The organism is Rhizobium sp. RU36D (assembly GCF_900176345.1).
GTDB lineage: Bacteria > Pseudomonadota > Alphaproteobacteria > Rhizobiales > Rhizobiaceae > Allorhizobium.
Window position 1 is genome coordinate 282,989 of sequence record NZ_FWXU01000002.1, and the last position, 57,671, is coordinate 340,659.

General features: G+C 63.6%; 44 protein-coding genes (2 of these 44 running past the window's edge). 28 read left to right on the top strand and 16 right to left on the bottom strand.

What is annotated here, in order from left to right; all coding sequences use genetic code 11:
- The 10 genes in view from puhC to bchF are tightly spaced (at most 34 nt apart) and all read right to left on the bottom strand, a layout consistent with a single transcriptional unit that may run on beyond the window.
- Positions 1 to 336 carry the 5' portion of a photosynthetic complex assembly protein PuhC gene (gene puhC / locus B9A97_RS04265; protein WP_084363750.1) on the bottom strand. Its footprint begins 156 nt before the window's first position, so the window shows 336 of its 492 coding nt (coding positions 1-336); the start codon lies at positions 334 to 336; its stop codon lies beyond the left edge, outside the window.
- Between the two features lie 10 nt (positions 337 to 346).
- A complete protein-coding gene (gene puhB / locus B9A97_RS04270) occupies positions 347 to 1,018 on the bottom strand; it encodes a photosynthetic complex putative assembly protein PuhB (RefSeq protein ID WP_084363751.1) in 672 nt (223 codons plus the stop codon).
- Complete coding sequence (puhA, locus tag B9A97_RS04275; RefSeq protein WP_084363752.1) at positions 1,015 to 1,800, bottom strand: photosynthetic reaction center subunit H; 786 nt, start codon at positions 1,798 to 1,800, stop codon at positions 1,015 to 1,017. Before puhA ends, puhB begins: the two co-directional genes overlap by 4 nt.
- Before the next feature lie 34 nt (positions 1,801 to 1,834).
- Positions 1,835 to 3,277: a BCD family MFS transporter gene (locus B9A97_RS04280; RefSeq protein ID WP_084363753.1), complete on the bottom strand. Its 1,443-nt coding sequence runs from the start codon at positions 3,275 to 3,277 to the stop codon at positions 1,835 to 1,837.
- The gene (bchM, locus tag B9A97_RS04285) at positions 3,274 to 3,990 is read right to left on the bottom strand and encodes a magnesium protoporphyrin IX methyltransferase (RefSeq protein ID WP_084363754.1); all 717 of its coding nucleotides are present in this window, start codon (positions 3,988 to 3,990) and stop codon (positions 3,274 to 3,276) included. Before bchM ends, B9A97_RS04280 begins: the two co-directional genes overlap by 4 nt.
- Before the next feature lie 9 nt (positions 3,991 to 3,999).
- Positions 4,000 to 4,929 (bottom strand): ferredoxin:protochlorophyllide reductase (ATP-dependent) iron-sulfur ATP-binding protein, encoded by a 930-nt coding sequence (gene bchL, locus B9A97_RS04290; RefSeq protein ID WP_084363755.1) that lies wholly within the window; start codon positions 4,927 to 4,929, stop codon positions 4,000 to 4,002.
- Positions 4,926 to 8,699: a magnesium chelatase subunit H gene (locus tag B9A97_RS04295; RefSeq protein WP_084363756.1), complete on the bottom strand. Its 3,774-nt coding sequence runs from the start codon at positions 8,697 to 8,699 to the stop codon at positions 4,926 to 4,928. Before B9A97_RS04295 ends, bchL begins: the two co-directional genes overlap by 4 nt.
- The gene (bchB, locus tag B9A97_RS04300; protein ID WP_084363757.1) at positions 8,671 to 10,206 is read right to left on the bottom strand and encodes a ferredoxin:protochlorophyllide reductase (ATP-dependent) subunit B; all 1,536 of its coding nucleotides are present in this window, start codon (positions 10,204 to 10,206) and stop codon (positions 8,671 to 8,673) included. The genes B9A97_RS04295 and bchB overlap by 29 nt, the downstream gene beginning before the upstream one ends.
- Positions 10,203 to 11,513, bottom strand: coding sequence for a ferredoxin:protochlorophyllide reductase (ATP-dependent) subunit N (locus tag B9A97_RS04305; RefSeq protein WP_084363758.1), 1,311 nt, complete (start codon positions 11,511 to 11,513; stop codon positions 10,203 to 10,205). Before B9A97_RS04305 ends, bchB begins: the two co-directional genes overlap by 4 nt.
- Positions 11,510 to 12,052 (bottom strand): 2-vinyl bacteriochlorophyllide hydratase, encoded by a 543-nt coding sequence (gene bchF / locus B9A97_RS04310; protein WP_084363759.1) that lies wholly within the window; start codon positions 12,050 to 12,052, stop codon positions 11,510 to 11,512. The genes B9A97_RS04305 and bchF overlap by 4 nt, the downstream gene beginning before the upstream one ends.
- Before the next feature lie 380 nt (positions 12,053 to 12,432).
- Between bchF and B9A97_RS04315 the strand changes: the two genes are divergently transcribed.
- The 5 genes from B9A97_RS04315 (at position 12,433) to B9A97_RS04335 (ending at position 18,352) form a co-directional block, all read left to right on the top strand.
- The gene (locus B9A97_RS04315) at positions 12,433 to 13,215 is read left to right on the top strand and encodes a cobalamin B12-binding domain-containing protein (protein ID WP_084363760.1); all 783 of its coding nucleotides are present in this window, start codon (positions 12,433 to 12,435) and stop codon (positions 13,213 to 13,215) included.
- Positions 13,212 to 14,648, top strand: coding sequence for a transcriptional regulator PpsR (gene ppsR / locus B9A97_RS04320; RefSeq protein ID WP_084363761.1), 1,437 nt, complete (start codon positions 13,212 to 13,214; stop codon positions 14,646 to 14,648). Before B9A97_RS04315 ends, ppsR begins: the two co-directional genes overlap by 4 nt.
- Positions 14,649 to 14,799: 151 nt before the next feature.
- On the top strand, positions 14,800 to 15,720 hold the full coding sequence (chlG, locus tag B9A97_RS04325; protein ID WP_084363762.1) for a chlorophyll synthase ChlG: 921 nt from the start codon (positions 14,800 to 14,802) through the stop codon (positions 15,718 to 15,720).
- Positions 15,721 to 15,731: 11 nt separating this feature from the next.
- Complete coding sequence (locus tag B9A97_RS04330; RefSeq protein WP_084363763.1) at positions 15,732 to 17,099, top strand: BCD family MFS transporter; 1,368 nt, start codon at positions 15,732 to 15,734, stop codon at positions 17,097 to 17,099.
- 5 nt (positions 17,100 to 17,104) lie between these two features.
- Entirely contained in the window at positions 17,105 to 18,352 is a 1,248-nt protein-coding gene (locus B9A97_RS04335; RefSeq protein WP_084363843.1) for a geranylgeranyl diphosphate reductase, read from the top strand.
- 248 nt (positions 18,353 to 18,600) lie between these two features.
- Here B9A97_RS04335 and B9A97_RS04340 read toward each other — a convergent pair whose 3' ends face one another.
- Positions 18,601 to 19,062: a TspO/MBR family protein gene (locus B9A97_RS04340; protein ID WP_084363764.1), complete on the bottom strand. Its 462-nt coding sequence runs from the start codon at positions 19,060 to 19,062 to the stop codon at positions 18,601 to 18,603.
- Between the two features lie 159 nt (positions 19,063 to 19,221).
- Between B9A97_RS04340 and B9A97_RS04345 the strand changes: the two genes are divergently transcribed.
- The 3 genes from B9A97_RS04345 (at position 19,222) to B9A97_RS04355 (ending at position 22,776) form a co-directional block, all read left to right on the top strand.
- On the top strand, positions 19,222 to 19,608 hold the full coding sequence (locus B9A97_RS04345; RefSeq protein ID WP_084363765.1) for a c-type cytochrome: 387 nt from the start codon (positions 19,222 to 19,224) through the stop codon (positions 19,606 to 19,608).
- A 167-nt stretch (positions 19,609 to 19,775) separates the two neighbouring features.
- On the top strand, positions 19,776 to 21,677 hold the full coding sequence (locus B9A97_RS04350) for a 1-deoxy-D-xylulose-5-phosphate synthase (RefSeq protein ID WP_084363766.1): 1,902 nt from the start codon (positions 19,776 to 19,778) through the stop codon (positions 21,675 to 21,677).
- Between the two features lie 178 nt (positions 21,678 to 21,855).
- On the top strand, positions 21,856 to 22,776 hold the full coding sequence (locus tag B9A97_RS04355; RefSeq protein WP_244564125.1) for a cobalamin B12-binding domain-containing protein: 921 nt from the start codon (positions 21,856 to 21,858) through the stop codon (positions 22,774 to 22,776).
- Between the two features lie 18 nt (positions 22,777 to 22,794).
- On the opposite strand, the gene B9A97_RS04360 is transcribed toward B9A97_RS04355, so the two are convergent.
- Positions 22,795 to 23,685, bottom strand: coding sequence for an AraC family transcriptional regulator (locus tag B9A97_RS04360; protein WP_084363767.1), 891 nt, complete (start codon positions 23,683 to 23,685; stop codon positions 22,795 to 22,797).
- A gap of 114 nt (positions 23,686 to 23,799) precedes the next feature.
- On the opposite strand from B9A97_RS04360, the gene B9A97_RS04365 reads away from it, so the two are divergent.
- The 7 genes from B9A97_RS04365 (at position 23,800) to ugpC (ending at position 33,096) form a co-directional block, all read left to right on the top strand.
- Positions 23,800 to 25,152 (top strand): alpha-glucosidase/alpha-galactosidase, encoded by a 1,353-nt coding sequence (locus B9A97_RS04365; protein ID WP_084363768.1) that lies wholly within the window; start codon positions 23,800 to 23,802, stop codon positions 25,150 to 25,152.
- Positions 25,153 to 25,388: 236 nt separating this feature from the next.
- Positions 25,389 to 26,435 carry a LacI family DNA-binding transcriptional regulator gene (locus B9A97_RS04370; protein WP_084363769.1) on the top strand — a complete coding sequence of 349 codons (1,047 nt, stop codon included), beginning with the start codon at positions 25,389 to 25,391 and terminating at the stop codon, positions 26,433 to 26,435.
- A gap of 133 nt (positions 26,436 to 26,568) precedes the next feature.
- Positions 26,569 to 27,834, top strand: a complete 1,266-nt coding sequence (locus tag B9A97_RS04375; protein ID WP_084363770.1) for an ABC transporter substrate-binding protein — start codon at positions 26,569 to 26,571, stop codon at positions 27,832 to 27,834.
- Between the two features lie 200 nt (positions 27,835 to 28,034).
- The gene (locus B9A97_RS04380) at positions 28,035 to 28,928 is read left to right on the top strand and encodes a carbohydrate ABC transporter permease (protein WP_084363771.1); all 894 of its coding nucleotides are present in this window, start codon (positions 28,035 to 28,037) and stop codon (positions 28,926 to 28,928) included.
- On the top strand, positions 28,925 to 29,740 hold the full coding sequence (locus tag B9A97_RS04385; protein ID WP_084363772.1) for a carbohydrate ABC transporter permease: 816 nt from the start codon (positions 28,925 to 28,927) through the stop codon (positions 29,738 to 29,740). Before B9A97_RS04380 ends, B9A97_RS04385 begins: the two co-directional genes overlap by 4 nt.
- Positions 29,741 to 29,750: 10 nt before the next feature.
- Positions 29,751 to 31,997, top strand: a complete 2,247-nt coding sequence (locus tag B9A97_RS04390) for a glycoside hydrolase family 2 protein (RefSeq protein WP_084363773.1) — start codon at positions 29,751 to 29,753, stop codon at positions 31,995 to 31,997.
- A 10-nt stretch (positions 31,998 to 32,007) separates the two neighbouring features.
- A complete protein-coding gene (ugpC, locus tag B9A97_RS04395; protein ID WP_084363774.1) occupies positions 32,008 to 33,096 on the top strand; it encodes an ABC transporter ATP-binding protein in 1,089 nt (362 codons plus the stop codon).
- A 7-nt stretch (positions 33,097 to 33,103) separates the two neighbouring features.
- Here ugpC and B9A97_RS04400 read toward each other — a convergent pair whose 3' ends face one another.
- On the bottom strand, positions 33,104 to 34,045 hold the full coding sequence (locus B9A97_RS04400) for an ATP-grasp fold amidoligase family protein (protein ID WP_084363775.1): 942 nt from the start codon (positions 34,043 to 34,045) through the stop codon (positions 33,104 to 33,106).
- Positions 34,046 to 34,130: 85 nt separating this feature from the next.
- On the opposite strand from B9A97_RS04400, the gene B9A97_RS04405 reads away from it, so the two are divergent.
- Positions 34,131 to 35,630, top strand: coding sequence for a lipopolysaccharide biosynthesis protein (locus B9A97_RS04405; protein ID WP_179145215.1), 1,500 nt, complete (start codon positions 34,131 to 34,133; stop codon positions 35,628 to 35,630).
- Positions 35,631 to 35,662: 32 nt separating this feature from the next.
- Here the strand turns inward: B9A97_RS04405 and B9A97_RS04410 are convergent, their stop codons facing one another.
- On the bottom strand, positions 35,663 to 36,706 hold the full coding sequence (locus B9A97_RS04410; protein WP_143530321.1) for a GumK N-terminal domain-containing glycosyltransferase: 1,044 nt from the start codon (positions 36,704 to 36,706) through the stop codon (positions 35,663 to 35,665).
- A gap of 483 nt (positions 36,707 to 37,189) precedes the next feature.
- On the opposite strand from B9A97_RS04410, the gene B9A97_RS04415 reads away from it, so the two are divergent.
- Both B9A97_RS04415 and B9A97_RS04420 read left to right on the top strand, forming a co-directional pair.
- On the top strand, positions 37,190 to 43,981 hold the full coding sequence (locus tag B9A97_RS04415; RefSeq protein ID WP_084363778.1) for a two-partner secretion domain-containing protein: 6,792 nt from the start codon (positions 37,190 to 37,192) through the stop codon (positions 43,979 to 43,981).
- Positions 43,982 to 44,040: 59 nt separating this feature from the next.
- The gene (locus B9A97_RS04420) at positions 44,041 to 45,762 is read left to right on the top strand and encodes a ShlB/FhaC/HecB family hemolysin secretion/activation protein (protein WP_179145216.1); all 1,722 of its coding nucleotides are present in this window, start codon (positions 44,041 to 44,043) and stop codon (positions 45,760 to 45,762) included.
- 178 nt (positions 45,763 to 45,940) lie between these two features.
- Here B9A97_RS04420 and B9A97_RS04425 read toward each other — a convergent pair whose 3' ends face one another.
- A complete protein-coding gene (locus B9A97_RS04425) occupies positions 45,941 to 46,729 on the bottom strand; it encodes a DUF4394 domain-containing protein (protein WP_084363780.1) in 789 nt (262 codons plus the stop codon).
- A gap of 202 nt (positions 46,730 to 46,931) precedes the next feature.
- Between B9A97_RS04425 and B9A97_RS04430 the strand changes: the two genes are divergently transcribed.
- The 8 genes from B9A97_RS04430 (at position 46,932) to B9A97_RS29705 (ending at position 54,930) form a co-directional block, all read left to right on the top strand.
- The gene (locus B9A97_RS04430; RefSeq protein ID WP_084363781.1) at positions 46,932 to 47,483 is read left to right on the top strand and encodes a sigma-70 family RNA polymerase sigma factor; all 552 of its coding nucleotides are present in this window, start codon (positions 46,932 to 46,934) and stop codon (positions 47,481 to 47,483) included.
- Positions 47,480 to 48,184, top strand: coding sequence for an anti-sigma factor (locus B9A97_RS04435; protein WP_084363782.1), 705 nt, complete (start codon positions 47,480 to 47,482; stop codon positions 48,182 to 48,184). The genes B9A97_RS04430 and B9A97_RS04435 overlap by 4 nt, the downstream gene beginning before the upstream one ends.
- A 90-nt stretch (positions 48,185 to 48,274) precedes the next feature.
- Entirely contained in the window at positions 48,275 to 49,309 is a 1,035-nt protein-coding gene (gene bchI, locus B9A97_RS04440) for a magnesium chelatase ATPase subunit I (RefSeq protein ID WP_084363783.1), read from the top strand.
- The gene (locus tag B9A97_RS04445) at positions 49,239 to 51,134 is read left to right on the top strand and encodes a VWA domain-containing protein (RefSeq protein ID WP_084363784.1); all 1,896 of its coding nucleotides are present in this window, start codon (positions 49,239 to 49,241) and stop codon (positions 51,132 to 51,134) included. The genes bchI and B9A97_RS04445 overlap by 71 nt, the downstream gene beginning before the upstream one ends.
- Positions 51,131 to 52,051, top strand: coding sequence for an alpha/beta fold hydrolase BchO (gene bchO / locus B9A97_RS04450; protein WP_084363785.1), 921 nt, complete (start codon positions 51,131 to 51,133; stop codon positions 52,049 to 52,051). The genes B9A97_RS04445 and bchO overlap by 4 nt, the downstream gene beginning before the upstream one ends.
- Entirely contained in the window at positions 52,048 to 53,610 is a 1,563-nt protein-coding gene (locus B9A97_RS04455) for a phytoene desaturase (RefSeq protein WP_084363786.1), read from the top strand. The genes bchO and B9A97_RS04455 overlap by 4 nt, the downstream gene beginning before the upstream one ends.
- The gene (locus B9A97_RS04460; RefSeq protein ID WP_084363787.1) at positions 53,607 to 54,788 is read left to right on the top strand and encodes a phytoene/squalene synthase family protein; all 1,182 of its coding nucleotides are present in this window, start codon (positions 53,607 to 53,609) and stop codon (positions 54,786 to 54,788) included. The genes B9A97_RS04455 and B9A97_RS04460 overlap by 4 nt, the downstream gene beginning before the upstream one ends.
- Positions 54,781 to 54,930: a hypothetical protein gene (locus B9A97_RS29705; RefSeq protein WP_179145217.1), complete on the top strand. Its 150-nt coding sequence runs from the start codon at positions 54,781 to 54,783 to the stop codon at positions 54,928 to 54,930. The genes B9A97_RS04460 and B9A97_RS29705 overlap by 8 nt, the downstream gene beginning before the upstream one ends.
- Positions 54,931 to 54,954: 24 nt before the next feature.
- On the opposite strand, the gene B9A97_RS04465 is transcribed toward B9A97_RS29705, so the two are convergent.
- Complete coding sequence (locus B9A97_RS04465) at positions 54,955 to 55,581, bottom strand: TetR/AcrR family transcriptional regulator (protein WP_084363788.1); 627 nt, start codon at positions 55,579 to 55,581, stop codon at positions 54,955 to 54,957.
- Positions 55,582 to 55,673: 92 nt separating this feature from the next.
- Between B9A97_RS04465 and B9A97_RS04470 the strand changes: the two genes are divergently transcribed.
- Complete coding sequence (locus B9A97_RS04470; RefSeq protein WP_084363789.1) at positions 55,674 to 56,753, top strand: efflux RND transporter periplasmic adaptor subunit; 1,080 nt, start codon at positions 55,674 to 55,676, stop codon at positions 56,751 to 56,753.
- On the top strand, positions 56,750 to 57,671 hold the 5' portion of the coding sequence (locus B9A97_RS04475) for an efflux RND transporter periplasmic adaptor subunit (protein ID WP_084363790.1). It continues 164 nt past the right edge of the window; only the first 922 of its 1,086 coding nucleotides appear in the window; it begins with the start codon at positions 56,750 to 56,752; the stop codon falls past the right edge of the window. The genes B9A97_RS04470 and B9A97_RS04475 overlap by 4 nt, the downstream gene beginning before the upstream one ends.

The window sequence follows — 57,671 nt, forward strand, 5'->3', positions numbered from 1 at the left end:
GGGCACGGCAGCCACCTGGCGCATTCGCTCGAAGGCGCGCAGCGAACCGCGCACGAAGCCGCCGGCCTTAGGCGGGTAGACGGCAACGGTCTGGCCGGTCGCAGCGTCGGTCACGACGACCGTATCGCCAGCGCCACGGGTGATCGTCACGTCCCGCACGGCGACCGGCTGTCCGGCCTGCTGCTTCACCAGGCCGATGCCTGTCGCCTGTCCGAAGACGACCGCTGCGGCGGAGAAGGCAAGCAGGGCGATGGCGGCCAGGATGATGCCGGCGGGCATGCGCTTGGTTGGCTTGCCCTTGCGTCCGAGATAACCGAGGCTGAGTGCGGATGACATGGCTTTTCTCTTACTCGGCTGCGACTTGGGCCTGGGCAAAGCCCGGCGCATTGATCGGCATCCGCTGCCCCCGGTCAGCCCGGAACACCGAGGCGCGCGTATAGGCGAGCGCCAGGAGATCGCTGACCGCCTCGGCATCATCAAGGCAGATCAGGCTGGGTTCCGGATGGGAAAAACGCCATCCGCGTACATGCGGCCACTGCACCAGCCAGGACAGGCGCGCACCGGGCCGAAGGGCAATTGCAATCGTTCCCGACTTGTCGCCGCCGAGTTTGCCGAGCGCCATCGTGTCGATCTGCCGGTAAGGCAGGTTCAGCGTCATCGACAAGGCCACCCCGAACCGCATGACCACCCGTTCGCTGGTGATCGTGTAGAGGGTCGTGCGTTCCACGCCCCAGGCGAACAGCTCGATCATGCCGAGCACGGCGGCGGCAAGGCCGATCAGCACCGCCACGGAAAACAGAATGCCGCCAAAGGGCTGGGCATCGGCATAGCCTGAAGCCGCGGCCCAAACTGCCAGCACCACGAAATAGAAAGCGATCCAGTGGCTCTTGAGCGCGTGGCGGGACACGAGCCGCGCCGAGGGCCGACCCTGCCAGAGGATCTGTTCACCCTCCGGCAGCCTGCCGGGAAGTCCCGGAATCGGCTCGATTTCATGCTCTCGCGTAACGAACTGTTTCACAGCAGCGACTCCTGCCGTTCGCGCAGGGCATAGAGCAGGCCGGCGCCGAAATAGGCCATGATCTTGTCTTCCTCGCGCAGCGTCACCGTTTCCGGCTTGGCCGTCGCTGGGACATCGGCGAACTGTTCGGAGGTCACCGCATGGACGTAGAGATGGCGAATGCCGCCCCGGCCCGTCTGCACCACGACGAAATTGTTCGGCAGCAGGACGGTGCGCACCGCCTCGCCCGTGCCGACGGCCACTTCGTAGTAGCGGATCAGTTGCTCCGCGCGGTCAACCCAGACATCCGTGACGGTGCCGGCCGGCCTGCGGTCGCAACCCAACACGGCCAGCCCGCGCGGATCGACCTGGCCTTCGGCGATGCCGAAGCCCTCGGCCACCCGCAGCGGCACGATCCGGGCGTCGCCATGGGCCGTCATGTCAGGCTTTTCGGCACGCTCGGCCCAGGAGCCGGGACCGACTCCCGCCAGAAGCGGATTGCCGACCGGCTCGATCGGATAGCCCGGGGCCGGCGCGACGCGGCGGGCCGCCAAAGGCCTGGTGTCGCGCACGAAATCCGGCACCTGCTTCGTTCCCTGCCCGTGCGGCAGGACGAAGGTCTTCTGCGGCGGTACGAACAGGAAGGGATGCTTGTTGTAGTGTCCCGTGGCATCCGCTTCGAGCGGATAGCCTTCGCGCCGGTCTTCTTGCCGCAGATACCAGATGAGGCCGGCGAAGAAGATCCAGAAGGCGTAGAGCACAACCTGCGCCACGTCGAGATTGCCGCCCAGAGATCCGATCATGTTTGCCCCTCCAATTGATGGCGCGCGCCGGCATTCAGCCGGGCATCTCCGCCAGGCCAAAACGCATGTCTGTGTGATGATTGCTGCCGCGGTGGCGCAGGCCCGTCAGGGGACCGAGCACCGCAAGGCAGACGAACATAAGAATGATTTCAAAGGTGTAGACGACGAGATAGCCCGAAGCGCGGCTGGTCATGGCCTCGCCGAGACTGCCGCTCAGCGCCAGTGCGTTGACGCCGCTTTTCAGCACTCCGGCCAGCAGCATGCTTGCACCGATCGCCGTTGCCTGCACGGCACCCCAGGCGCCGACTACGATGCCGCTGTCGGAGCGCTTCGAGATCGCCATGGCGCCCAGCATGGTGCCGACGGCAAACAGCCCACCGCCAAGGCCGACGCCGGCGGCGCCGATGTAGAACAGGCCGTCGAGATCCAGCGGTTCGGCGAAAATCACGGCCGAGAAGGCGGCAATGCCGACCAGCAGGCCGCGCGCGGCGATCCGGTACATCTCCCCGCCCCTGTCCAGGCTGCTTGCAGCCCAGAAGAAGCCGGCCATCGTGCCGGCGGCCCATAGCCCCGTCAGCAGCGTCGTATGTCCAACGGACATGCCGAGAATTTCGCCGCCATAGGGTTCCAGCAGCACGTCCTGCATGGAAAAGGCAGCCGAGCCAACGGCAACGGCCAGCAAAAGGCGCATGGTGCCGGGATCGCTGCGATAGGTGCTGAGCGCCTCCAGGAATCCCGGTTGACTGCGGTCAACTGCCGTCAGAAGCGGCTTGCGGGCCTCCTGCTTCCAGATGGCTATCACATTGATTACCATGGTGAAAAGCGCAGTGGCCTGGATGACCTGGATAAGTTGCTTGGCCGAGAAATCGACAAGGAAATAACTGTAGAACAAGGACGCGGCCATCATGCCTGCCAGCAGCATGACATAGAGCAGCGCCACCACCCTTGGCCGCTTCTCGGCCGGCACCAGATCGCTGGCCAGCGCCAGGCCCGCCGTCTGCGACATATGCATACCAAAGCCGGTCAGCAGGAAGGCAAGGCAGGCCCCGGCCACGCCGGCCCATTCCGGCCCCACCGTCTGGGATTGCATGAGCAGCAAGGCGAACGGCATGATTGCCAGCCCGCCGAACTGCAGCAGGCTGCCGAGCCAGATATAGGGCACGCGCCGCCAGCCCAGCACGGACCGGTAGGTATCGGAACGATAGCCGAAGAACAGCCGGAGCGGAGCGGCCAGCACCGGAATGGCAATGACCGCGGAGACGAGATCGACGCGCACGCCGAGTTCGACGATCAGCACGCGGTTCAGCGTGCCGTTGAGCAGAACCATGACGCAGCCGACGGAAATCTGGAACAGGGATAGCCGCATGAGCCGCGACAGCGGCATCTCGGCGCTGGCCGCATCTGCAAACGGCATGAACCGCGTCCCCAGCTTTTGCCAGAGCCCGATCAGCCTGCGATTGGCGGCACCGATCCTCATGCGCGCGTCACCTCCATGGCCTGGGAGGTGTAGAAACCGATCGAAACCCGCTCTGTGCGGCCGATCGACCAGTCCGCCATGCCTGGCTTGGCGACGAGATTGCCGACCAGCGCCGAAGTGTCGACCGGGTAGATCGCCGGCGAACGATTGCCGCGCGGGAAGGCGCGACCGGCCGCCAGCATGGTGCGCAACAGGCGCGAGCCGGGGGCCAGCGTGAAGGCAAGGCGCTGCGAGGTGCGGGCGGCCATCTGCTCGATCACGCGTGTAGCATCGGCAGGGCTGTAGTGGATCAGCACGTCCATGGCGATCATGGCATCGAAATGCCCATGCCGCGGATCGAGCATATCCCCGCTTTCGAAGCGCACGGAACCCCGGCGCGACCGGTCTGCTGCGTGCTGCTCCATGGCCCGCTGCCGGGCAAAGGCGATCATCTGGGCGGAAAGGTCGATGCCCAGCACATCGGCGCCGCGTTCCACCAGTTCCAGAGAGAGCGCGCCCGATCCGCAGCCGGCATCCAGGATCCGCCAGCCCGTCAGGTCTTCCGGCAGCCAATCGACCAGCGTCCGGCGCATGGCATCGCGGCCCTTGCGCACGGTGGCCCGGATGCCGCCAACCGGTTGGTCGCCGGTCAGCCGCTTCCAGGCGTCCAGAGCGGTGCGGTCGAAGTAGTGCTCGATCTCGCCGGTTCGTCTGATGTAGTCGGTCTGGCTCATGGCGTGTCCTCACTCGAATCCGAGAAATTCGAAGATGTCCCGGTCCTTCATCGGCGAGGCTTCAAGCGCTGGCGTCCCCGCCCACAGGCGTTCGGCCAGTTGCAGATATTCCTTCTGGATCGCCAGGATTTCCGGGCTGTCGCCCATTTCGAACAGCGTGCTCTTCTTCAGGCGGCTCAGCCGCACATGGTCGCTATCGGGCACATGGGCGAGGCGCTTCAGCCCGATTGCCTCATTGTAGCGGTCGATCTGGTCGGTCTCGCGCGAGCGGTTGGCGATCACACCGCCGAGCCGGACATCGTAATTCTTCGACTTCGCCTTGATGGCGGCGACGATGCGGTTCATCGCGAAGATGGAATCGAAGTCGTTGGCGGCAACTATGACCGCGCGTTCGGCATGTTGCAGCGGCGAGGCAAAGCCGCCGCAGACGACATCGCCCAGCACGTCGAAGATCACGACATCGGTGTCATCGAGCAGGTGGTGCTCCTTCAGGAGCTTCACCGTCTGGCCGACGACATAGCCGCCGCAGCCGGTGCCGGCCGGCGGGCCGCCCGCCTCGATGCACTGCACGCCGTTGAAGCCTTCAACCATATAGTCTTCCGGCCGAAGTTCCTCGGTGTGAAAATCCACCTTTTCCAGCACGTCGATGACGGTCGGGATCAGGCTCTTGGTCAGCGTGAAGGTGGAATCATGCTTGGGATCGCAGCCGATCTGCAGCACGCGCTTGCCGATCATCGAAAAGGCGACGGACAGGTTGGACGAGGTGGTGGACTTGCCGATGCCGCCCTTGCCATAGACGGCAAAGACCTTGGCGCCGTCGATCTCCATCGTCGGATCGAGATGGACCTGGACGCTGCCCTCGCCATCGGCGTTTCGGCGCAGCCTTTCGGCAATGCGGGCCTCCCGCTCCACGGTCTTGGGATGGGTAAAGATATTCATTGTGCAGCTTCCCTGAACAGGCCTTCAAGACGGTCTTCCAGCTCCTCACCGGCCAGCCTGAGCGCGGCGAGGGTTTCGGCATCGGGCTGCCAATAGTTGCGTTCGTGCGCTTCCATCAGCCGCGCGGCGACGCGGGATGTGGAGGCGGGATTGAGCGTGGCCAGCCGCTGCCGCATCTGCGGATCGAGCAGGAAGGTCTCGGTCATCTGTTGGTAGACCCAGGGTTCAACGCCGCCTGTCGTCGCCGACCAGCCAAGCGTGTTCGTCACCTGCGTCTCGATATTGCGCACGCCTTCATAGCCGTGCTTCAGCATGCCCTCGAACCATTTGGGGTTAAGGGTGCGCGTGCGGGTTTCCAGCGCCACCTGCTCGCCGAGCGTGCGCACCTTGCCCTCGCCCTGGGTCTGGTCTGAAATGAAGACCGGCAGCGATGACTCACCCTTGGCGCGCATCACTGCCTTGGTCAGGCCACCCAGCGTATCGAAGTAGTTCTCGATCGTGGTCACGCCGATCTCGACGGAATCGAGATTCTGATAGGCCATATCGACCTCGCCCAGGACAGCATCGAGCACCTCGGCCTGGTGGCTGGTCTTGCCCTTGCGGTTGATCGCGAAGCTCTTGCGGTTGGTATAGGTGTCGGCAATCTCCTGGTCGTCGGACCAGGACGAGGAGCCGATCAGCATGTTGACATTGGCGCCATAGGCTCCGTCGGCATTGGAAAAGACCCGGTAGGCAGCGGCTTCGATATCGCAGCCATGGCTTTCGCTATAGGCGAGTGCATGCTTGCGGATGAAGTTCATCGAGACAGGCTCGTCGGCGGTCGCTGCCAGATAGCTTGCCTCGGCCAGCATGCTGGCCTGGATCGGCAGCAGATCGCGGAAGATGCCCGAGAGGGTCATGACAGCGTCGATGCGCGGGCGCTTCAGGTCTTCGAGCGGGATCAGCGTCGCGCCGCAGACGCGGTTGTAGAAATCGAGCTTGGGGCGTGCACCCATCAGGGCCATGGCCTGGGCCAGCGGCGCACCGCCGGTCTTCAGGTTGTCGGTGCCCCACAGCACGATGGCAACCGTTTCCGGCAGCCGTCCGTCGATCTTCATGTAGCGTTCCAGCACCCGCGCCGCCTGGCGCTCGCCATCCTGGACGGCAAAGGCGCTCGGGATGCCGAAGGGGTCGAAACCGTGGATGTTGCGGCCGGTCGGCAGGAGTTCGGGCGTGCGCAGCAGATCGCCCGAGGGAGATGGCATGACGAACCGCCCATCCAGCGCCTTGACGATGCCTTCAAGCTCTTCATTGACAATGAGGCCGGCATTCATCTGCGACAGCAGCGCTGCCATATCTAGCTGACCCTGGTCGGCGGTTCCAAGAGCTGCCGTTACGGCCGGCTGGTTCTGGTCGACGACCGCGGCGACCAGCGCCTTGATATCGCGGATCTTGGCCGCCTGCTCCATGCCGGCGGCCACATGCTCCAGCATGTCGAGCCGTTCGGCGCGGTCCATGCCACGGCCGGCCACATGCAGGCCATGGGGGATCAGGGTATATTCAAGCTCGGTCACCGCGCCGACCAAATGCTGGATGAAAGCCGCGTCGCCGGCATCGGCGATCGTTTCCACCAGCTCCAACTGCCCGGCCTGGACGCGGATCAGTGACATCAGGCGCTCGCGCTCAGCCACGGCATCCGGCAGGGTGAGGCGATAGCGGTCGAGGCTCGCCTTCAGCTCGCTCAACCCCTTGTAGAGCCCTGCCTGGGTGATCGGCGGTGTCAGATAGGAGATCAGCGTCGCAGCCGAGCGGCGCTTGGCGATAGAGCCTTCGGCCGGATTGTTGGCGGCGTAGAAATAGAAGTTCGGCAGCCCTTGCAGGATCCTGTCCGGCCAGCAGGTGCCGGAGAGACCCGTCTGCTTGCCCGGCATGAATTCCAGCGCGCCATGGGTGCCGAAATGCAGCACGGCATCCGCGCCGAAGCCCTCCCGCAGATAGCGGTAGTAGGCGGCAAAGGCATGATTGGGCGCAAAGCCTGTCTCGAACAGCAGGCGCATCGGGTCGCCCTCGTAGCCGAAGGGCGGTTGGATGCCGACCAGCAGCTTGCCGAACTGGCGGCCGAGCACGAAGATGCCGCGGCCATTGCTCAACACGCGCCCTGGTGCCGGGCCCCAATGTTTCTCGATATCGGCCAGATGCCGCTCCCGCCGCACATGGTCGTCGGTGGCGATCACGGCGTGCACATTGGCCTCTGTGCCATGCAGCGCTGCGTTGCCTTCAAGGATCATCTCGCGCAGGGCATCGACACTCGGCGGCACGGCGATGTCATAGCCCTCGGCGGAGAGCCTGGTCATGGTCGCGTACAGGCTTTCGAACACTGACAGGAAGGCCGCGGTGCCGATGCTGCCGCTGTTGGGCGGATAGTTGAAGATGGTGATCGCCAGCCGGCGGTCGCTGCGGGCGGCGCGGCGCAGGTCGACCATCGTCGCCAGGCGATCGGCCAGCAGGCTGACGCGTTCGTCGTCCGGCTGCATGCAGGCACGGCCGGTCGGGCATTGTCCCAGCTCCCGGGCACAGATGCAGGCCTTTGCCTTGCCGCCGCAATCGGAGCGGCCGCCGATGACCATGGAGCCGGTGGCGCCATCGAGTTCGGGGATCGCCACCATCAGGGTCGTCTCGATCGGCGTCAACCCTTGCGAAGACGCCTGCCAGGCCTCCCTGGACTGAAACTCGGTGACGAAGGCCGAGAGATAGGGAATGTCGAGCTGTTCCAGGGTCTTGGAGGCAGCTTTTGAATCGCTGTAGGCCGGCCCGCCGACAAGCGAGAAGCCGGTGAGCGAGCAAAGCGCGTCGATCTTCAACCCGCCCTCGGCCGGGTCCATGAAACGGGAAATGGCCGAGCGCATGTCCAGCCCGCTGCAGAACACCGGAACGACCCTATAGCCGCGGGTTTCCAGCGCCGCGATCACCCGGTCGTAATGGCCGGTATCGCCTGACAGGATATAGGTGCGCAGCAACAGCAGCCCGATCGTGCCTCGGCAATCGGTGACCTGCGGGAGCTGCTTCAGCTGGGTGGTGACGCGTGGCTTGAGGCGCGGATGATAAAGCCCGACATCGGGATAGGCCACCGGCTCGCCGACGATGATGCGGCCTTGCAGCGCCTTGCGCTCTCCCTTGGCATATTTGCTGACCAGCAGCCGCACCATATTGGCGATGTTCTCGTCGGAGGCGGCGATCCGGTATTGCAGCGTCAGGAAGTAGTTGCGCACGTCCTGCGCCGTGCCGGGAATGAAGCGCAGCAATTGCGGCAGGCGGCGCAGCATGGCGAGCTGGCGTTCGCCCGCCGTCTTGCCGCTGTCGCGCCCATTGCGCGAGCTGGAGCCGCGCAGCTTTTTCAGGAGCGCCAGCGGTCCCTTCTGCTCCTCGCTCATGCGGAAGCGGCCCATGCTGGTGAATTTCATGATCGTGCCGGCCGACATGCAGCATACCATGGCGTCGCATGCGCGGTGGCGGGCCTCAAGCACATCGGCAATCGCGGCGACATGCTCCTCGACGAAGATCATCGAGACGATGATGATGTCGCCCTCAAGGATCGCCGCGCGGCAGGCGGCGAGGCTTGCAGGATTTTCGGCCCAGTCGGTCGCGGCATGGACGGAGAGCGTCAGGCCTGGCAGGTCACTGGCCAGTGAGCGGCGGGCATCGTCCACCGCGGCCGCAATGTGATTGTCTAGCGTGACCAGCACCACCCTTATGGGGGCGCTGTCAGCGGGCGAAATGGGCTTTCGCGTCATACAGCGTCTCCACGGTGATGGGTCGGATACCTTTGCTTGCGGCAAAGAGTTCGGTATTGCGGCGCGCCTTGCCACGGACGAAGAACGGAACCTTCTTCAGCTCCTTCTCCGCGTCGCTGGTCCAGACCAGCGTTTCCGCGGCGAGTGCCGGCGCGTCCTCGATGATTTCGGCGGCATGGGGATACAGATGCGAGGCAGCGGCACCGTCGTTGAATTCGAAGTCATCGCGGAACATCTGCAGCAGATGCTCCTCCAGGCCCATCATCAGCGGATGGACCCAGCTGTCGAAGATCACGTTCGCGCCTTCAAACCCCATCTGCGGCGAGTAGCGGGCCGGAAAATCCTGCACATGCACCGGCGCCGAGATCACGGCGCACGGCACCCGCAGTCGCTTGGCGATGTGGCGTTCCATCTGCGTGCCGAGCACCAGTTCCGGCCGGGCTGCGATGATAGCTGCTTCGACGTCGAGATGGTCGTCGCTGACCAGCGCCTCGATCCCGTAGGCTTGCGCCGCCTCGCGGATCTCGCGGGCGAATTCGCGCATGTATGTGCCGAGCCCGCAGACGCGGAAGCCCAATTCCTCCGAAGCGATGCGGGCCGCGGCAATCGCATGGGTCGCATCGCCGAAGATGAAGACGCGCTTGTTGGTGAGGTAATTGCTGTCGACGGAGCGCGCATACCAGGTCAGGCGGTCGCGGCCGGAGGCCTGGTCTTGGCCCGCCTCCCTTGGCGCAAGTCCGGCCAGGGCGCGGACCTCCGCCAGGAAATCCTGCGTCGCGCCAATGCCGATCGGAACCGTCGAGACATAGGGCATGCCATAGGTCTTCTTCAGCCAGCGGGCCGTCACGTCGGCGAGTTCGGGATAGAGCACGATATTGAAGGCGGCGTCCGGCAGCCGGGCAAGATCGGCAGGGCTGGCACCCAGCGGTGCCACGACGCGCACGTCGAGCCCCTCTTCCGTCAGCAGCCGCACGATCTCGGTCACGTCGTCGCGGCAGCGGAAGCCGAGCGAGGTCGGCCCGAGAATATTGCAGCTGTTGGCCGGGATCTCCGCGGGGCGGGTGGCCGAGCCGGCAAAGGCGCGCACAAGGCGATAGAAGGTTTCCGATGCGCCCCAGTTTTCCTTCTTCTGATAGGAGGGAAGCTCGAGCGGCACGACCGGCACGTTTACGTCCAGTGTGCGGGCCAGCCCGCCCGGATCGTCCTGCAGCAGCTCCGCCGTGCAGGAGGCGCCGACCAGAAGCGCCTCAGGCTCGAAGCGGGCCACCGCATCGCGGCAGGCGGCCTTGAAGATATCAGCGGTGGAGCCCGAGAGATCGCGCGCCTGGAAGGTGGTGTAGGTGACCGGCGGACGCGAGGCCCGACGCTCGATCATCGTGAACAAGAGGTCGGCATAGGTGTCGCCCTGCGGCGCATGAAGCACGTAATGCACGCCCTTCATCGAGGCGGCGATGCGCATGGCGCCAACATGGGGAGGTCCTTCATAGGTCCACATCGACAGCTTCATTGCGCGGCCTCCCGGTTTCTGCCGGTCAGGATGCTGTTGCGCATCAGCGGCCGGGCAAAGAGTTCGGCCAGGTCGCCGGCCTGCTCGTAGCCCTGGATCGGAGTGAAGGCGAATTCGATCGACCACTTGGTGATCCGCCCTTCGGCCTCGAAGGGATTGGCAAGCCCAAGGCCGCAGACGATCAGGTCGGGATTGGCCTGGCGGCAGCGATCGATCTGGATATCGACATCCTGGCCTTCCGAAATCGCCACGCCCGGCGGCAGCAAGGCCAGTTCGCCGGCGACATGTTCGCGATGCAGATAGGGGCTGCCGATCTCGACGATCTCGGCGCCAAGCTCCTGATGCAGGTAGCGGGCGAGCGAGGGTTCCATCTGCGAATCGGGAAACAGGAAGACCCGCTTGCCATCGATCCAGGGGCGATAATGCGATATCGCCTGCTCGGCGCGGCGGCGCGGCTGGTCGACAATCCCGTCGAAGCGGGCGCGGTCGATACCGAAAGCCGATGCGATTGCCCATAGCCAGGCCGTCGTGCCCTCGGTTCCCAGGGGGAAGATGGCATCGATACGGGTGGCGCCGCGGCTTTCAAGGGCTGCGGCGGTCGCACCCAGATAGGGCTGCGCCAGGACATAGCGGGTATTGGAATCAATCGTCAGGCCGTCGGTGGCGTGGCGGCCTGGAAGGAACACGACGTCCGACAGGCCGAATGCCGAAAACAGGCGGGAAAACTGGTCTTCCACGACATCGGCCAGACAGCCGGCAACCACAAGCCTGGCTGCCCCTGATTTGGCTGGCCGCGTGGCCTGGTCCTGCACCAGGGCTGCAAGGAAGTTGTCCTCGCCCTGGGTGAAGGTCGTCTCGATGCCGCTGCCGGAATAGGCGATCACCCGGTGGCGCGGCGCATAGTGGGCATTGAGCCGCCCGGCGGCGCGGTTGAGGTCGAGCTTGATCACTTCAGACGGGCAGGAGCCGACAAGGACCAGCATGCGGATATCGGGCCGACGCTCCAGAAGCCGGGCTACCACCTGGTCCAGCTCGTCATGCATGTCCGCCATCCCGGCGAGATCACGTTCTTCCATGATTGCGGTGGCAAAGCGGGGCTCGGAAAAGATCATAACGCCGGCGGCCGACTGCATCAGATGCGCGCAGGTGCGGGAGCCGACCACCAGGAAAAAAGCGTCCTGCACCTTGCGATGCAGCCAGATGATCGATGTCAGCCCGCAAAATACTTCATGCTGCCCCCGCTGGCGGATCGTCGCAGCAGTTGCAGCCGGTGGTGTAGCGCAGGAGGTCGGCAGGGGCTGGTTCATGAGGCAACGCCCCCGGCATGGAACCCACCGCTTCGGCCTGACATGAGCAGGCTGTCGCGACGGGCGGCATCAAGCCTTGCCATCCTGAGCTTCCAGACGAACTGGCCGGCATTGACGACATAGGTGGCATAGGCGGCCAGCGCAAGCAGCATCAGCTCCTCCGATGTCAGGGAGCCCCAATAGAGCGCTGCGAGATAGGCCGTGTGCAGGCCGAGCACCAGCATGGAAAAGACGTCTTCCCAGAAGAATGGCCGCGCAAACAGGTAGCAGCCGAAGACTTCCTTTTCCCAGATCGACCCGGTGATCATGATCGCATAGAGCGTCAGGGTTTTCACGACGACGGACAGTTCGGCCCATTCAACGCCCTGGCCCGTCCAGAGGTAGCGCAGGATCAGCGACACGCTGACGAGAAACACCAGGAACTGGATGGGGGCGAGGATGCCCTGAACCAGGGTCCACCCGCTCTGATCACGCCTGCGCCGCTCCTCCTCGCTGTAGAGGATGGTGGCTTGTGCCGGTTGTTCGGTCTTGCCCTTCATGATCACGTCCCCTCCCGGATGCATCCCGTGGGGCTGCTCGGGATAGGAAACAGTAATCCCGCAATCTCAAAAGTGTCAATCTAGATTGACGTAAATTTTTATTTACATTCGCCTTTGGTCTAGGCATGCTGGACTTGCTCGCAGATCGCTGGGTGGGGCGCCGCGCGACGCATAGCTCTGATCGCTGATGGGAGGCGTTTCCGCGCGGGCACATGGACAGAACCTTCATCGATGGCGCAGACTGTCCAGCCCTTGCGGCACCAAGACCGGCGACGACGCCTAATTCCAATGGATCACTTGCCCCCCATGGCTGGGCGGGCTACTTACTGACCGAAGAACGAGAAAAGCTCCGCAGCATCATTCACGCAACGGTGGCGCCCATGACCGCCGAAAGGCTGGCATCGCGGTACGACATAGGTTTGGAGCACGATAACCGCTACAGCAAGGCTCTGGCCTCGTTCTGCGATCTCGTGGTGCGACCGGGCGTCCGCACGTCCATGCTTCTCGACTTCCTGCGGCGGGAATTGCCATCCGGAGAGCCGGAATTCGTCAAATATCTGTTCATCGAGACCACGGCCCGCCAGCTCGGCAGCAAGTGGATCAGCGACGACTGCGATTTCGTGGACGTCACCATCGGCGCCGCGCGGCTGCAGGAGCTGATCAAGCTGCTGTCGTTCCAGATCAAGAGCCTGCACTCGGATCCCAATGCACCGCTGGCCGTGCTGCTGACCCCGTTCGGCGAGCAGCACACGCTGATGCAGCACATGCTGGGCCTGTTGTTCGATGCCATGGGCTGGTCTACGCATCTGCTGGATGGCAGGGAACCAAAGGACCCCTATGTTTGTTCGCTCATCGAACAGGCCGATGTGGTTTGCATCGGCTGGAGCAATCAGCAACTCAAGGGTGCCTTCGGCGATCTTGTCTCAACGGTAAGGTCGTGTCGTCCGGATAGCCGGGTGCCCATTGTCGTCGGCGGTGCAGCAGCCTTGGATTCCATTGATTTTCTTGTAGGTTTGGGGATTGACTGCATATGTGACAGCGTTTACTCCGCTACTCGGATTTGCGAAAGATTTTTCGAACTCGAAACGATTAGTCGGCGGACAAAAGCGTCGGGCCGGAGGGCGGCTGTCAATGCCAGTGGACTTGATGGGCTCGTACGATGAAGCCCGTTAACGGCAAGAACGCGGCGCAAGGCCTGGAGGTCGCCGTCAGTTTGCTGAAGGCGATGGATGCCAAGTCCATCGGCTCCATCATCGGCCTCGGTGCCGACATCGTCTTGCTCGTCGACCATGACGGCCACGTCGTCAGCACCCATTGGTCAGATCCTGATATCGGTAGTTACGGTTTCGACAAGGCCGCGGGCAAGCGCCTGCAGGACCTGGTCACGATGGAATCCGTCATCAAGGTCGATGCCATGCTGACCGGCGAGGACAAGGTGCGCCACGCGCGCGGCTACCAGATCAATCATCCAAGCCACGGCCGGCCGGACCTTCCGGTGCTGTATTCGGCCTTTTCGTCGGCGGATTTTCCCTACACGCTCGTCATCGGCCGCGACCTGCGCCAGCAGATGCAGGACCAGCAAAGGCTGGTCGAGACCCAGCTGGAACTGGAGGCGGATTACCGGGAGCTGCAGGAGGCCGAGGCCCGCTATCGCACGGCGTTCCGGATCTCCACCATTGCCCATCTGATGATCGATGGCGAACGAAAAACCGTGCTCGATGCCAATGCGGCGGCGGTAAGCCTGCTCGGCACGGGAGCGGCGAGCCTTGCCGGCAAGCCGATGCGCGATCTATTCCGCAAGCAGGATCGCGATCTCCTGAGCGACGCCATGGGCGAGGCGCGCCACAGCCCGAACCCGGTGCAACTGGACACGCTGAAGACCGCCAAAGGCGAGGCGATTTCGCTTAATCTGCGCTCCTACCGGGAAAATGGCGTCACAAACCTCATCGTATCCGCCTGGCCGAGCGCCGACACGCAGGAGACCAAGCGGCAGCATGTCGACCGTCCCAGCGAGCATGTCGTCGACCTCGCCGACATCCCGGAAGCGTCGGTACAGACCAATGCCCAGGGGCAGGTCCTTTCCGCCAATACCCTGTTCCTCGATCTCGTCCACGCGCCCTCGGTGGCGCAGGTGGTCGGCAGGAACCTTGCGACCTGGTTCTCCCGGTCTCCGCTCGATGTCCACCTGCTTTATTCCCGCCTGGCGGAAGAGCAGATCATCAGGGGTTTCTCCTCGATCCTGACGGACAATCTCGCCGGCGACCGTTCCGTGCAGATATCAGCGCGTCGAAATCCTGAGTCGGGACAGATCCAGATCGTGCTCATCGCGCAGCCGGCCGTCTCGGAACGTCCCGCCATCCCCGCGCCGGGCGTGACGGATCAGGCCGAGGGCTTTGCCAATCTGGTGGGCAAGGTTCCGTTGAAGGAACTGATTCGCGAATCGCTCGATGTCATCGAGAAGATCTGCATCGAAGCCGCCCTCGACCAGACCAACAACAACAGGGCATCCGCCGCCGAAATTCTCGGCCTGTCCCGGCAGAGCCTTTACATCAAGCTTCGGCGCCACGGCCTCGAAGACTATCGCCCCGCGAACTGACACCTTCAATACCGTCCAACCATCAAGTCCGCATGGTCTCATGGCCATGCCAGGGGGATGGTGCGCATCGTGCTGCGCTGCGGAAGTGTCAACATAGTCGATAGTGTCAATTTTTGTTGACACATGTCAGGGCCGGGCATAGCATTTGGCCATGGATATCACCCGCAACCCTACCGATCATGGCGACTGGCCGAGCCCCTCCGCGGTGCTGGCTTTGCTGAAGCCCATCACGTGGTTTCCACCCATGTGGGCCTATGCCTGCGGCGCCATCTCGTCCGGCCAGCCCTTCGGCTCCATGGCATGGGCGGCCTTGGCCGGCGTGGTTCTGGCGGGCCCGCTGTTGTGCGGCACCAGCCAGGCTGCCAATGACTGGTTCGATCGCCATGTGGATGCCATCAACGAGCCGCACCGGGTCATACCATCGGGTCGCATGCCGGGGCGCTGGGGGCTCTATATCGCCATCGCCATGTCGCTGATCTCGGCGCTGACGGCGGCCCTGCTCGGTCCTTACGTGTTTGTCGCGTCCCTGGTAGGACTGGCCTTTGCCTGGGCCTACAGTGCGCCGCCGCTGCGGTTCAAGCAAAACGGCTGGATCGGCAATGGCGCCGTCGGCCTGAGCTATGAAACCCTGCCCTGGATCACCGCGGCAACGGCCGTCACCGGCCTGGCGCCGTCCATGCCCGTCATGGTCCTTGCCCTGCTCTACGGCATCGGCGCCCATGGCATCCTCACACTCAACGATTTCAAGTCGATCCGCGGCGACCGCAAGATGGAGATCTTGACGCTGCCGGTGCTGCACGGCGCGCGCGCCGCCGCCCGCATTGCCTGCGCTATGATGGTGCTGCCGCAAGTCGTCGTCATCGCCCTGCTGCTGCGCTGGGACCTTCCCGTCTACGGCCTTGCGGTCGGCGTGCTGACGGCCATCCAGATGACCTGCATGGTCCGCTTTCTGCGCGACCCGGTGCGGCGTGCCGTTTGGTACTCGTCGGTCGGCGTCGGACTTTATGTCAGCGGCATGATGGTGGCCGCATTTGGATTGCGCCATCTGGCCACCACGCCCTTGCCAGGCTGAAGGAGATGCCGATGCCCCGCAATGCTGCGAAGATTCCATCCTTCAGGGGTTATCGGTCAGGACTGGGATGGTTAGATATCGTCAGGCTGGGCTTGGTCCAGGCCGCCCTGGGCGCGATCGTCGTGCTGACCAATTCCACCTTGAACCGCGTCATGATCGTGGAACTCGGCCTTGCGGCCGTCATTCCCGGCCTGCTGGTCGGCATTCACTATGGCGTGCAGATCACCCGCCCTGTGTGGGGACACCGGTCCGATACCGGCGGGTCGCGCACAGCCTGGATCCTGCTCGGGCTTGCGATCCTGGCGCTCTCCGGCACGCTCGCGGCGGCCACCACCTTTCTGTTCGCGTATAGCCAGGCGCTCGCGCTGACGGTGGCATTCCTGGCCTATATCCTGATCGGTGTCGGCATCGGCGCCAGCGGCACATCGCTGCTGGCACTTATCGCCACCCGCACGGTGCCCGAACGGCGGGCAACGGCGGCGACCATCACCTGGATGATGATGATCTTCGGCATCATCGTCACCTCGATCGTCACCGGTATCCTGCTCGATCCCTATTCGCATGGGCAGTTGGTGCGCGTCACCGCCGCAACCGGCCTGGTGGCCTTTCTGATCTCCTGGCTTGCGCTCGCAGGCGTCGAAAAGAAACCGGCCATTCTTCCCGTCAAGGAGCCGTCGCAGCCCGTCGCCAGCTTCGGCCAGAGCCTGCGGGAGGTCTGGGCGGATCGCGAGGCCCGGCTGTTCACCCTGTTCATCTTCATGTCCATGCTGGCCTATTCCACGCAGGACCTGATCCTGGAGCCCTTTGCCGGGCTGCTGTTCGGCATGACACCGGGCCAGTCCACGCAGTTGTCCGGCGTGCAGCATGCGGGCATCTTCATCGGCATGGCCGTGGTCGGCCTGGGCGGGTTCGCACTTGGACGACGCTTTCCGGCCCTGCCGAAATTCTTCATCCTTGCGGGCTGCCTCGGTTCCGCCGTCGCGCTTGGCCTGCTCAGTCTCGCGGCCATGTTTGCCCCGCACTGGGCGCTCAAGCCCAATGTCTTCCTGCTCGGCTTCATGAACGGCATGTTCGCGGTGGCCGCCATCGGCACCATGATGGCGCTGGCAACGCGCGGCACCACGGGCAATGCCGGCATGCGCATGGGGGTCTGGGGTGCGGCCCAGGCGGTCTCGTTTGGCCTGGGCGGGCTGATCGGCAGCGTCGCGCTGGATCTTGGGCGGCAATTCACCGGAGCCGACAGCAGCGCTTTCGCCATGGTCTTTGCCATCGAAGCCGGCCTGTTTCTCGTGTCGGCGCTTCTGGCTGTCAGTATCCGCAGCCAGAAAAGCCCTGCCACCACCACCCATTGTTCGCTTTCGGCGCAACCGGCGGAGTGACCAAGATGGAACACGGCCTTGACCATCCCCGCCATTTGCCAGACCCAAAATGGCCCGATCTGTTTGATGTCGCCGTCATCGGCGGCGGCCCCTGCGGCGCCATTGCAGCGGAAACGCTGGTGGCGAGCGGGCGAACGGTGCTGTTGGTCGATCCCGGCAATCGCATCAAGCCCTGCGGCGGTGCCATTCCCTCCAAATCCCTCAAGGAATTTGCCATTCCTGACCACCTGGTGGTCGCCCGCGCCAATGCCGCGCGGGTGATCGCGCCATCAGGCCGCGCCGTGGATATGCGCATCGGCGAGATTGGCTATGTCGGCATGGTGGACCGGGCGACGTTCGATCCCTATCTGCGGCAAAGGGCCGAAAAGGCGGGCGCGCACCGGCTCATCGGGCGGTTGGAAACGATAGAGGACGCCGATAACGGCGTCTTGCGGCTGACGATGTCGACTGATGGGAAGTCTTCCTCGGCACGGGTTGCCGTCAGCGCGCGCATGGTCATCGGTGCTGATGGGGCAAATTCAACGGTGCGGCGGCTCAAATTTCCGCCGAGCAGCCGTCCGCCCTACGTCTTTGCCTATCACGAGATCATCGAGAGCCCCGCCGAAAGCGATCCGGACCGGTTCACGTCAGACCGCTGCGACGTGATCTATGACGGGCGCATCTCGCCGGATTTCTACGGCTGGATCTTTCCGCACGGGCCGCACACGTCCGTGGGCTGCGGCTCGGCGCTCAAGGGCCTAAACCTGCGCCAGTCCACGGCGGAACTGAGACGCGCCGCCGGGCTTGGCGATTGCCGGACGATCCGCCGGGAGGGCGCACCGCTGCCCCTGAAACCCATGCGCCGTTGGGACAATGGCCGCAACATCCTGCTGGCCGGCGATGCCGCCGGCACGGTCGCTCCGGCATCGGGCGAGGGCATCCACTATGCCATGCTGTGCGGTCGGCTATCCGCCGATGCGGTCAACACCTGTCTTGAAACGGGCAAGGCCTCCGCGCTTCGCCAGGCCCGACGCAGTTTCATGGGCGCCCATGGCCGGGTGTTTTTCATCCTCGGCATCATGCAGGCCGTCTGGTATCGCAATGACCGCCTGCGCGAGAAATTCGTGGCGATGTGCGCGGATCCGGATGTCCAGCGGCTTACCTGGGAATCCTATCTCAACAAGAAGCTCGTGCGGCGCGATCCCTTCGCCCATCTCAGGGTGTTCTTCAAGGACATGCGCGAACTCTTCCGATTACCCGCGAGGCAGAAATGACCCTTCTGCTCGACATGCTGGCGTCCGGCTGGATCAGCGCGATTGCCGTCGCCATCCTCTGGGCGGAAACCGCGGCCCTGTCGCTGATGTCGGCGAACCCGGCGGCACGCTTCCGGTCGCTCGCCGCCAATGCCTGTTCGGGCACCTGTCTTCTCGTCGCGGTGGGCCTAGCATTGCAGGGCGGAAACGGCTCGCTGATCCTGGTGCTGATGGCGGGCGCGCTTGTCGCCCACGCCATTGATATCCTGCTACGCGGCCCTATCTTCCTGCCTCGGATTGAGGCGCAGGACGGTGTAGTTGAGGAAGGCGGCCGTGCTGACCCAGGCGAGATAGGGAGCGAACACCAGAGCCGCGGCCTGCGAGATCGGCCAGGCGGTCACCAGGAAGCCAAGCACCGACAGCCACAGGACGGCGATATCGGCCAGCGCCAGGTCCATCCGGCGGCGGCCAAAGAAAAGCCAGGACCAAATGGCATTGGCGATGATCTGGCAGGTCCAGAAGGCAAGCGGCAGAGACCATCCGGCAAGCGTCCAGATGCGCCAGCCGGCATAGGCAATTCCGATATAGAGCAGCGACCAGACGACAGGAAAGGCCCATTTGGGCGGCGTCCAGGAGGGCTTGCGCAGGGTCTCGTACCATTCGCCCGGCTTGAAAAGAGCCCCACTGGAGGCGGCAAGGGCGACGATGACGATGAATACGATGGCAGACATGGCCTGCTCCATTGAATGAGGTTTGGGGCTGGAGACTACACCACCGACGGCATTGCGCAACGCTGCGGATGCAATCGGTGCCTTCGAGAGGAGTACGACACAGAGCACTTCGTTCGCCTATCCGCATTTTCAACTGCAGCATCGTCATTGGAGGTTAGAATGTCGAAATTTCTCATCGTCTCTACGCTTGTGTCCTTGGCGCTTGCGCCATCGCTCGCCCTGGCACAGGAGGGAGACGCCGCCGCCGGCAAGCTTGTGTTCAACAAGTGCATGGCCTGTCACAACGTGGATAGTGACAAGGCCAAGGTCGGCCCATCCCTGAAGGGTCTCATCGGCCGCCAGCCGGGCACCGTCGAGGGCTTCAAGTATTCGCCGGCCATGGTGGAATTCGGCGCCGGCAAGGTCTGGGATGAGGCCTTGCTCAAGACCTATCTGCCCGATCCCAAGGGCCTGGTGAAGGGCACCAAGATGGCATTTGCCGGCCTCAAGAAGGACGATGAAGTCGTCAACGTCATCGCCTATCTCAAGCAGTTCAGCACGCCGTGAGATCAGGCCAGGCTGCCTCTGGCAGCGCGCGGGACGCGGGATAAGAGCCTGAGGCCACCCGGTTTCCGCCACGCATGAGCCGCATGCGGCTCGAACCCGGCCCCACCAACAGGAATTGGCGGGGCCGTTGAGACAGCCAGGATCTGCTCGCGGGGGGAGGAAACGCCATGGGCTCGATAACTTCTTATTTGACGACGCCCATGCTGGACCGGGTGCAGGACCCATCCGACCTGCGCCGCATGCAGGATGACGAATTGCTGCAATTGGCGGACGAATTGCGCGCGGAAACCTTAAGCATCGTCGCGGAAACCGGGGGCCATCTCGGCTCCAGCCTTGGCGTCATCGAGCTGACCGTGGCCATTCACGCGGTCTTCGATACGCCCCGCGACAAGCTCATCTGGGATGTCAGCCACCAGTGCTACCCGCACAAGGTGCTGACCGGCCGCCGGCAGATGATGCGCAGCCTGCGCCGGAAGGGTGGTCCCTCCGGATTCACGCGGCGCAAGGAAAGCGTGCACGACGCCTTCGGTGCCGCCCATTCCTCCACGTCCATCTCTGCAGGGCTTGGCTTTGCCGTGGCCCGCGAACTCGGCGCCGATGTCGGCGACGTGGTCTGCGTCATCGGCGATGGGGCGATGTCGGCGGGTATGGCCTTCGAGGCGCTCAACAATGCCGGCGCGCTTGGCCAGCGCCTGTTCGTCATTCTCAACGACAATGCCATGTCGATCTCCCCGCCGTCGGGGGCACTGTCTTTCCATCTTGACCGGCTCGCCGCACCCGTCCGCGCCGGTGCGGCCGATCGTCCTGAGATCAGCCTATTCGAGCAGTTCGGCTTTGCCTATCACGGCCCTGTCGATGGCCATGATCTCACGGGATTGCTGCAAACGCTCCGCCAACTGCGCGCGAAGGGTGAAGGCCCTGTTCTCCTGCATGCGGTCACCCGCAAGGGAGCCGGCTATCAGCCCGCGGAGCAGGCGAGCGACAAATATCATGGCGTGAGCCGCTTCGATATCGCCTCCGGGGTGCAGGAAAAACTGCTGGCGAAAGCCCCGAGCTATACCAAGGTGTTTGCCACCGCCCTTGTCGCCGAGGCCGAGATTGATCCGCGCATCGTGGCGATCACGGCGGCGATGGCGGCCGGCACGGGTGTGGATATCTTCGGCCGCGTCTTTCCCGAGCGCGCCTTCGATGTCGGCATAGCCGAACAGCATGCCGTGACCTTTGCGGCCGGGCTGGCGGCGAGCGGCATGAAACCCTTCTGCGCCATCTATTCCACCTTCCTCCAGCGCGCCTATGACCAGATCGTCCATGACGTGGCGCTGCAGAGCCTGCCCGTCCGTTTTGCCATAGACCGCGCCGGACTGGTGGGCGCTGATGGCCCCACCCATGCCGGCGCCTTTGATGTCGGCTACCTGGCAAACCTGCCCGGCTTCACCGTGATGGCTGCCAGCGACGAGGCTGAACTCGTGCATATGGTGGCCACTGCAGCCGCCCATGATGCGGGGCCGATTGCCTTCCGCTATCCGCGCGGTGAGGGAACCGGCGCAGCGCTACCGGCACGCGGGACCGTGCTGCCGATCGGCAAGGGTCGTGTGATCGAGACCGGGAGCCATGTCGCGCTCCTGTCCTTCGGCACCCGTCTTGCCCCCTGTCTTGAGGCGCGGCGGGCGCTTGCCATGCGCGGCATCTCCGCCACCGTCGCCGATGCCCGCTTTGCCAAGCCGCTGGACACCCATCTGATCGAGGAGTTGTTCGCGACCCACAGACTGGTGGTGACGGTCGAGGAAGGCGCAAGCGGCGGCTTCGGCGCTCTGGTGCTGCACCATCTCGCGGGACGCGGCCTGCTGGACGGCCGCTGCGCCATCCGCAACATGACGTTGCCGGACAGTTTCATCGCTCAAGGGTCCCAGGAGGAGATGTATGACGCGGCGGGCCTGAGCGCACGCCATATCGAACAGGTGGTCGTGGAAGCCTTGCCCTGGGAGAGCAAGATGGCAATCCGGCCCGTATCGCAGGCGCCAAGCAAGCGACGTCAGCCATCGCCTTTGATGCGACCGGAGAATCGCTAGAGCAATTCCAGCAAAAGTGTGCAGCGGTTTTGCGTCCGGAATTGCGTAAGACAAATAGCTGGAACCATAATGCAGGCAAACTGCATCTGGCGGCACTAAAGAATTTGCGCATGGGCAAAGATACGGTATGTTCACCCAAGCGCGGGAGACGCTATAGGCCAATCACCGGGAGGGGGACATGGCCGGAAAGAAGCCAGACAATCCAGAAGGGGCCCAAAACCCCAATGTTGCGGGTGACCCCGCGGCCTCGGCTGCTGGGAAGAACGACGCGCAACTCAACAAGAACGATCATCGGTTGCTCGAGAGAGTGATCCGTCGATCCGTGTCGAATATTGTCGGCGCCAGCCATCAGGAAATCCTGCGCCCCGAGCAGGGCCAGATGATCTTGACGGATCACGATCTGTCGCTGCATCCGGAGCATCATCCCACGGCCCGCCAGATGCCGGGTACTGAAAAGGCGGTCCGCTATCGCGACGCCTTGGTCAAGTGTCTTTTCGATCCCGATCCGCGCCACCACCGCAGCTTCATCGAAGACCTGCTGGGGGCCTCGGTTCCGGTCCAGACGCTGGCCATCCATCTGTTCGCGCCGGTTGCTGCGCGTCTGGGGGATCTCTGGTGCACGGATGAAGCGGATTTCATGCAGGTGGCGATGGCCTCGACGCGGCTCACCATGATCGTCAATCATGTGTCCCATGCCGTCACCCAGCGCGCACCGGAAACCAATGAGCAGCGGCGCATCCTGCTGGCCCGTACGCGCGGCGCCATGCACACGATCGGCGTCTCCATCGTCGCCTCCTGTTTCCGCGACATGGGCTGGACCGTGGAGGGCGGCAGCGATCTGGAGATCGACGACGAACTCTACATGCGGCTGTCGCGCAAGCCCTACCGGCTGTTGGGCATCTCGGTCGGGCGCGTGGACGAGCTGGCGGAGTGTTCGCAGGCCATCCACCGCGTGCATTCGAACCGCCAGACCCACGGCATGAAAATCGCCCTGGGAGGGCCGGCGGTGATCGCCTCGCCCCTGGCCTTCCAGCGCATCGGTGCGGATTTCGTCACCCGCTCCGCGCTGGATGTCGTGCAACTCGCCAGCCACGCCTGAGTTGGCGTGCCATAGCTTCTATGCCGCCGGCGGGCTGGCATACATGCCGGTGGTGCGAAACTCGGTCGGGCTGGCGCCGAAATGCAGGCGAAAGACCTTGGCGAAATAGTTGGCGTTGTCGAAGCCGCAGCGGGCGGCGATTTCCTTGACGGACAGCGCTTCGGTCTCGGCCAGAAGCTTGGTGGCCCGCGCCAGGCGTCGGCCCAGCACAAATTGCGCCGGCGGCATGCCCTCCGCCTTCAGGAAACTGCGGGAAAAATGCGAGCGGCTGAGGCCGGCAATCCGCGCGAGTTCGTCGACATCGAGGGATCGATCCAGATGCCGCTCGATATGCTCGGTGACGAGCCGCATGGCATTGCCCTCGGCGCCATCGGCAGGGTGCCCGCCAAAGACATCGTCATGCAGGGCCATGGCCGCCTCGTAGGCGATTGCCGAGGCTCGCCCCGGCGCCTCCGCCTCGCCCTTGGCCAGCCGCAGGCAGCAACCAGCCAGATGCTCGATCGTCTGAGGCTTCAGCCGCAGGACAGGCCCCGCCGCCGCCAGCACCGCCCGGTGCAGCCGCAGCGCCTCCTCGCCATTCATCGACAGCCAGAAAAACGCCCATCGACCGCCCGGCTCCAGCCAGTAGCGGTGGTTGTGCGGCACGGTCAGCAAAAGCGTCTCGCCGGGCCCAAGGCGATAATTGCGGTCCTCGTAGCGAAGATTGCCCGCCCCCTCCAGGGTGTGCTGCAGAACGGTGAACGGCGTCTGCCCGCGCTTGCGGCCGTCCCAGTCATAGCTCGGCTCGGTGCGCAGTTCATAGCCGGTGCTGGTGGGCATGGTGTGCAGCCGGTGGCGGCCATGGGGCAGCGATATGATCTTCATGAAGGATCCGGAACCCGCAAGTCGCTCCAGCACAGAATTACCCATGAAAGCACAATCCCTCTCTATACCAGTCCCCTGAGGCTAGAATATTCCTTTATAAAAGCGCTCGGCAAGCAGATAGCCGAGCGTTCGATTTTACCCACTGCCACAGAGATTGCCATGCAGCACCCCAAGATCACCTTTATCGGCGCCGGCTCCACGGTGTTCATGAAAAACATCATCGGCGACGCGCTGCAGCGGCCGGCGCTCGCCAATGCCACGATTGCATTGATGGATATCGATCCGGTCCGGCTTGGTGAAAGCGAGATCGTGGCGCGCAAGCTTGCCGCGACGCTCGGCGTCAAGGCCAGGATCGAGACCCATTCGGACCAGCGCAAGGCGCTGGAAAATGCCGATTTCGTGGTGGTCGCCTTCCAGATCGGCGGCTACGAGCCCTGCACCGTGACGGACTTCGAGGTGCCGAAGAAATACGGCCTGCGCCAGACGATTGCAGACACCCTCGGCATTGGCGGCATCATGCGCGGCCTGCGCACCGTCCCGCATCTGTGGAAGATCTGCGAGGACATGCTGGAAGTCTGCCCCCGCGCCATCATGCTGCAATATGTGAACCCCATGGCCATCAACACCTGGGCGATTGCGGAGAAATTTCCCGCCATCCGCCAGGTCGGCCTTTGCCACTCGGTTCAGGGCACGGCTTACGAACTGGCGCGCGATCTCGATATCCCGGTCGAGGAGATCCGCTACCGCGCCGCCGGCATCAACCACATGGCCTTCTACCTCGCCTTCGAGCATCGTCAGCCCGATGGCAGCTATCGCAATCTCTATCCGGACCTGCTGGCCGGCTATCGCGAGGGCCGCTTCCCCAAGCCGAGCCACTGGAACCCGCGCTGCCCGAACAAGGTGCGCTACGAGATGCTGACGCGGCTGGGCTATTTCGTCACCGAAAGTTCGGAGCATTTCGCCGAATACACGCCCTACTTCATCAAGGAAGGCCGCGAGGACCTGATCGAGAAATTCGGCATTCCGCTGGACGAGTATCCCAAGCGCTGTATCGAGCAGGTGGAGCGCTGGAAGCACGAGGCGGAGGCGTATAAGGCGGCCGAGACGATCGAGGTGAAGGCCAGCCACGAATATGCCTCCTCTATCATGAATTCGGTCTGGACCGGCGAGCCCTCGGTGATCTACGGCAATGTCCGCAACAACGGCTGCATCACATCCCTGCCGCAAAACTGCGCGGCGGAAGTGCCCTGCCTTGTCGATGCCTCGGGCATCCAGCCGACCTATATCGGCGCCCTGCCCCCGCAACTCACGGCCCTGATGCGCACCAATATCAACGTCCAGGAACTGACGGTCGCCGCGTTGATGACGGAAAACCGCGAGCATCTCTACCACGCCGCCATGCTCGATCCGCATACGTCAGCCGAACTGGATCTCGACCAGATCTGGTCGCTGGTGGACGATCTCCTGATCGCCCATCGCGACTGGATCCCGGAATGGGCGCGGATCGGCTAGGACAGAGTTTTACCGGCTGACGACATAGAGCCTTCCGAGGATTGGGTACAAATCAATCTTCGGTAGCGCCTTGAGAAGAATTTACTGCTTGGCTATACCGGCAAGAGACGGCATTCACGCCGTTATTGCCGGGTGGCCGGGTTTTTCGCGCATGGCGTTGAAGTAAATATTTACTGAAACCATATCGATATTCCCAAATCCGTGTAGACTGCGGCAAGCAGCAATGGAATGTCGAGATGGTGACCATCAAGGAAATCGCAAAGGCCGTCGGCGTGTCTTCCGCCACTGTCTCGCGCGTCCTGAACTATGATCCTGCCCTGTCGATTTCGCCCGTCAAGCGGCAGGCGATCATCGAAACGGCCGAGGAACTGAACTACGAGACGCCGCGCAATCGCAACAAGTCGAATGGCGCGGCTACGCCCAGCCTGTTGACCAAGCTGGTGATCGTGCATTTCCTGGAGCCATCAGACGAGATCGCCGATCCCTATTATGTCGGCGTGCGGCTGGGCATCGAAACGCGCTGCCGGGACCTGAAGACCGAGATCGTCAAGATCTTCCATTCCGACAACCTGCCGGAAGCCTCTCTCCTGGAAAGCGCCTCGGGCATCATCGTCATCGGCAAGCATTCCGACAACGAGATCGAATGGCTGACGCAGCATGGCCGCCATGTGGTTTTTGCCGATTTCGACCCCAAGAACGAGCATATCGACAGCACTTTCTCGGATGTCGGCCTTGCAACGGAAAAGATCCTGGATTCGTTGAAGGCCAGCGGGTATCGCCGGATCGGCTTCATCGGCAGCCACGAAAACCTGAATGGTAGCGTGCAACAATTCGGCGAGAAGCGCTGTGCGGCTTTCATCGACTGGCAGAAGAAGAACGGCACCTTCGACCCCACGCTGATGGCGCTTGCCGACTGTTCCAACGGCCAGAGTCTGCGGCTCGATACCGGCTACCGGCTGGCGCGCGACCTGCTCACTTTGTCCGAGAAGCCAGACGTCATCGTCACCTCCAACGACAACATGGCGATCGGCACCTACCGCGCCCTGCAGGAGGCCGGCCTCTCCATTCCCGATGACGTGGCCGTGATTTCCTTCAACGACATCCCCGTGGCACAATTCCTGACGCCGCCGCTCACCACTGTGCGCATTCATGGCGAGCATATCGGAGAGGCCGCCGTGGACCTCCTGCTCGAGCGTCTGTCCGGGCGCTGCTATGGCAAGCAGGTCCGCATCGCGACCGAGCTCATCTGGCGCGAAAGCTGCCGCAAGCCGCGGGAATCCTGAGATTTTTCAAGGCTCTTCGCACCGCAATAAATATTTACTAAATTTTCCTTTGCGTTGCAGCTAAAAATGGGTAAATCTTAGTCCGACGGCGGGTGGAGAGCCCCCGCCGCATGATGTTTCTTGGGAGGAAACGATGACCAACACGATTCTGTCGCGTGTCGCCGCCGGTCTTTTTGCCGGCGCCAGCTTCTTGGCATCCACGGCCGCCTTTGCCGGCGAAGTCACCATCTGGTGCTGGGACCCGAATTTCAACGTCGCGATCATGAAGGAAGCGGCTGCCCGCTATACCGCCAAAAATCCTGGCACGACCTTCAACATCGTCGATTTCGCCAAGGCAGACGTCGAGCAGAAGCTGCAAACGGCGCTGTCTTCCGGCACCACGGATGCCCTGCCGGATATCGTCCTGATCGAGGACTACGGCGCGCAGAAGTATCTGCAGTCCTTCCCCGGCGCCTTCGCCGAGCTCTCCGGCAAGGTCGATTACTCCGGCTTCGCGCCCTACAAGGTCGAGCTGATGACGGTTGACGGCAAGGTCTACGGCATGCCGTTCGACTCCGGCGTAACCGGCCTCTACTACCGCAAGGACTATATCGAGCAGGCCGGCTTCAAGCCCGAGGACATGCAGAACCTCACCTGGGATCGTTTCATCGAGATCGGCAAGGCCGTTGAAGCCAAGACCGGCAAGAAGATGATGGGCCTCGACGTCAATGACGCCGGCTTCATCCGCATCCTCATGCAGTCGGCCGGTGGCTGGTACTTCAACAAGGATGGCGATCTGTCGATCGTCGACAACCCGGCGCTGAAGGCCGCGCTCGAAACCGAGCAGAAGATCCTCCAGGCCAATATCTACAAGCCGGCCGCCGGCTGGACCGAATGGGTCAACACTTTCACCTCGGGCGATGTCGCAACCGTCACCACGGGCGTATGGATCACCGGCACGGTCAAGGCGCAGGCCGACCAGAGCGGCAAGTGGGGCGTGGCTCCCATTCCGAAGCTCAGCATCGAAGGCGCCGGCAATGCCTCCAACCTCGGCGGCTCCAGCTGGTATGTCACGGCAAGCTCGGCTGAGAAGGACGAGGCGATAGACTTCCTCAACGAGATCTATGCCAAGGATGTCGACTTCTACCAGAAGATCCTGACCGAGCGCGGGGCTGTCGGCTCGCTGATGGCGGCCCGCACCGGTGCAGCTTACTCCGAGGCTGACGCCTTCTTCGGCGGCGAAAAGGTCTGGCAGAGCTTCTCCGATTGGCTCGCCAAGGTTCCGGCCGTGAACTACGGCATCTTCACCAACGAAGTCGACACGGCTGTCACCGCGCAGCTGCCGTCCCTTGCCAAGGGCGCCAATGTCGATGAAGTCTTGAAGGCGATCGACGCCCAGGCCCAGGGCCAGATCCAGTAATCGGCTAACGAGGCAGGCGGCCTCCGCCCGCCTCGTTATCGGCATGTTCGCCTCACTCACCAACGTCATCCTCGGCCCTGAGCCGAGGATCCATCAGCGTCTCGCCACATGGCAGGCTCATGGATGGTCGGGTCAAGCCCGACCATGACGGAGGCGGAGGCGTTGGCCTCACAAATTCAACCTCGCTTAAGAGTTACCCCATGGCCGGCAAAGCAGGCGGATTGAAGCGCTATCACGATGTGAACGGCTGGCTGTTCATCGCCCCGTCCGTGATCCTGATTGCGGTCTTTCTCGTCTATCCGATCTTCCGTTCGCTCTACCTGTCGTTCTTCACCGGCAAGGGCATGATGATGAAGTTCGGCGGCGGGGCCAATATCGAGCGCCTGATGAACGACCCGGTCTTCATCCAGGCGCTGACGAACACCGTCACCTTCTTCGTGATCCAGGTGCCGATCATGATCCTGCTGGCGCTGATGCTGGCAGCCGTGCTCAACAATGACCGCCTGCGCTTCATCGGCTTCTTCCGCACCGCCATCTTCCTGCCCTGCGTCGCGTCGCTCGTCGCCTATTCCGTGCTGTTCAAGAGCATGTTCTCGGTCGATGGCGTGGTGAACCAGGCGCTGATGGCGATCGGCCTGGCCGATGCGCCGATCGGCTGGCTGACGGAACCGTTCTGGGCCAAGGTCCTGGTCATCCTCGCCATCACCTGGCGCTGGACCGGCTACAACATGATCTTCTACCTTGCAGCGCTGCAGAACATCGACCGGTCGATCTATGAAGCCGCCAAGATCGATGGCGTTCCGGCCTGGGCACGCTTCATCTATATCACCGTGCCGATGCTGAAACCGGTCATCCTGTTCACCACGATCATCTCCACCATCGGCACCATCCAGCTTTTCGACGAGGTCTATAACCTCACGGAGGGACGCGGCGGCCCGGCCAATGCGACGATCACGCTGTCGCTCTATATCTACAACCTGACCTTCCGCTTCATGCCGAGCTTCGGCTATGCGGCAACCATTTCCTACGTGATCGTGATCATGGTGGCGCTGTTCTCCTTCCTGCAATTCTATGCCGCGAGGGACCGGTCATGAACCCTTCCCGTCTTCTCGGCACCACCCTGCAATATGCCTTTCTCGGGTTTGCCGCCTTCCTGTCGATCTTTCCGTTCTTCTGGATGCTGATCAGCTCGACCAACACGTCGATCGACATCATCAGCGGCAAGACGAGCCTGGGCGACGCCTTCCGTACCAATGTGACGAACTTCTTCACGCTGGTGGACGTGCCGCTGGTGTTCTGGAACTCGACCAAGGTCGCGGTGCTGGCCACGGTCCTGACGATCGCCGTATCCTCGCTTGCCGGCTATGGCTTCGAGATGTTCAAGTCCAAGGCGCGCGACCGCATCTATACGCTTGTGTTGCTGACGCTGATGGTGCCTTTTGCGGCGCTGATGATCCCGCTCTTCATGATGATGGGCAAGGCGGGCCTCATCAACACCCATATCGCGATCATGCTGCCCACCATCGCCTCGGCCTTCATCATCTTCTACTTCCGCCAGTCCACCAAGGCCTTCCCCACGGAGCTGCGGGATGCCGCCAAGGTGGACGGGCTGAAGGAGTGGCAGATCTTCCTTTACATCTATGTTCCGGTCATGCGCTCGACCTATGCGGCGGCCTTCGTCATCGTCTTCATGACGAACTGGAACAATTATCTCTGGCCGCTCATCGTCCTCCAGTCGAACGAGACCAAGACCATCACGCTGGTCGTCTCCTCGCTCGCCTCGGCCTATTACCCGGATTACGGCGTGGTGATGATCGGAACCATCCTCGCCACGCTTCCAACCCTTTTCGTCTTCTTCGTCATGCAGCGCCAGTTCGTGCAAGGCATGCTCGGCTCGGTCAAATAGGAATACCACCATGCGCATTACCGAAAGTTTCAACGGCAACTGGCTCTTCCGTCACGGCTTCCAGGCTGATCAGGTCAGCACGCTGCAGGATGGCGAAACGGTCACCCTGCCCCACAGCGCCGTGGAGCTGCCCTACAACTATTTCGACGAGACCGATTACCAGAAGCCGTTCACCTATCAGAAGGTGCTGGACTGGCGCGCCGATTTCGAGGGCCGGGAAGTGTCGATCGTGTTCGACGCCGCCATGGCCGATAGCGTGGTCTATCTGAACGGCCAGGAGATCATCGCCCACAAGGATGGCTACACCCCCTTCGAGGCGCGGCTGACCCCGCATCTGGTGAAGGGCCGCAACGTCATCACCGTGAAGATCGACGGCTCCGAGAATCCGGAAATCCCGCCCTTTGGCGGCCAGATCGACTATCTCTGCTATGCCGGCATCTATCGCGATGTCTGGCTGAAGGTCGCAAGCCCCGTCGCCATCGCCAATGTCAAGATCGAGACACCGGATGCCCTGGCCGAGAAGAAGTCGGTCACCGCTCGGGTTTTTCTCGCCAATCCTCAGAGCCTTGCCGTTTCCGGCACCATCGAAGCGAAGATCAGCCGCAAGGGCGGCGCCGAGATCGCCGCGGCCTCCTTCAGCGTCAGCGGCAATGAGGCAAGCCTCGGCTTCTCCGATCTGGCAGGCATCGAGCTGTGGGACATCAGCAATCCCGCCCTCTACGAGATGACCCTGACGCTCAAGACGGCTGCGGGCGAAGACGCCGTGACGCAGCGCTTCGGCTTCCGCACGGCACAGTTCACGCCGGATGGCTTCCTGCTCAATGGCAAGCCGCTCAAGCTGCGCGGTCTCAACCGTCACCAGGCCTGGCCGCATACCGGCTATGCCATGGGTCGGCGGGCGCAGGAAAAGGATGCCGACATCCTGAAATACGATCTGGCCTGCAATATCGTGCGCACCTCGCACTATCCGCAGTCCAAGTGGTTCCTGGACCGCTGCGACGAAATCGGCCTGCTCTGCTTTGAGGAAATCCCCGGCTGGCAGCATATCGGCGGCGAGAGCTGGCAGCAGGAATCGATCGCCAATGTCCGCCGCATGATAGAGCGCGACTGGAACCACCCCTCGATCATCATCTGGGGCGTGCGCATCAACGAGAGCCAGGACAACCACGCCTTCTACGCCGAGACGAACCGTCTGGCCCGCGAACTGGACTCCACCCGCCAGACCGGCGGCGTGCGCTTCATCACCAATTCCGAGCTGCTGGAAGACGTTTACACGATGAACGACTTCATCCTCGGCCAGGAGGAAATGCCGGGCAACAACCGCGGCCGTGTCGTGCTGCGCGACCGGGTGGAAACCACCGGCATCACCAAGCCGATCCCCTACATGATCACCGAATATAACGGCCACATGTATCCGACCAAGCGCTTCGACCAGGAGCAGCGCCAGGCCGAGCATGTCACCCGCCACCTGCTGATCCTCAATGCGGTCGCCGGCAACAGTGACATCTCGGGCTCCACCGGCTGGTGCATGTTCGACTACAACACGCACAAGGATTTCGGCTCGGGCGACCGCGTCTGCTATCACGGCGTGCTCGATATGTACCGCATCCCGAAATTCGCGGCCTATGCCTATGCCTCGCAGGGCGATCCGGCCGACAAGGTGGTGATGCAGCCCGTGACCTTCTGGGCCCGCGGCGAGCGCAATATCGGCGGCGTGCTGCCGCTGATCATTCTCACCAATTGCGACTATGTCGAGGTCAAGTTCGGCGAATGGGCGCCCAAGCGCGTCTATCCGGACCGGGAGAACTATCCGCATCTGCCGCATCCGCCTGTCGTGCTCGACCTGCGCTCGGTCACGCCGGAGGAATTCGGCACCTGGGGCCGTGTGTGGCGCGAAGGCACCTTTACTGGCTATGTCGATGGCAAGCCGGTGACGACCATGGTGCTGCCGGCCGATCCGGTGCCGACGACGCTCGAAGTTGTCGCCGACGATACGGCCCTGCGTGCCGGCGAAAAGGATGCGGTGCGCGTCGTCGTGCGCGTGCTCGACCAGTGCGGCAACCTCCTGCCCTATTTCGAGGAGCCTGTTTCACTCGCGCTGTCCGGCCCCGGCCGCATCATCGGCCCTGTCGATCACACGCTGAAGGGCGGCGCCACAGGCTTCTGGATCGAGGCCGGCGACGAGCTTGGAAAGCTTGAGCTTACCGCCTCGACCCGTCGCCTGCCGCCGCAGTCCGTCACTCTTACCGTCAGCTGAGATCTTGCCCATGGCCGATGTTCGTCTCACAGACATTCGCAAACGTTTCGGCGCCCTTGATATCATCAAGGGTGTCGACCTCTCGATCAAGACAGGCGAGTTCGTCGTTTTTGTCGGCCCCTCCGGCTGCGGAAAATCGACGCTTCTGCGCATGATCGCCGGTCTTGAGGACATCACGTCAGGCGAACTGACCATCGGCGACACGGTCATGAACGATGTCGATCCGTCCAAGCGCGGCATCGCCATGGTGTTCCAGTCCTATGCGCTCTATCCGCATATGACGGTGCGCGAAAACATGGGTTTCGCGCTGAAATTCGCCGGCATGAACCGGGACGAAATCGACCGGCGGGTCAATGATGCCGCGCGCATCCTCGAGCTTGGCCCGCTGATGGACCGCAAGCCCAAGGCACTGTCCGGCGGCCAGCGTCAGCGCGTCGCCATCGGCCGCGCCATCGTGCGCAATCCCGATGTCTTCCTGTTCGACGAGCCGCTGTCGAACCTCGACGCAGAACTGCGCGTGCATATGCGGGTCGAGATCGCCAAGCTGCACAAGGCGCTGAAATCCACCATCATCTACGTTACCCACGACCAGGTGGAAGCGATGACGCTGGCGGACAAGATCGTCGTCCTGCGCTCCGGCATCGTCGAGCAGGTCGGTCGCCCGCTCGATCTCTATGACGATCCCGACAATACCTTCGTCGCCGGCTTCATCGGCTCGCCGCGCATGAATTTTTTGAAGGCGAATGTGACATCTGTCGAGGCCGGAACGGTCACGGTGGCGCTTGCCAGCCAGCCGCAGACGAAACTCTCCTTCAAGCTCACCTCGACCGCCGTCAAGCCGGGCGACGCTGTGAGCCTCGGTGTGCGGCCTGAGCATTTCCTGGATGCCGGCCAGGGCGATGCGGATCTGGTGCTGGAGGTCGATGTCGCCGAACATCTGGGCAATACCAGCTATGTCTATGCCAATGTCTCGGCAGACGAACGCATCATCATCGAGCATGAGGGCTTCCGCACGGCGGATAGCAGCGACAGGCTGACCGTCGGACTTTCCGCCGGCCGCGCCTTCCTGTTCGACGCTGACGGTCGCCGGATCCGCTGATCCGATTTCATCGGCCCCGGCGGGGAATATCGAAGCCAAGCACCCATTTGTCGCCGATGATACGATCATAGTCAGGCGGCTCGAAACCCTCGAAGCCGCCGCCGGGATACAGCGTCAGTTCGCCGACCCTTACCCAGTCGTGGCTGGCATAGAGATCGATGCGCAGGAAATCGAAGCCGCGGCCGATCGTTTGCGCCACCTGCATCATCTCGTCGAGACGCTCGGGCCGGGGCAGGTCAGGCTTGTAGAACGGCAGGTAGTCCGGGTCGTAGAAGGGCAGCTTCTTCCAGTCCGGTGAGTAGTTGCAGGCATAGCCCGTGCCATCGATGCGCAGGTTGACCTCGATATGCGAGACCTTGCCGTCGAAGGTGAAGAAGCGATAGTCGCGCGGAATGCCGCCATCGGCATGCAGCATGGCCTCGATCAGCACCTGGGGCTTGACCCGGCTATAGGCCCATTCCCTATTGTAGTGCGCGTGGTCGAGCGTAAGCCAATGCGCGACGGAATTCTCCGCGCGAAACCGCTCGACATCGTCCTGGCCGTAGAGAAACACCCCTTGAGCGCTGGCATGGGTCGGCTTGACGACTGCGGGCAGCGGAATGGTGGACCAATCCACCGTGGCAATGTCGGTGCCCACCCAATAGGTGGGCGTCACATAGGCGGACCCCACGGTCTCCGCGACGAAATCCTTGACCGCCGCCTTGTCCACCAGCCTGCCATAGATCTCCCGGCGGTCATAAAGCTTGCGGGCCTGGACTTTCTCGGAGAAGGTCTTGGGATTGTCGATGTCAGGCCACTGGCCCTTGATGACGAAATATTTGAGCTGGAGATAGGGCCTGTCCGGCAGTGGAGAGATCAGCCGCCAAAGCAAATGATGGAACATCTGCTTGACCGTGCGCTCATGATAGCCACCGGCAACGAATGTTTCCTTTCGAGGCGGGTTCTCCATGGCGTCACCTACGTCAGTTGTAATTAAGTTCAGAAATGACCCAGCTTATTTAATTCAAAGTTATCTTTTGATGAGAAAAGGATGGATGACCAGCGTTATCGGCTCATCCCTGTCAAACCTCACGGCGACCCTCGTTGCCCTCGTATCCGGCTTTCTCGTCAGCGTCATAGCATCGCGCCTGCTGGGGCCGACGGGTGCGGGCGCTGTTGCCTATGCGGTGTGGATCGCCGTCTGCGCCTCCGCCATCGCCGATCGCGGCTTCCCGCAAATGCTGCTGCGCCACGTCGCCTTCCTCCAGGACAAGGGCGAAGCGAGGTACCAACAGATCATCAACAGCGCCTTCCTGTCGTTCCTGCCCGCCGTCTGCGTCGTCTTCCTGGGCTTTACGGGTTACGCCCTCACCCTCTGGTCGGATGACCGGCAGGCGTCTTTGCTGTGGCTCGCCACCGGCCTGCTTTTTGCAAGCTATGCCTTCGCCGCCCTGTCGATCGCCATTGCCCGGGGCAAGGGCCGGTTCCGGGAAACGGCGCTGCTCACGGCGACGGGCAGCGCCTTGCAGGTGCCGGTCGTTCTCCTGGGCGCTGTCGTCGCCGGCCCCGTCGGGGTCGTGCTCGGCATGCTGACCCGCTATCTGCCGCAGGGACTGGCCCTGTCGCGCCATCTGCAACGCCCCTTTCGTGCGGTTCCAGGCGCCGTGACGCCTGACATGAAGGCCTATCAGCGCAGTGTCTGGACGACAGACGTGATCGATGTCGTGCTGCTGGCGCGCATCGAATATGTCGTCATCGGCTTTTATCTCGGCCATGCGGATCTCGGCTATTTCGCCGCGGCCATCGCGTTTGCCGGCCTGGTGACGCAATTGACCTTGCAGCTCTCGCCGGTCTTCCTCGTCGGGCTGTCGAAGATATCGGCCGCAGACGGGACCGCGCTGCCGCAACAGCTTTATCGCAACGGTTTTCGCCTGACGGCGCTCGTCGTCTTTCCGCTCGGTCTCGGGGGCGCCGGGATCATTTCCGTCTTCCTGCCTCTGGTGTTCGGCCAGGATTTCCAGCCGGCGGCGGCGCCTGCGGTGCTTTTCCTGCTCGCCTCCGTGCCCGGCGGCCTGGCCGTCGTGCCCTGGTCCTATCTTGCTGCCCAGGCCCGTGCGGGCTTGCTGCTGCGGCTGACGCTCCTGTATGCCGCCGGCCTGTTTACCGCGCTGGCGCTCGTGGTGCCGGTCGCCGGCCTTCTTGGCGCCGCCGCCGTCCGGCTGGTCTCCGAACTCGTCTTCTTCTTGCTGCTGGGGGCCGCTGTTACCCGCAGTGGTGGACCTGCCGTCCCCTGGACGGATCTCCTGCGGATCTTCCTGGCCGCCGGCCTCTGCGGTATCTCCGCTTTCGCCGTCACGTCAGCCATGCCGTCGCTGGCGGGCGTGGTGATCGGTCTTGTCGCAGGTGCAGCCGGCTTCCTGCTCGGCATCAGGCTGCTATCGGTGGCAACGCCGGATGACGCGATGCGGGTGGAGCGGCTGGTGATCAGGCACGCGCCGTCGCGGCTGCGGGAGCCTGTGCTGCGCGCCGCGCGGCTGGTTCTGGGAGCCACCTGACCCGGTGTGCCGGTCAACGCTCCGGGCAGACGTCAGCCCGGAAATGCCGTTGCCAGGGTTCGCCGAGCCACTTCGTTCCATGACAGGATCTCGCCCTTCAGCGGCGTGTCCCTGTGCCAGGAAAGCGCCTGGTTCATGAGGGACGTCCAGTCATTCCGGCCCTCAAGCGAATAGCTGATCTCATTGCCGCGGGTGGCGGGAATGATATCCGGCAGGATCACCGGCAGGCGACAATGGGCATATTGCATGAGCTTCAGGCTGGATTCCGCCAGATAGGTTTCCTCTGTCTTCATCTTGTAGGGCGCAAGTCCGATATCCGCGTGCCGGATATGCGATGCCACGGTTCGGAAGGATTGCTCCCCATGCAGCCTTACGTTTTCGGGCCTGTCGCCCTTCCACTTGATGCCGAACAAATGAAACGCAACGTCCGGTGCCGCCCTGGCAAGTTCGGTAACGACCTGCCTGTCGAACAGCATGTCCCCGGCGGCCACCACATTGCGGCTTCCCTTGGGGTAGGGAGAGGTCGAGGCAGCCTCGAAGGCGTCGAAATCGATGCCTTGCGGCACGAAATTCACCTGTCCGCCTGATGGCAGCAATTCGCCCAGGCGTTTCGATGGCACGCAGACACTGTCGAAATCGGCAATCAACCTGCGCTCCAGCCGCGAGAGGATGGGGGCAGCCCCGACGCTTTGCAGCAGGTCGCGACAGAAATAGAGCAGCTTGGCCTTCGGATTGAGCCGCCGCACCAGATCCACGAAAACCAGCGATGTGCCGCTTTCAAACACCACCAGATCCGCCGCGCCTACGCGACTGGAAACGAAGCGTGGAAGATAGCTGCCATAAAGCGCAAACAGCGGCTCCAGCAGGCGGTTGACGAGGGGACGCGCGCTGCTGAAGGCATGGATGGGGGGAATATAGGCGCCCGCATGCAGGTTGGGGGCAAGGCTCACATAGCGATTGTTTTGCTGCCGGCGCAGCACCTCGAATCGGGCGCTGTTCTTCAGCCGGCTGATCAGGCTGTGGCCGATCGAGGTGAACGAGACCTCGTGGCCCTCCTCGGCCCATTTGCGTGCCACGAAGTGGATGCTGGCCTTTCGTTGACACTCCACAAAGGCATGCTGCGTGAGTAGGACGATCTTTACCCTCCGCATGATGGAAACTCAACTTTCCTCAAAATGCCCCCCTCTGCATGTCGTAAGTCTCGCAATACAAAGGGTTTAACCTGCAATCGTACCCAATATGGGTTAGAGGCCGAACACTTTTTCGTGAATGGAGGCGAGCCGCTCTAAACACGGCGGTGCCTTCAGGCTTACGGATGCACAACCGCAGGCCAGTCAGGTTTGCCGTGTATCGCGCGGCGACAGCAACCCAGGGGCAAGCATCTTGTGGTCCAGTCACAAACGGCTGAAAAACCGGCGCGATCGAAATAGGCGCAAGTTTTGTCATTGAAAAAGCTAACGAGTTGTTCATAAACAGTCGCGGGGAGGATTTCGCTGGTCGCAGCGCTCCCAAGTTTTATCAGATTTGTTTGATGCAATTATATTGAGGAGGGGTGTTGAATGACGGTGCGAGTCCGAAGCTTCCGGCGCAAAACAGCCCTCCTTCTCGCGACGGTTTCGTTGCCGCTTCCCGCAATTTCCCAGGAAATCCTGCCGACCGGCGGCAGCTTTGTCGCGGGCTCCGGGGATTTCCAGACATCCGCCAATGGCCTTGTCATCGACCAGACCAGCGGCACGGCCATCGTTGAATGGCAGGGTTTCTCCGTCGGGTCTGGTGCCCAGGTGCATTTCGACAATGGCGCGGGGGCAACGCTCAACCGCGTGACGGGCAATATCGGCTCAGAGATCAACGGATCGCTGACGGCCACGGGCTCGGTCTATCTGGTCAATCCGGCCGGCATCGTCGTTGGCCCCGGCGGCACCATCTCCACCGGCGGCAATTTCTTTGCCTCCACTCATGATGTCTCCAACCAGCAATTCCTGGCCGGCGGCGACATGACTTTCGCGGGCGAATCGAAGGCATCCGTCGTCAATCTCGGCAGGATCAATTCGGCCACCGGTGACGTCGCGCTGATTGCCCGCGCTGTCGACAATTCCGGAACTATCACTGCTGAAAATGGCACCGTCGGCCTGCTGGCGGGCTATGAGATCCTCGCGAAGGATGCCGCCGATGACGACGGGCTGTTTGCCGTGGTGGTCGGCGGCTCCGATACGGAGGCATCCAATTCCGGCATGATCTCCGCGGCAAATGCCGAATTGCGCGCCAATGGCGGCAATGTCTATGCGCTGGCGGGCAATACCGGCGGCGTCGTCAAGGCAACAGGTGTCAGCAGCCAGGGCGGCCGCATCTTCCTGACGGCAGGTGCCGGCGGCAAGGTCAAGGTCACCGGCAAGGTCAGCGCTACCAGGCGCCAGACGGCCAGCCTGCCGACCCATGTTCCCGTGCCGCAGCCGCGCCCGGAAAGCGGCGGCGACATCCGCATCTCTGGCCGAGAGGTAAGGCTCGAGAGCGCGGTCGAGGCGAAGGGCACGACGGGTGCCGGCGGCACCATCGTCGCCACGGGCGACCGGGTCCTGCTCGGTTCGGCGGCCCTGGTCGATGCATCAGGCGCGACGGGTGGTACAGTTCTGATCGGTGGTGATTTCCAGGGCGGCTACAATCCTGCGACGAAGTTGCTGGCGGAAAATGTCGCGACGGCCGACAAGGTCGCGGTTCTCAATGGTGCAAAGATCCGGGTGGATGGCACGTCCGGGGCCGGCGGTCGGGCGGTAGTCTGGTCGGATGACACCACGATCTTCGATGGCATGATCTCCGCGACAGCAGCGTCTGGCGGCGCGGGCGGTCTCGTCGAGACGTCGGGGCACAACCTGCTGCTGGGTGGCAATGTCGCCATCTCGACGCTTTCCGAAAGCGGCGCCGCCGGCACCTGGCTGATCGATCCCTACAACATCACGATCTCGTCGTCGGCTACCAGCACGCTATCCGTCGACACGGCTTCGAATCCATGGTCGGTTAATCCGAATGGCAGCGGCGCCAATATCAATAGCACCACCTTGTCTTCGTATCTGGCATCGTCGAATGTCACCATTACGACGAACGGTGCCGGTGTCGAGGCCGGAAATATCACCGTAAATGCGACGGTCTCCTGGTCTACGGCAAATACCCTGTCGTTGATTGCCGATGCCAGCACGGGCGGCGTTTTCATCAACTCCAACATCACCGGCACCAATTCCGGAAGCAGCCTTATTCTCAGCGCCGGTTCCGGCGGCATCAGCCAGGCTGGCGGCACGGTAATCCGGGCGGGGACGATGACAGTGACGACCGCCAATGGCGGTTCGGTGTCGCTGACAAACGGCAACCTGGTGAGCTCGCTCGGAACATCGAGTGTTGACGGCTCCTTCTCGCTGACAACCAACGAGGCTCTGACCGTCACCGGCAACATCACCACCAATGGTACGCTGTCCCTGGTCACGAATACAGGTAATCTTACCGTCAACGGCTTGCTCACCGACAGCCACGCGAATTCGAGCCTGACCCTGAACGCAGCCGCCGGACTTTCGATCGGCAAGAGTATCAGCCGGACGGGAAGCGGCGCGGCTGTCAGCCTCAATTACGGCGCGAGCTACAGCCTGATCAACGGCGCGCGCATCTCGCTGCCCGGCAGCAGCGCCACGCTCACCATCAACAGCCAGGCCTATACCCTCATTCGCGATGTCACCGGGCTGCAGGCGATCGGCACTTCCGGCTACTATGCCTTGGCCGGTGATATCGATGCCTCGGCGACTTCGGGCTGGAACAGCAATGCGGGCTTCGCACCGATATCAGGCTTCACCGGCACGTTTTCCGGCCTCGGCCATATCATCAACGGCCTGACCATCAACCGCTCTGGGACCACCCGGCAAGGGCTGTTCGGTGATACCAACAACGCGACCCTGCGGGACGTCACACTGTCCAATATCTCTGTCACTGGCTCGGCCCGTGTCGGCGGTCTTGTCGGCGAGGCCGCAAACTCGACCTTCACCAATATTCATGTCACGGGCAGCGTGACCGCTTCTCAGGAAGCTGGTGGTATTGCGGGTTGGATCGCGGAATCCACACTGTCCAAGTCCTCCTCGTCCGCATCCGTCACCGTTACAGCCAATGGCGCCGGCGGCCTTGCGGGCTATGCCCTGTACACAGTCGGCATTTCAGACTCTTACGCTACGGGATCGGTGACGGCAGCCACCAATGCCGGTGGCCTCGTCGGTCAGGCCTTGGGCGGGCCGCTGACCCTCAGCAACGTCTATGCCAGCGGCAAGGTTACCGGGACGAGCAGTGCCGGCGGCCTGCTCGGCGTAATGGATCAGGGCGATGTGGCGCTAACCAATGCTTATTGGGACGCGAATTCGACCGGTCAGGCTGCCGCCGTCGCCACACTGACCGCGGCAACCGCCACTGGATCGGCCACCGACGTCTCCAGCGCCCCGCGCACTCAGGCCACCTATTCCGGCTTCGATTTCACCAACACCTGGGTGATGATCAACGACACGCGGCCGATGCTGCGCAACGAATATTCGACGGTCATCGTGACGGCGGCGGCCCTGCAGCTGATGTCGCTCGATCTCGCCGCCAGCTATAAGCTCGGCTCCAACCTCGATCTCACCAGCGCCTTCACCGCGGCCGGCGGCTATTACAGCGGCCTGTGGGGAAGCTCCGGCTTCTCGTCGATCGGGACCAACAGCACCGCCTTCACCGGCAGCTTTGACGGCCAGAACCACACCATAACGGGCCTTTCCATCAACCGCAGCGGCGCCAACTATGTCGGCCTGTTCGGCTATACGAACGGCGCCACCGTCAGCAATGTGGTGCTGTCGGGCGGCAGCTTCACGGGTAACAGCAATGTCGGCTCGCTGATCGGATACATGCAGGGCGGCAGCGTCTCTGCCGCGTCATCGAACGCGACCGTCAGCAGTGTGAGCACCACCGAATCAAACGCTGGCGGCCTCATCGGCACCGTCAACGGCAGTGCCGTCAGCGACACCTGGGCCAACGGCAATGTCACGGGTGCCGGGTACAATGTCGGCGGCCTGGTCGGCTATCTCGTGAACGGCAGCACGATCACCCGGTCCTATGCAACAGGCAATGTCACCGGAACCAGCACAAGCTATGGCTATATCGGCGGCTTTGTCGGGAATGCCGAAAACATGGGTATCACGATCAGCGAGTCCTACGCCACGGGCACAGTCACCGGCAGCGCCGGCCCCATCGGTGGCTTCATAGGCCACAACCAGGCCACGATCACCGATTCCTATTCGACCGGCAACGTCGTCGGCCTTGGTTCCGCCACTGAGGTCGGCGGCTTCGCTGGCGCGAACTACATGGACGGTACCATCAGCAACGCCTATTCGACAGGTCGCGTGAGCGGGGCGTCTTCCATTGGCGGATTCGCCGGTTACAACTACAACACCAGCTCAGCCATCACCAATGCCTATTGGAACACCCAGACCAGCGGCCAGTCGAGCGGCATCGGCGGCGGCTCGGGCAGCGCCACGGCCCGCACCACCGCGCAGCTCCAGGGCAGCCTGCCGGCAGGCTTCTCGTCTTCCATCTGGGGCACCGGGACAAACCTTTATCCCTATCTGCAATGGCGTTACTCCACCACGCCCACAGCCGTATCCGGCTATGCCTACAGCGATGCGGGAACGACGGCGCTCACGGGCGCGACCGTCACCGCCGTCTCGGGCGGCAGCAGGATCGGCAGCGGCGGCACGGGCGACAACGGATACTATTATATCCTGTTGGCGCCGGGGACTTCGGTCGGATCGTCAGGCGTCATGACCTATCTGGATGAGGGCGCCACCAAGGGGGCCGCCTTCACCGATATCGTCGGCACCAACGGCGTCCAGAATATTTCGATCTATGGCACGGCGGCGCGGATCACCACCGGCGCGACGACGCTCACCGCGACGCGGACGAATTATCTCTCAGCGACGAACGGGTATGCCGACAACGATTTGTCGTTCCTGTCAGGGTCATCGACAACACCATTGACCACGACGGCTGGCTATGGCCTTTACCTCAATACCACAGGCAACTACACGCTGGATGCCAGCCTCGGGTCCTCGGGCCTGCTCAGCCTCGATAGCGGCGGCACATTTGGCGTCAGCGGTGCGATCACGCTTTCTGCCGCCGGCGCGCTCAGCATTGCCGACGCGGTCTCCTGGTCCGATTCATCCAGCCTGACCCTGACCACGACATCGAGCGGCAATGTCAGCCTCGGCGGTGCGGTCACCGCCACCAGCGGCACCTTGACCCTCAACGCCGCCGGCAGCATCAGCACAACGGTCGCCATTAATGTCGGGACCTTCAATTTCACTGCGGGTACCTGGAGTCAGGTCGCGGCGACACTGCCGTCCTTCTCCGCCAACAATTTTGCTCTGAGCACTGGCGCAACCTTCCTGCGCGCCACCGGCGGCGATGGAACGGCGGGCACGCCCTACCAGATCGCCGACATCTACGGCCTTCAGGGCATGGCCTCAAGCAGTCTGCTGGCGCAGAATTTCGTGCTGACGGGCAATATCAGCGCGACCGCGACATCCGGCTGGAATTCCGGCGCAGGCTTCCTCTCGATCGGCAACTCGACCACCGCCTTCACCGGCAGCCTGAGCGGCGCCGGCTATACGATCAGCGGCCTGACGGTCTCCCGGCCCACGATTTCGGCCGGCCTGTTCGGGGTCATCGGCTCAGGCGGCAGCGTCAGCAATCTCACCGTTTCGGGTACGGTGAACGCCCTGAACGCCGGCATTCTGGTCGGCGCCAATGGCGGCACGATCAGCAATGTCACCACATCAGGCAGTGCCGGCAACACCGGGGCTTCATTTCCGGGTCGGATCGGCGGGATCGCCGGCAGCAATAGCGGCACCATCACCGGCTCGTCCTCATCGGCGACGGTCAGTGCCGCGGATTCCAGCGACACCGGCGGCCTTGTCGGTACCAATACCGGCACGGTCAGCGGCTCCTATGCCACCGGCAGCGTCACGACAGGCAATGACGGCCGCGCCGGCGGTCTCGTCGGCTACCATGTGTCAGGCACGGTCAGTGGGTCCTTCGCGACAGGCGCGGTAACGGCCGGCACCGGCACCACGGGTGTGGCGGGCGGCCTCGTGGGGGTCAACGATGCGGCGATCACCAATACCTATGCCACCGGCAATATCACCGGCGGCGTCGTCGGCGGTGGCCTAGTCGGCAACAACAGCGGCACCATCACCAACAGCTATGCCACCGGCACCCTTCCCTCGGCGGCCGCCCCCTATGGCGGGTTGATCGGCCATAACACCGGAACGGCGACTGCAAGCTTCTGGAACACCACGACATCGGGCACCAGCCTCGGCGTCGGCAGCGGCTCGTCGACCGGCGTCACCGGCATCAGCACCACGCAGATGCGCACGCTCTCCACCTTCACCGGCGCCAGCTGGAGCATCGATGATGCCGGCGGCACGTCGTCGATCTGGCGCATCTATGGCGGCAATACCGGCCCGCTTCTGCGCGGCTTCATGACGGCCATGACGGTCACCGGCGGCAGCGGCACCAAGGTTTATGACGCCTCGGCATCCAGCACCGATGTCGGTACGCTCACCTACAGCATCTCGGGCTACAACACCTCGCTCGTCTCCGGCACGGCCGGATACACCAGTTCCAGTGCCAATGTCGGCGGCTATAGCGGCGCCGGCCTCACCCTGGGCGGGCTCTATTCCAGCCAGTTGGGTTACGACCTGACGCTTGCGGCCGGCTCCCTGTCGATTACCACGCGCGCCATCACGGTGACGGCGGATGACAAGTCGATGACGGCCGGTTCCACCGTTCCGAGCCTCACCTATGTCCTTGGTGGACTGGGCCTTGCCGGCAGCGACAGCCTGACCGGCAGCCTCGCAACATCAGCCTCCTCGACCTCATCGGCCGGTGTCTACTCCATCACCCAGGGCACGCTTGCGGCGTCTGCCAACTACGCCATGACCTTTGTAGACGGGGCGCTGACCGTGACGGGAACGCTCACCCCGACACCGAACCCAACTCCAACCCCGACGCCGACGCCTATCGTCATCCCGACGCTGCCGCCGGTGATCACGCCTGTGGTGCCGACGGTACCGGTGCAGGTCCAGACGGTGCCCGTCGTTCAGGTTTCGTCCGTCTTCCCGTCGTCGTCGGTCATCGAGCTGTCCTCCAGCATCAGCTTTGAACAAGCTGCTGCGGATACGCAGGACGATGCGACCTCCTGCCCCTCCGGTGCCGTCATGGGCGCGGCCTGCGCCAGCGTACCCCACCCGGTCAATCGGTCGGTCAGCCCGTTTATCACATTTGGATCCATTGAATGAGCATGCAGCGTGCAACACGTCTCCGCCGTCGCTGGCGGTCCGTCCCGAGTTGCCTTGGGATGCTGGCGACGGCTGTCGGCTTTGCCGCCGCGGATAATGTCGCCGCACAACAGGCCATCGAGCGCAATCCCCCGGCGGCGACCACGACGGCCGCACCCACGATCACGCTGCCGGATGAAGCTGCCATAAACGCCGATACGCGTCCTCTCGGCACGGACCTCTCCGCCATCCGCCTGATCGGCGGCGGTCAGGAACCGAACGCTGCCAACACGCGCGGTGTCGTCGTCGGCGATATAGGCCCCGGCCGCGATCTGGAGCCGCAACTGGCCGCCGCGCTGAAGCCCTTGATCGGCAAGCCGCTGTCCCTGTCGCTGATTGCCGATGCGCAGGCCAAGATCGCCAATGTCTATCGCGTCGCCGGGTTTCCTTTCGTATCGGTGACCATACCGCCGCAGGAGATCACCGGCGGTGTTCTCAATCTGCGCGTCATTGAATTCGGTTTCGGTGGTGTCACCGTCCGTGGGGCCGAAGGCGAACGCGCGCGCCGCATCGCGTCGCAGATCCACGTCGCCTCGGGCGAGCGCATTTCCGCCGCGAGGATCAACGAAGATCTCCGCTGGCTCAACCGTTCGCCCTTCCGCCGGGTGCAGGGTCTCTTTTCTCCCGGCTCGGAGCTGGGAACATCCGATCTGATCCTTGAGGTCTCCAAGGGCAAGCCGTGGCAGGTCTATTCCGGCTATTCGAATACCGGGGCCGATGGCACCGATCAAAACCGCGTCGTACTCGGCGCGGCATTTGCCTTGCCGGGCATCGAGGGCGGCTACGGAACCTACCAGCTCACCGCCTCGCCCGACCTGTTTGAAGATCCGCAGGGCCTGTTTCCCGATCACAGCGCCTCGCGCGCGCGCTATGTCAGCCATTCCGGCAGTTTCCTCGTGCCGCTGGGCTCCCGGCAGGCGCTCGAATTCAACCCCGCCTTCATCGCCACGCGCAATGTCGAGGGCCGGTTCACCTTCGATACCTCGGTCGTGGAGCTGCCGCTCTATTATCGCACCGCCATGTCGAACCTCATTCCGGGTGTCTACGAAGGCGAAATCTATGCGGGCATCGAATACAAGAACCTGTCGCGCGACACCTTCTTCGCCAACACCCAGATCGGCAGCGCCGATGTCGAGCTGATGCAGTTCGGCCTGGGCATGTCCAGGTCCTTCACCGATGCTCTCGGCTCGACAACCCTAGATCTCCAGGTCACCGCCAATCCCGGTGGCATCGTTCCGGGCAATTCTGATGCGGACTGGAACAGCTTTTCCAACGGCAAGGTGACGAATGTCAGCTATGCCTATCTGGGCGGCAGCCTGTCGCGGCAGACAGACCTGGGTCGCGATTTCGAGCTCGGCCATGAAGTGCTGTTCCAGCTGGCCGGCCAGGTGCTTCCGGATACGGAGCGGCTGTCGCTGGGCGGGTTGGATGCAGTCCGCGGCTATGGCCTTGGCGACGCGGTGGCCGATACCGGCGTGATCATCCGCAACGAGTTGCGCTCGCCGGCCGTCTCGCCGCTGGGCGATGACCGTCTCTCGCCCTATGCCTTTTTCGATGTCGGCTTCGGCGATGACAAGGCCCGGAATACCGGGCTATCGCTCGCCAGCACCGGCGCGGGCATCGATTATATCATCGCCAACAATCTCAGCCTCAACCTCACCGCCGCCGTCGCCCTGGTAGACCAGGGCACCCGCGAATCGGGCGATCTCGATTTCAAGGTCCGGCTGTCGGTGCGCTACTGACCAATGAGAGCTTGTCGGTGAAAACCGAGATGTGTTTCCCAGCAAACAGTAACGCCAGAGTCCGCCGGGTTCAATTGAAACCGGGCGGACCCCAGACCAGCGATCCATCATGGCCGGCGCCCTCGGTGCGCCGGCCATGGAGGTTCCGCCGGATGCTTGGATCCGGCGTGGTCCGCGCTTACATCGCCGGTAGGATGGTGATGTCGCGAAGCTCGTTGTCGAGGCCGGAGATCGGGCCGACAGCGGTCGCGGCGCCTGTTTCCAGGTTCACCGTATAGAGTGTCTTGGCGGCTGCCAGATAGGCGGTGTTCTTGCCATCGGCCTGGCCCTGGATGTCGAAGGCATAGGTGGCGGGCATGTCCTTGATGCCGAGCTTGCCGATCGCCTTCAGCGTGCCGTCATTCGGCTTGGTCTGCTGCACCAGCGCGCCAATCGTGGCATCGATATTGTACATCGCCGTCTTTTCCGGCTTGCCGATCGAGTTGGTATAGGCCGCGGCGACGATGTTCGGCGTCTCGCCCTTGTGCATGTCGCCCTCCTCGAAGGCGAGCGTGCCGTCGACGGTGGCCGCACCGGTGTCGGGGTGGATACGATGGTTGGTCGTTCCGGTCATGAAGCGCAGCCGGTCGGCCATCGGGTTGAAGTCCACCACCACAGGCGCCTCGGTCAGCGTCAGCATCTTGTCCATCTTGGCGACATCGGTGGCAGCGCCCGTTTCCAGGTTGATGGTGACGATGCGATGGTCGGGCGTGACGCCGATTACCGTCTTGTTGCCGGGGCGAAAGTCGATCCCTAAGAGCTTGTCGACGCCGGTGACATCCATGGTCTTGGTGACGCTGGGCTTGTCGGTGTCGAACATCACCAGCGTCTTGTCGCCGGCAAGCCCGAGCACGGGGGCGGCCTGAGCCGTCACGGCGGCGGCGGCAAATGCGGTCGAGGCGATCAGTGCGAAACGAATGGTCTTCATGGTCTTTCTCCCGTCTTGGTGAACAGTCCGGAAGTCGCCATGCCCTTGGGGTCGGTGACGCTTCCATTGATCACGACACGGGAGAGGGCCTGTTTGGATGCAGCAGCCGAAAATTTATTTTTGTCGTGCATCCACGGGGGCCTCTGTCGGGTATAGCTGGCAGAGGAAAGCAATGGCTTTCGACGTATGTACGAGGTGTTTGATGCTGGTGGGCTCCGGGCCTGATGATCTCGACAGAGCGCTTGCGGCTTGCGCCAGGGGCGACCGGTCGGCGCTGCGCATGATTTTCGATCGCGAGGCCGGGCGGCTGATCGCGGTCGCCCAGCGCATCGTCCGTCGACGTGATCTGGCCGAGGAGGTGGTGCAGGAGGCCTTCATCCGCATCTGGACCCATGCCCATCAATACAGCAGCGATCGCGGCTCGGCCCGGGGCTGGATCTATGCCATCGTCCGCAACAGGGCGCTCAACCTGATCCGCGACGGCCGGCGTGAACATGCCGTCGATGATGTCGAGGCGCTGCAGGACCATGACGCGACGGACGAGATCATGGCGGCCTGGCATCGGCTGGACCGCACGTCTCATCTCCATGATTGCCTCGCGGCGCTTGATGAAACCAAGCGCCGGGGCATTCTGATGGCCTATGTCGGCGGCTATTCCCATGGCGAAATCGCGGGGCGCCTTCGCCTGCCGCTCGGAACGGTCAAATCCTGGATCCGGCGCGGACTTTCGGCCCTGCGGGAGTGCATGGCATGAGCTACACCCGCGATGACATTCCCGCCATTGCCGACGATTATGTGCTGGGCCTGCTGGACGCCGCCGAGGCCGCGGAGATCGAGGATGCCATGGAACGCGATGCCGAATTGAGGGCGGCGATTGCCGCAAGCCGCGACCGCTTCCTGCCGCTGGATACCAGCGCCGAACCGCTAGCCGCCGGCGAAGCGCTCTGGCAGCGGATCGAGGCCTCCCTGCCCGTGCAGAATCGCGAAGCCAGCGCCTCGCGACCGGCTTCCGCCAATGACAACCGTCGCAATGGCTGGCGGGCTGCGGCGCTCTCCGCCATGGCCGCCACTGTCGTGCTCGCCATCGGCCTCGGCTACAGCCTCATGCGCACCGTCGAGCCTGTCGTGGTCGCCGTGCTGGTCAACGAGACTGGCGAGGTCCAGGCCATCGTCGAGGATTTCGGCAATGCCGAGGCTAGCATCCGCCTGCTGACCGATTTCGCCGTGCCTGAGGATAAGACGATCCAGGTCTGGACCCTGCCTTCGCGGGAGATGGGCCCCGTCTCGCTGGGTCTTGTCGAGGGGTCAAGCTCCACCCGGCTTGAGGGGCCTGCCCTGCCCGTTCCGCGCGGCGACCAGCTCTATGAGATCACGCTGGAACAGGCCGGTGGCTCGCCCACGGGCCGGCCGACCGGTCCGATCCTGGCCAAGGGGCTGGCGCGCTTGCCGCGGTGAGACGCTGGCCCCTAATAAAGTGTCAACTGCCTCTTCAAAATCCTCGCAAGAAGTGTCAATATAAATTGACACTCGGGAGGAGGCGATCCCATGGCACTGCCATTTCCATTCTCGGCCATCGTTGGTCAGGAGGATATGAAGAAGGCGCTTCTGATGGCTGCCGTAGAGCCTTTGCTCGGCGGCGTGCTTATCTTCGGCGATCGCGGCACCGGCAAATCGACGGCGGTGCGGGCGCTGGCCGAGCTTCTGCCGAAGATCGAGACCCGCAAAGGCTGTCGCTACAATTGCCTGCCCGGCGAGCCGCAGGAGGCCTGCTGCCGATGCCGGCTTCAGGGCAGCGCCCGGCCAGACACGGTCAAGATTCGCACGCCGATGGTCGACCTCCCGCTCGGCGCCACCGAAGACCGGGTCTGCGGCTCGCTCGACATCGAAAAAGCCCTCGTTGCCGGTGAAAAGGCCTTCGAGCCGGGGCTGCTGGCCGCCGCCAATCGTGGCTTTCTTTATATCGACGAGATCAACCTGCTGGAGGACCACCTGGTCGATCTGCTGCTCGATGCCGCCGCCTCGGGCGTCAATGTCGTGGAGCGCGAGGGCCTGAGCATCCGCCATGCCGCCCGCTTCGTGCTGGTCGGCAGCGGCAACCCGGAAGAGGGCGATCTGCGCCCGCAATTGCTGGACCGCTTCGGTCTGTCCGTCGATGTGCGCACCATCAACGATCTCAAGATGCGCATCGAGGTGATTCGCCGCCGCGATGCCTATGAAAGCGATCCCGTCGCCTTTGCCGCCACCTGGTCGCGGCGCGAGGCCGTCATCCAAAGACAGGTGGTGGCGGCGCGCAAGATCCTGCGCCAGGTGGAGGTTCCCGATCTCATCCTGTCGCGCATGTCGCAGCTGTGCATGCGGCTCGGCATCGATGGCATGCGCGGGGAGCTGACGCTGATGCGGGCCGGCCGGGCTGCCGCGGCCCTGGAGGGACGCCTCGCCGTGACCTGGGCCGATGTCGAGTCCATCGCGCCGATGGTCCTGTGCCACCGCCTGCGCCGTGATCCCCTTGATGATGCCGGCAGTACGCCGCGGATCGAGCGGGCGCTGGCGGGCCTGGAAATGGCCGGCGGCCATGCATAATGTCGGGGCAGACGACGGCGTTCTCGACGCCATGCTGCGGCATGGGGAAGACCGCTGGCGCGATGCCCTGACGGCTGCCCAGGTCATGGCCGTGGGCGGCGCCGACATCGGCGGCCTGTGGCTCACCGCGCGTGCCGGCGGCATCCGCGATCTCTTCCTTGATCATGCCAGGGCGCTCCTGCCGGGTCCGTTTCTCCGCCTGCCGCCCGGCGCGTCAGCGGCCACGCTCTGCGGCCGGCTGGATATCGCCCAGACGACGGCCAGTGAGCGGCTCGTCTGGCAGCCCGGCCTGCTGGCCTCCGCCCATGGTGGCGTCCTGGTCATCCCCATGGCCGAGCGGCTGGAGCCCTCGGCGGCGGCCATCATCGCCGATGTCATGGATACGCGCTCGTCCCGCAGCGCGCGGCCGGGAAATCATGGGGAAAGCGCTGCGACGCCGGCCTTCTTCACCGTCATCGCCCTTGATGAGGCGATCGAGCCGGAAGAGGCGCCGCCATCGGTGTTGTCGGATCGGCTCGGCCTGCATGTCAGCCTGGAGGGCATCGCCTGGCAGACCGTCGCCGGCGCCGCACTGCCCGCGCTGCCAGAGCCGAACATTTCCTGGCGCAAGGTCGCCATGGATGACAAGGTCATCGAGCAGCTCTCGGCCATCGCCGCGTCGGGTGGTCATGCCTCGCTGCGCGCGCTGTTGCACCTCGCCACGGTGGCGCGCATCCTGGCAGCACTTTCCGGCCGGGACGCGGTTTTGCCGGAGGATGCCGTGACCGCACTCCGGCTCTGCCTAGGCATCCGCCTTGTCAGCGGCGAGCCGCAAGCCCGGCAGGAACCGCCACCACCGCCCGAGACCGCCACGCCGGATGCGGCCGAGCCCTCTGCCAGCCCCCACACTGAGGGGGATGAGATGGGCACCCCGCCGGATTCCCTTGGCGAATTGCTGGCCGCGGTCGAGCATGGATCGATCGACGGGCTGTCGCTTGCCGTCAGCGAACGGGCCGCCCGCAAGGCAGGCCGGGCCGGAAAGGCCGGAGGAACCGCGAAAAACGCGCGACGCGGCAGGCCCTATGCCGCAAGCCGCAGCGCGCCCTTCCCGGATGCGCGGCCTGACATTATCGGCACCCTGCGCGCCGCGGCCCCCTGGCAGGTGATCCGTGCGCGCCTCAAGAGCCGTCTGGAAAATGCCGACGAAGCCTCCATTCCCTCAGGACGGCTGCTGATCCGCAAGGACGATTTTCGCTACCAGCGCCTGCGCCATCCAAAACCCTCCACGGCGATCTTCGTCGTCGATGCTTCGGGCTCCACGGCGCTGGAGCGGCTTGGCGAAACCAAGGGCGCGATCGAGCAGTTGCTGGCGCGGTGCTATATCAGACGCGACGAGGTCTCGCTGATTGCCTTTCGCGGCAAGGCGGCGGAGGTGTTGATGCCGCCCACCCGTTCCCTGGTTGCTGCCAAGCGCAAGCTGTCGGCTTTGCCGGGCGGGGGCGCCACACCGCTCGCGGCCGGCCTGGAAAAAGGTCTCGAACTCGCACTCTCCGTCCGCCGTCGCGGCAACACACCTGTCGTTGTTGTCATGACGGATGGCAGCGGCAATGTCGCGCTGGATGGCAGCGCCGACCGGCCGCTTGCCGCCCGCCAGACCGAACAGCTCGCAAGGCTCTACCGGGCAAATGGCCTGACGACGATCTGCATCGACATCGCCCGGCGCCCGCGCGAGGCGGTGACATCGCTCGCCAGCCTTCTCGGCGCCGAGCTGCATGTGTTGCGGCAGGCCGATGCCGGCCGCATGACCGCTCTCGTCCACGCATCCATGGAGACCACCAGGGCATGATGATGGGTGAGACATGGCTGGATTGGGACAGGGACGGCAAGGACTGGCCGCATCGCTCTTCCACTCGCTTTGTCGAGACGGCGGGCCTGCGCTGGCATGTCCAGGAGATGGGGCCGGACAACGCGCCCGTGCTGCTGCTCCTGCATGGCACCGGCGCATCGACCCATTCCTGGCGCCATATCCTGCCCTTGCTCGCACAGCAGTTTCGCCTGCTGGCGATCGACCTGCCCTGCCATGGCTTCACCCGCCCGCTCAGCCCCGCCGATCTGTCGCTTCCGGGCATGACCCGATCGATCGCCGCGCTGCTGGCGCATCTTCATGTGACGCCGGCGATGATCGCAGGACATTCCGCCGGCGGTGCGATTGCCGTTTCTCTGGCTGCCGTCAGGGGTCGGGAGGCGGCACCAGCAGTCGTCGCCATCAACGGCGCCTTCCTGCCGATCCGCGGCGACCGGCTGTTCTCGCCGCTCGCCAAGGCCTTGTTTGCCAATCCCTTCTCGGCCTCGATGTTCTCGCTTCTGGCGCGCACCACGCCGCTCGGCGGCAATCTGCTGTCGGCCACCGGCTCGCGCATCGACGAGCCGGGCGCGGCGCTCTATCGACGGCTCCTCACCTCGCCCGGCCATGTGCGCGGCGCGCTCGGCATGATGGCCGCCTGGGATCTCACGCGTTTTGCCAGCCTGCTGGGCAGCCTGTCCTCCCCCGTCGTGCTGATCGCCGCCAGCGACGATCCGATGGTGCCGGTCAGGAATTCGCAGGAAGCGGCCCGGCTGAACCGTACCGCGCGGCTGGTGCTTGCCGAACGCGGCGGCCACCTGCTGCATGAATGCGATCCGGGTTTCGTGTCCGGGGCGATCGTCGATGCTTTGTCCGCGGTTGCGTCCTCAAGGGCCAAAGAAGGGGTAGATGCCGCATGAATATCGTCGGTCGCATTTCCGCCCATGCCCCGCATTCCCTCGATCCGGCGCGGCCGCATGCTGTCGTCATCGGCGCTGGCGTCGGCGGGTTGTCCACGGCTGCGCTGCTCGCCGCGCGGGGCTACCGGGTGACGGTCATCGATCCGCTGGATGCGCCGGGCGGGCGGGCCTATGCCCATCGGCAGGATGGTTTCGTCTTCGATGCCGGCCCCACCATCATCACCGCACCCTGGCTGTTCGAGGAACTCTGGCGCGATTGCGGCGGCCGGCTGCAGGACGATGTGGAGCTGAGGCCCTGCAACCCCTTCTACAAGATCCGTTTTGATGACGGTACCTGGTTCAACTATTCCGGCGACCGGGCGGCCATGGAGGCGGAGGTGGCCCGCTTCGAGCCGGCCGATGTCGCCGGCTATCGCAGCTTCATGGAAGAAAGCCGCCGCATCTACGAGGTCGCTTTCGAGCAATTGGCCGACCAGCCGTTTCACAGCCTTAGCTTTACCGCCCGGACACTCGCCGGCCTGGTGCGGCTTGGTGGCTATCGCTCGGTCTACCAGGTCGTCGCCCGCCATTTCCGCAATGAGAAGCTGCGCACGATCTTTTCCTTCCATCCGCTGCTGATTGGCGGCAATCCCTTTTCCGCCACCTCCTTCTATTGCCTGATCGCCCATCTGGAGAGCCGGTATGGCGTGCATTACGCCATGGGCGGCACCAACGCGCTGGTCAAGGGCATCGCCAGTCTCGTCACGCGAAATGGCGGTGTGATCCGGCTTGGCGAGCGCGTGGAAACCATTCTCACCGAGGGTCGCCGCGCCACGGGCGTGCGGCTCGGCTCGGGTGAAACGCTGTCGGCCGATATCGTCATTTCCAATGCCGACCCGGCCACCACCTATGCCGGCATGCTGAAGCACCATCCGCGCCGCCGCTGGACTGATGCCAAGATCCGCCGCGGCGATTATTCCATGGGCCTGTTCGTCTGGTATTTCGGCACCAACAGGCGGTATGACGATGTCTATCACCACACCATGCTGTTCGGGCCACGCTATCGCGGTCTCCTCACGGATATCTTCCACCGCCAGCGGCTGGCGAAGGATTTCAGCCTCTATCTCCACCGGCCAAGTGCCGTTGATCCCACGGTCGCACCCGAGGGTTGCGACGCCTTCTATGTGCTGAGCCCCGTGCCCAATCTCGGCGGCTCCACCGATTGGGAAAGTATGGCCGAGACCTATCGCCGGCGTATCGAGACGCGGCTGGAACAGACCGTGCTGCCGGGGCTGAAGCACCATATCGTCAGTTCGCGGGTCGCCACCCCGATTGATTTTCGCGACCGCCTGCATTCCTGGCAGGGTGCGGCCTTCGCGCTGGAGCCGAAGCTTTTGCAAAGCGCCTGGTTCCGCCCGCATAACCGCAGCGAAGAGCTGGACAATCTCTTCCTCTGCGGCGCGGGCACCCATCCCGGCGCCGGTCTTCCGGGCGTGCTTTCATCCGCCCGCATCGTCTCGGACCTGGTGCCGGACCCGCGTGAGATCATGGCCCGCAAGGCAGAAGGAACCAAGGGATGACCGATCAGACGGGCCAATCCGCCGGCCAGGACCTGGGCGCCGAGGAGCGCCATCTGCCGCTGCCATTTTTGCGACGCCCGGTCGGGCTGAACTATGGCTTCACCGGCGACGGGACGGATTTGAACACTTGCACCGCCTCCATAAGGCGTGGCTCGAAATCCTTTCACATCGCCTCGCTCATCCTGCCGCGCCGGACGCGCCGGGCGGCGCACGCGCTCTATGCCTTCTGCCGCCACTCCGACGACGTGATCGACGACACCGCGCGCGGACCTGACGCCCTGGAGCGCTTGCGTCGCCGGCTGGACCTCATCTACCAGGGCACCCCCGCCGACCACGCCTGCGACCGCGCCTTTGCCCGCATCGCCCATGATCATGCCATCCCCAAGGGCTTGCCGATGGCCCTGCTCGATGGCTTTGCCATGGACATGGAAGACCGCCCCTACCGCACGATCGAGGAGGTCAAGGACTATGCTTCGGGCGTTGCCGCCACCGTCGGGTTGATGATGTCGCTGGTCATGGATCGCGGCGAGCGCTGGACGCTGGCGCGGGCCGCCGATCTCGGCCTTGCCATGCAGCTCACCAATATCGCCCGGGATGTCGGCGAGGATGCCCGCAATGGCCGCCTTTACCTGCCGCAGGACTGGCTGTGGGAAGCCGGCATTGATGTCGAAGCCTTCCGTCGCCGGCCGCGCTTTTCGCCTGGGCTTGGCCAGGTGGTCAAGCGCCTGCTGGACGAGGCTGACCGGCATTATCGGCTCGGCCATGCCGGCATCGACAAGCTTCCCGCCGATTGCCGGCATGCCATCCGCACGGCGGCGCTGACCTATCAGGATATCGGCCGCCGCATCGCGGCCAATGGCTATGACAGCGTCTCCCGCCGCGCCAGCACCACGCTCCCACGCAAGCTTTGGCTTGTCTTGCGGGCAAAGCTGCCGGTGAAACTGCCGGCGGACCTTGCCGCAGCGCTGCAGAATGCCGCGGCGGATGCGTCGGTGGCAAATCTCGTGGAGGCGGCGGGCGCTGCTTTTGAACGGCATACGGCGCCTTCCGCATCTCTGCCTTCCGCGTCGACGCTGGAGCGCGTGGCCTCGGTCATGCTCGATCTGCAGGCCCGCGGCCGCGAGGATCGGCTTGTCCGCCGGCAACAGCGCTGGCAGAAGGCGGCCCGCCTTGCTTGAGCACTATTTCGGATTGATCGAGGCAACCTTCGTCTTCGGCCTGGCGATTGCCTTCTATGTCTGGCAGCGGCGTGACCTCAACAGATACAAGCGGGAGGACCAGGAGCGCCGGGCCGCGGAAGAGCGGCAGAAGGGGGAGTGAGCGGGATGTCGCTGCAGGCTGGCCTCAGCCATGCTTGGCAACGATCCCGTTCAGCACCAGATCGAGATGCGCGGCAACATGGGCTGTCAGGTCAACGGTGCGGCGATTGTCGAAGATCATCAGGTCCATCAGCAGCTTCAGCATGGGGGCCACGATGATTTCGGCATTCACGGTCGGGGATTTGCGAAATTCGCCCTTGTCGATGCCCTCATCCAGGATCTGTTGCGTGTGGCCGATCAGCGGCTCGACGAGTTCAGTGTGATGCTGGTCGATCAGTTGCGGAAAGCGCGCTCCCTCGGAAATTATGAAGCGCATCAGCTCGCGTGCCCGCCTGTCCCGGGTGATCTTGTCATAGGCGAGCAGCAGGAAGGCCCGAAGCTTTTCCGCGCTGGATCCCGTCAGTTCCCGGGATTCCGCCAACAGGTCCTGCAGCGGCGCCGAGATATGCCCGATCATCGCCGAGAACAGATCCTCCTTCGTCGGAAAGTAGACATAGACAGTGCCCTTGGTCACGCCAATGCGATCGGCAATGTCTTCCACGCGCGCCGCGCTATAGCCGTGTGCCACGAATTCCTCGAAGGCGGCATCCAGGATCTGGATCGGCCGGAGCAGCTTCTGCTCGGCCCTGGTCAGCTTCTTCGCCTTTGCCATTTGTATACCCTTCGCCGCGTCTTCGGCACAAATTCATTGACTAACTAGTCATTCAATGATAGCGCTTTGCCATCAATCTTCAAGAGGCGATCATGCGACGGCCCCTATCAATCCTTCTGCTGGCGTGCTCTTGCGCCTTCCTCAGTGCCTGCGCTCCCGCCGAAGAGGTCGCCAAGAAGCCCGCGCGCTTCGTGGAAACCACTGTTGTGGCGGCTGCTCCCTGGTCGCAGACCGTCTCCAGCACGGGCGAGATCAGCGCGCGGGTCCAGTCCGAGCTGTCCTTCCGGATCAGTGGCCGCATCATCGAACGCCTCGCGGATGTCGGCGATCGGGTCGAGGCTGGCCAGGTTCTGGCGCGCATCGATTCCGAGGAGCAGCAGGCCGATCTGCAGGTGGCGCTCGCCACGCTGCAATCCGCCGAGGCGCAGAAGACCCAGGCGCAGCAGGCGCTCGACCGGCAGGATAGCCTGTTCAACACCGGTGTTTCCACCCGCGCCGCCCTCGATGAGGCTCGCGAGGCGGTGCTTCGGGCCAATGCGACGGTCGAGTCTGCGCAGGCTGCAGTCGATACCGCCCGCGACGCGCTGGCCCAGACCGAGCTGAAGGCCGATGCCAACGGCATCATCACCACCCGAAACGCCGAAGTCGGGCAGGTGGCACAGGCCGCCCAGCTCGTCTTCACGCTGGCGCAGGACGGCCCGCGCGACGCCGTCTTCAATGTCGACGAATCCCTGTTCATCGGTCTCGGCCGCGATCTCGAAAGCGATGTCGAGGTTCGTCCGCTATCGGGTGGCGATCCCATGAAGGCGACGGTGCGCGAGATTTCGCCCACCATCGATACCAGCACCGGCACCATCCGCGTCAAGCTCGGCATCGAGGGCGATCCCAAGGTCAGCCTCGGCAGCCCCGTCGTGGCGATTGCCCGATACAAGCCGGTCACGACGATCGAGCTTCCCTGGTCCGCCATGGCCTCCGCCGGCGGGCGTCCTGCCGTCTGGGTGGTCGATCCACAGACATCCGCGGCCAAGCTGCGCCCCGTCGAGGTGCTCGTCTATGGCAGCAGCCAGTTCTATGTCCGCTCCGGCGTCACGCCAGGCGAAATCGTCATCACCAACGGCAGCAAGTTCATCAGCGACGGCGACGTCGTGGCCTACGAGGGAGCCAAGCCATGAAAACCGCAGCGAAGATCGCGGCCCTGCTTCTGGCCGGCACGGTTCTCACGGCCTGCCAGGAAGAAAAGAAGGAAACGGTGGCCGCCCCCCGGCCTGTGCTGTCCTTGGTGGCCAAGGCCGAGCCCTCCATCCAGCTCTCGCTTCCCGGAACGGTGGAAGCGCGCGTCAAGACCGAATTTGGCTTCCGCATCCTCGGGCGCATCGTCGCTCGCAATGTGCAGACCGGCGACCTCGTCAAGAAGGGCGACGTGCTGGCGGCCATTGATCCCCTGGCGCTGGAGCTTGCGGTCAAGAGCGCCCAGTCCGATCTCGCCAATAGCGAGGCGCAGTTCGCCAATGCCGCCACCAACGAACAGCGGCAGAAAACCCTGTTCGAGCGCCAGTCCGGCGCCAAGGCGGCGTTTGAGACGGCAGAGCTGGAGCGCAAGACCGCAGAAGCCGCCGTGGCCAAGGCAAAAGCCAATCTCGCCAAGGCCGAGGAGCAGTTGAGCTATTCCCGGCTGGTCGCCGAATTCGACGGCGTCGTCACCGCGACCTCCGCGGAAATCGGCCAGGTGGTCTCCGCCGGCCAGGCGGTGGCGACCGTCGCCCGTCCGGAAGAGCGCGATGCGGTGATCGACGTTCCCGAGGCCATCGGGGCGCAGCTCAAGGTCGGCTCGCCGTTCGAGGTCTTCCTGCAGCTCGATCCTGAAATCCGCGCCAAGGCCGTCATCCGCGAGATCGCGCCGGAGGCCGATTCCGCCACGCGCACGCTGCGCACCAAGCTTACCCTTGTCGATCCGCCGGAATCCATGCGGCTCGGCTCCGTGGTCACGGCGACCTCCAGCACCGAGAGCGTCGCGACGATCCGCCTTCCCGCCTCCGCCATCAAGACCGATGACAAGGGCCAGTCGGTCTGGATCGTCGATGCAGCGGCGA

Bases quoted from the DNA above. Each gene is read 5' to 3' on its own strand.
- B9A97_RS04370 (WP_084363769.1), top strand. From the start codon at position 25,389: ATGGTGACCATCAAGGAAATCGCAAAGGCCGTCGGCGTGTCTTCCGCC.
- B9A97_RS04415 (WP_084363778.1), top strand. From the start codon at position 37,190: ATGACGGTGCGAGTCCGAAGCTTCCGGCGCAAAACAGCCCTCCTTCTC.
- puhA (WP_084363752.1), bottom strand. From the start codon at position 1,800: ATGATCGGATCTCTGGGCGGCAATCTCGACGTGGCGCAGGTTGTGCTC.
- B9A97_RS04460 (WP_084363787.1), top strand. From the start codon at position 53,607: ATGACCGATCAGACGGGCCAATCCGCCGGCCAGGACCTGGGCGCCGAG.
- B9A97_RS04420 (WP_179145216.1), top strand. From the start codon at position 44,041: ATGCTGGCGACGGCTGTCGGCTTTGCCGCCGCGGATAATGTCGCCGCA.
- ugpC (WP_084363774.1), top strand. From the start codon at position 32,008: ATGGCCGATGTTCGTCTCACAGACATTCGCAAACGTTTCGGCGCCCTT.
- B9A97_RS04435 (WP_084363782.1), top strand. From the start codon at position 47,480: ATGAGCTACACCCGCGATGACATTCCCGCCATTGCCGACGATTATGTG.
- bchL (WP_084363755.1), bottom strand. From the start codon at position 4,929: ATGAATATCTTTACCCATCCCAAGACCGTGGAGCGGGAGGCCCGCATT.
- B9A97_RS04355 (WP_244564125.1), top strand. From the start codon at position 21,856: ATGGCCGGAAAGAAGCCAGACAATCCAGAAGGGGCCCAAAACCCCAAT.
- B9A97_RS04330 (WP_084363763.1), top strand. From the start codon at position 15,732: ATGCCCCGCAATGCTGCGAAGATTCCATCCTTCAGGGGTTATCGGTCA.
- chlG (WP_084363762.1), top strand. From the start codon at position 14,800: ATGGATATCACCCGCAACCCTACCGATCATGGCGACTGGCCGAGCCCC.
- B9A97_RS04455 (WP_084363786.1), top strand. From the start codon at position 52,048: ATGAATATCGTCGGTCGCATTTCCGCCCATGCCCCGCATTCCCTCGAT.
- B9A97_RS04345 (WP_084363765.1), top strand. From the start codon at position 19,222: ATGTCGAAATTTCTCATCGTCTCTACGCTTGTGTCCTTGGCGCTTGCG.
- B9A97_RS04425 (WP_084363780.1), bottom strand. From the start codon at position 46,729: ATGAAGACCATTCGTTTCGCACTGATCGCCTCGACCGCATTTGCCGCC.
- bchO (WP_084363785.1), top strand. From the start codon at position 51,131: ATGATGATGGGTGAGACATGGCTGGATTGGGACAGGGACGGCAAGGAC.
- B9A97_RS04385 (WP_084363772.1), top strand. From the start codon at position 28,925: ATGAACCCTTCCCGTCTTCTCGGCACCACCCTGCAATATGCCTTTCTC.
- B9A97_RS04335 (WP_084363843.1), top strand. From the start codon at position 17,105: ATGGAACACGGCCTTGACCATCCCCGCCATTTGCCAGACCCAAAATGG.
- B9A97_RS04315 (WP_084363760.1), top strand. From the start codon at position 12,433: ATGACCGCCGAAAGGCTGGCATCGCGGTACGACATAGGTTTGGAGCAC.
- B9A97_RS04360 (WP_084363767.1), bottom strand. From the start codon at position 23,685: ATGGGTAATTCTGTGCTGGAGCGACTTGCGGGTTCCGGATCCTTCATG.
- B9A97_RS04445 (WP_084363784.1), top strand. From the start codon at position 49,239: ATGATGCCGGCAGTACGCCGCGGATCGAGCGGGCGCTGGCGGGCCTGG.
- bchI (WP_084363783.1), top strand. From the start codon at position 48,275: ATGGCACTGCCATTTCCATTCTCGGCCATCGTTGGTCAGGAGGATATG.
- B9A97_RS04280 (WP_084363753.1), bottom strand. From the start codon at position 3,277: ATGAGGATCGGTGCCGCCAATCGCAGGCTGATCGGGCTCTGGCAAAAG.
- B9A97_RS04400 (WP_084363775.1), bottom strand. From the start codon at position 34,045: ATGGAGAACCCGCCTCGAAAGGAAACATTCGTTGCCGGTGGCTATCAT.
- B9A97_RS04405 (WP_179145215.1), top strand. From the start codon at position 34,131: ATGACCAGCGTTATCGGCTCATCCCTGTCAAACCTCACGGCGACCCTC.
- B9A97_RS04470 (WP_084363789.1), top strand. From the start codon at position 55,674: ATGCGACGGCCCCTATCAATCCTTCTGCTGGCGTGCTCTTGCGCCTTC.
- bchM (WP_084363754.1), bottom strand. From the start codon at position 3,990: ATGAGCCAGACCGACTACATCAGACGAACCGGCGAGATCGAGCACTAC.
- B9A97_RS04350 (WP_084363766.1), top strand. From the start codon at position 19,776: ATGGGCTCGATAACTTCTTATTTGACGACGCCCATGCTGGACCGGGTG.
- bchF (WP_084363759.1), bottom strand. From the start codon at position 12,052: ATGAAGGGCAAGACCGAACAACCGGCACAAGCCACCATCCTCTACAGC.
- B9A97_RS04380 (WP_084363771.1), top strand. From the start codon at position 28,035: ATGGCCGGCAAAGCAGGCGGATTGAAGCGCTATCACGATGTGAACGGC.
- B9A97_RS04305 (WP_084363758.1), bottom strand. From the start codon at position 11,513: ATGAACCAGCCCCTGCCGACCTCCTGCGCTACACCACCGGCTGCAACT.
- bchB (WP_084363757.1), bottom strand. From the start codon at position 10,206: ATGAAGCTGTCGATGTGGACCTATGAAGGACCTCCCCATGTTGGCGCC.
- B9A97_RS04375 (WP_084363770.1), top strand. From the start codon at position 26,569: ATGACCAACACGATTCTGTCGCGTGTCGCCGCCGGTCTTTTTGCCGGC.
- B9A97_RS04465 (WP_084363788.1), bottom strand. From the start codon at position 55,581: ATGGCAAAGGCGAAGAAGCTGACCAGGGCCGAGCAGAAGCTGCTCCGG.
- B9A97_RS04365 (WP_084363768.1), top strand. From the start codon at position 23,800: ATGCAGCACCCCAAGATCACCTTTATCGGCGCCGGCTCCACGGTGTTC.
- B9A97_RS04295 (WP_084363756.1), bottom strand. From the start codon at position 8,699: ATGACGCGAAAGCCCATTTCGCCCGCTGACAGCGCCCCCATAAGGGTG.
- B9A97_RS04340 (WP_084363764.1), bottom strand. From the start codon at position 19,062: ATGTCTGCCATCGTATTCATCGTCATCGTCGCCCTTGCCGCCTCCAGT.
- B9A97_RS04430 (WP_084363781.1), top strand. From the start codon at position 46,932: ATGCTGGTGGGCTCCGGGCCTGATGATCTCGACAGAGCGCTTGCGGCT.
- ppsR (WP_084363761.1), top strand. From the start codon at position 13,212: ATGAAGCCCGTTAACGGCAAGAACGCGGCGCAAGGCCTGGAGGTCGCC.
- B9A97_RS04390 (WP_084363773.1), top strand. From the start codon at position 29,751: ATGCGCATTACCGAAAGTTTCAACGGCAACTGGCTCTTCCGTCACGGC.